Source organism: Desulfovibrio sp. (genome assembly GCF_047607245.1).
Lineage (GTDB): Bacteria > Desulfobacterota > Desulfovibrionia > Desulfovibrionales > Desulfovibrionaceae > Desulfovibrio.
In genome coordinates this window covers 1-57671 of record NZ_JASGDK010000088.1, presented here as the reverse complement: position 1 = coordinate 57671, position 57671 = coordinate 1, and the positions used below count along the sequence as shown (strand labels likewise).

At 55.8% G+C, this 57671-nt stretch carries 43 protein-coding genes, 1 tRNA gene and 1 pseudogene (1 of these 45 running past the window's edge); 29 read left to right on the top strand and 16 right to left on the bottom strand.

Translation table 11 applies throughout. The features are described 5' to 3' along the window. The 6 genes from QM579_RS07140 to QM579_RS07115 all read right to left on the bottom strand — a co-directional run. Positions 1-581: part of a hypothetical protein coding region (locus QM579_RS07140; RefSeq protein ID WP_414998478.1), annotated on the bottom strand (this coding region is incomplete at its 3' end). The annotated region extends 1435 nt beyond the left edge of the window; the window shows 581 of its 2016 annotated nt. Between the two features lie 746 nt (positions 582-1327). After that, complete coding sequence (locus tag QM579_RS07135; protein WP_414998477.1) at positions 1328-2659, bottom strand: diguanylate cyclase domain-containing protein; 1332 nt, start codon at positions 2657-2659, stop codon at positions 1328-1330. Between the two features lie 301 nt (positions 2660-2960). Continuing rightward, complete coding sequence (locus QM579_RS07130; RefSeq protein ID WP_414998476.1) at positions 2961-4241, bottom strand: phenylacetate--CoA ligase family protein; 1281 nt, start codon at positions 4239-4241, stop codon at positions 2961-2963. A gap of 126 nt (positions 4242-4367) precedes the next feature. Beyond that, complete coding sequence (locus QM579_RS07125) at positions 4368-4490, bottom strand: hypothetical protein (protein ID WP_414998475.1); 123 nt, start codon at positions 4488-4490, stop codon at positions 4368-4370. A 24-nt stretch (positions 4491-4514) separates the two neighbouring features. Beyond that, entirely contained in the window at positions 4515-5576 is a 1062-nt protein-coding gene (locus QM579_RS07120; protein ID WP_414998474.1) for an asparaginase, read from the bottom strand. A gap of 105 nt (positions 5577-5681) precedes the next feature. Next, entirely contained in the window at positions 5682-6164 is a 483-nt protein-coding gene (locus QM579_RS07115; protein ID WP_414998473.1) for a GNAT family N-acetyltransferase, read from the bottom strand. 485 nt (positions 6165-6649) lie between these two features. Between QM579_RS07115 and QM579_RS07110 the strand changes: the two genes are divergently transcribed. From QM579_RS07110 to QM579_RS07095, 4 genes are all read left to right on the top strand, one after another. Further along, a complete protein-coding gene (locus QM579_RS07110; protein WP_414998472.1) occupies positions 6650-7909 on the top strand; it encodes an MFS transporter in 1260 nt (419 codons plus the stop codon). Positions 7910-8809: 900 nt separating this feature from the next. Beyond that, positions 8810-8886 (top strand) — tRNA-Met (locus QM579_RS07105). A gap of 122 nt (positions 8887-9008) precedes the next feature. Beyond that, positions 9009-9425, top strand: coding sequence for a TIR domain-containing protein (locus QM579_RS07100; RefSeq protein ID WP_414998471.1), 417 nt, complete (start codon positions 9009-9011; stop codon positions 9423-9425). Then, positions 9425-10399, top strand: coding sequence for a caspase family protein (locus QM579_RS07095; protein ID WP_414998470.1), 975 nt, complete (start codon positions 9425-9427; stop codon positions 10397-10399). The genes QM579_RS07100 and QM579_RS07095 overlap by 1 nt, the downstream gene beginning before the upstream one ends. Here QM579_RS07095 and QM579_RS07090 read toward each other — a convergent pair whose 3' ends face one another. Together QM579_RS07090 and QM579_RS07085 are read right to left on the bottom strand one after the other, a co-directional pair. Beyond that, positions 10400-10762 carry a helix-turn-helix domain-containing protein gene (locus QM579_RS07090; RefSeq protein ID WP_414998469.1) on the bottom strand — a complete coding sequence of 121 codons (363 nt, stop codon included), beginning with the start codon at positions 10760-10762 and terminating at the stop codon, positions 10400-10402. Between the two features lie 177 nt (positions 10763-10939). Next, entirely contained in the window at positions 10940-11506 is a 567-nt protein-coding gene (locus tag QM579_RS07085) for a hypothetical protein (protein WP_414998468.1), read from the bottom strand. A 627-nt stretch (positions 11507-12133) separates the two neighbouring features. On the opposite strand from QM579_RS07085, the gene QM579_RS07080 reads away from it, so the two are divergent. The 5 genes from QM579_RS07080 (at position 12134) to QM579_RS07060 (ending at position 17489) form a co-directional block, all read left to right on the top strand. Further along, positions 12134-12823 (top strand): MotA/TolQ/ExbB proton channel family protein, encoded by a 690-nt coding sequence (locus QM579_RS07080; protein ID WP_414998467.1) that lies wholly within the window; start codon positions 12134-12136, stop codon positions 12821-12823. A 2-nt stretch (positions 12824-12825) separates the two neighbouring features. After that, positions 12826-13293, top strand: coding sequence for a protein TolR (gene tolR / locus QM579_RS07075; protein WP_414998466.1), 468 nt, complete (start codon positions 12826-12828; stop codon positions 13291-13293). Next, positions 13290-13964 (top strand): TonB family protein, encoded by a 675-nt coding sequence (locus QM579_RS07070; protein WP_414998465.1) that lies wholly within the window; start codon positions 13290-13292, stop codon positions 13962-13964. The genes tolR and QM579_RS07070 overlap by 4 nt, the downstream gene beginning before the upstream one ends. A gap of 401 nt (positions 13965-14365) precedes the next feature. Continuing rightward, entirely contained in the window at positions 14366-16552 is a 2187-nt protein-coding gene (gene ppk1, locus QM579_RS07065) for a polyphosphate kinase 1 (protein WP_414998464.1), read from the top strand. 1 nt (position 16553) lies between these two features. Continuing rightward, entirely contained in the window at positions 16554-17489 is a 936-nt protein-coding gene (locus tag QM579_RS07060) for a hypothetical protein (protein WP_414998463.1), read from the top strand. A 209-nt stretch (positions 17490-17698) separates the two neighbouring features. Here the strand turns inward: QM579_RS07060 and QM579_RS07055 are convergent, their stop codons facing one another. Continuing rightward, positions 17699-18082, bottom strand: coding sequence for a winged helix-turn-helix transcriptional regulator (locus tag QM579_RS07055; protein WP_414998462.1), 384 nt, complete (start codon positions 18080-18082; stop codon positions 17699-17701). Positions 18083-18292: 210 nt separating this feature from the next. Here QM579_RS07055 and QM579_RS07050 point away from each other — a divergent pair, with 210 nt between their 5' ends. The 11 genes and pseudogenes from QM579_RS07050 to QM579_RS07000 all read left to right on the top strand — a co-directional run bounded on the left by QM579_RS07050 (position 18293) and on the right by QM579_RS07000 (position 33876). Beyond that, positions 18293-18835 (top strand): NAD(P)H-dependent oxidoreductase, encoded by a 543-nt coding sequence (locus QM579_RS07050; protein ID WP_414998461.1) that lies wholly within the window; start codon positions 18293-18295, stop codon positions 18833-18835. 540 nt (positions 18836-19375) lie between these two features. Beyond that, the gene (locus tag QM579_RS07045; protein WP_414998460.1) at positions 19376-19789 is read left to right on the top strand and encodes a cytochrome c maturation protein CcmE; all 414 of its coding nucleotides are present in this window, start codon (positions 19376-19378) and stop codon (positions 19787-19789) included. A gap of 351 nt (positions 19790-20140) precedes the next feature. Next, entirely contained in the window at positions 20141-22114 is a 1974-nt protein-coding gene (locus QM579_RS07040; protein ID WP_414998459.1) for a heme lyase CcmF/NrfE family subunit, read from the top strand. Positions 22115-22132: 18 nt separating this feature from the next. Further along, positions 22133-22771 (top strand): annotated as a pseudogene (locus QM579_RS07035) (ABC transporter ATP-binding protein); the annotation flags it as partial. A gap of 143 nt (positions 22772-22914) precedes the next feature. Continuing rightward, the gene (locus QM579_RS07030) at positions 22915-23592 is read left to right on the top strand and encodes a heme exporter protein CcmB (protein ID WP_414998458.1); all 678 of its coding nucleotides are present in this window, start codon (positions 22915-22917) and stop codon (positions 23590-23592) included. Beyond that, the gene (locus QM579_RS07025) at positions 23592-24284 is read left to right on the top strand and encodes a cytochrome c biogenesis protein (protein WP_414998457.1); all 693 of its coding nucleotides are present in this window, start codon (positions 23592-23594) and stop codon (positions 24282-24284) included. Before QM579_RS07030 ends, QM579_RS07025 begins: the two co-directional genes overlap by 1 nt. Positions 24285-24362: 78 nt before the next feature. After that, positions 24363-24500, top strand: coding sequence for a CcmD family protein (locus QM579_RS07020; RefSeq protein WP_183722052.1), 138 nt, complete (start codon positions 24363-24365; stop codon positions 24498-24500). Continuing rightward, positions 24493-25173 carry a tetratricopeptide repeat protein gene (locus tag QM579_RS07015; RefSeq protein WP_414998456.1) on the top strand — a complete coding sequence of 227 codons (681 nt, stop codon included), beginning with the start codon at positions 24493-24495 and terminating at the stop codon, positions 25171-25173. Before QM579_RS07020 ends, QM579_RS07015 begins: the two co-directional genes overlap by 8 nt. A gap of 632 nt (positions 25174-25805) precedes the next feature. Next, positions 25806-26582: a tetratricopeptide repeat protein gene (locus tag QM579_RS07010; RefSeq protein ID WP_414998455.1), complete on the top strand. Its 777-nt coding sequence runs from the start codon at positions 25806-25808 to the stop codon at positions 26580-26582. A 97-nt stretch (positions 26583-26679) separates the two neighbouring features. Then, a complete protein-coding gene (locus QM579_RS07005; RefSeq protein ID WP_414998454.1) occupies positions 26680-32265 on the top strand; it encodes a 7TM-DISM domain-containing protein in 5586 nt (1861 codons plus the stop codon). A gap of 192 nt (positions 32266-32457) precedes the next feature. After that, complete coding sequence (locus QM579_RS07000; RefSeq protein ID WP_414998453.1) at positions 32458-33876, top strand: phospholipase D-like domain-containing protein; 1419 nt, start codon at positions 32458-32460, stop codon at positions 33874-33876. 118 nt (positions 33877-33994) lie between these two features. Here the strand turns inward: QM579_RS07000 and QM579_RS06995 are convergent, their stop codons facing one another. From QM579_RS06995 to QM579_RS06980, 4 genes are all read right to left on the bottom strand, one after another. After that, positions 33995-35665, bottom strand: coding sequence for a diguanylate cyclase (locus QM579_RS06995; RefSeq protein ID WP_414998452.1), 1671 nt, complete (start codon positions 35663-35665; stop codon positions 33995-33997). A 207-nt stretch (positions 35666-35872) separates the two neighbouring features. Beyond that, positions 35873-37699: a glutamine--fructose-6-phosphate transaminase (isomerizing) gene (gene glmS, locus QM579_RS06990; protein WP_414998451.1), complete on the bottom strand. Its 1827-nt coding sequence runs from the start codon at positions 37697-37699 to the stop codon at positions 35873-35875. Between the two features lie 274 nt (positions 37700-37973). Beyond that, entirely contained in the window at positions 37974-39893 is a 1920-nt protein-coding gene (locus QM579_RS06985; RefSeq protein ID WP_414998450.1) for a SurA N-terminal domain-containing protein, read from the bottom strand. Between the two features lie 262 nt (positions 39894-40155). After that, entirely contained in the window at positions 40156-41805 is a 1650-nt protein-coding gene (locus QM579_RS06980; RefSeq protein ID WP_414998449.1) for a sigma 54-interacting transcriptional regulator, read from the bottom strand. Between the two features lie 339 nt (positions 41806-42144). On the opposite strand from QM579_RS06980, the gene QM579_RS06975 reads away from it, so the two are divergent. The 4 genes from QM579_RS06975 (at position 42145) to QM579_RS06960 (ending at position 45849) form a co-directional block, all read left to right on the top strand. Further along, positions 42145-42429 carry a UxaA family hydrolase gene (locus tag QM579_RS06975; protein ID WP_183720159.1) on the top strand — a complete coding sequence of 95 codons (285 nt, stop codon included), beginning with the start codon at positions 42145-42147 and terminating at the stop codon, positions 42427-42429. A gap of 4 nt (positions 42430-42433) precedes the next feature. Further along, positions 42434-43594, top strand: coding sequence for a UxaA family hydrolase (locus QM579_RS06970; RefSeq protein ID WP_183720162.1), 1161 nt, complete (start codon positions 42434-42436; stop codon positions 43592-43594). Positions 43595-43723: 129 nt separating this feature from the next. Beyond that, positions 43724-45064, top strand: a complete 1341-nt coding sequence (dctA, locus tag QM579_RS06965) for a C4-dicarboxylate transporter DctA (protein WP_414998448.1) — start codon at positions 43724-43726, stop codon at positions 45062-45064. Between the two features lie 107 nt (positions 45065-45171). Then, positions 45172-45849: an RraA family protein gene (locus QM579_RS06960; RefSeq protein ID WP_414998447.1), complete on the top strand. Its 678-nt coding sequence runs from the start codon at positions 45172-45174 to the stop codon at positions 45847-45849. A gap of 278 nt (positions 45850-46127) precedes the next feature. Here QM579_RS06960 and QM579_RS06955 read toward each other — a convergent pair whose 3' ends face one another. Beyond that, positions 46128-47657: a sigma 54-interacting transcriptional regulator gene (locus QM579_RS06955; protein WP_414998446.1), complete on the bottom strand. Its 1530-nt coding sequence runs from the start codon at positions 47655-47657 to the stop codon at positions 46128-46130. A gap of 245 nt (positions 47658-47902) precedes the next feature. Between QM579_RS06955 and larB the strand changes: the two genes are divergently transcribed. Continuing rightward, entirely contained in the window at positions 47903-48676 is a 774-nt protein-coding gene (gene larB / locus QM579_RS06950; RefSeq protein ID WP_414998445.1) for a nickel pincer cofactor biosynthesis protein LarB, read from the top strand. 265 nt (positions 48677-48941) lie between these two features. Here the strand turns inward: larB and QM579_RS06945 are convergent, their stop codons facing one another. Then, complete coding sequence (locus QM579_RS06945; protein ID WP_414998444.1) at positions 48942-49166, bottom strand: hypothetical protein; 225 nt, start codon at positions 49164-49166, stop codon at positions 48942-48944. Between the two features lie 30 nt (positions 49167-49196). Next, on the bottom strand, positions 49197-50741 hold the full coding sequence (locus QM579_RS06940) for a peptidoglycan DD-metalloendopeptidase family protein (RefSeq protein ID WP_414998443.1): 1545 nt from the start codon (positions 50739-50741) through the stop codon (positions 49197-49199). Between the two features lie 415 nt (positions 50742-51156). Here QM579_RS06940 and QM579_RS06935 point away from each other — a divergent pair, with 415 nt between their 5' ends. From QM579_RS06935 to QM579_RS06920, 4 genes are all read left to right on the top strand, one after another. Then, on the top strand, positions 51157-52545 hold the full coding sequence (locus QM579_RS06935; protein ID WP_414998442.1) for a helix-turn-helix domain-containing protein: 1389 nt from the start codon (positions 51157-51159) through the stop codon (positions 52543-52545). 148 nt (positions 52546-52693) lie between these two features. Continuing rightward, positions 52694-53848: a DNA polymerase III subunit beta gene (dnaN, locus tag QM579_RS06930; protein WP_414998441.1), complete on the top strand. Its 1155-nt coding sequence runs from the start codon at positions 52694-52696 to the stop codon at positions 53846-53848. Next, on the top strand, positions 53848-56253 hold the full coding sequence (gene gyrB, locus QM579_RS06925) for a DNA topoisomerase (ATP-hydrolyzing) subunit B (protein ID WP_414998440.1): 2406 nt from the start codon (positions 53848-53850) through the stop codon (positions 56251-56253). Before dnaN ends, gyrB begins: the two co-directional genes overlap by 1 nt. A 233-nt stretch (positions 56254-56486) precedes the next feature. After that, on the top strand, positions 56487-57671 hold a 1185-nt coding region (locus tag QM579_RS06920; RefSeq protein ID WP_414998479.1), incomplete at its 3' end, for a DNA gyrase subunit A.

Genomic DNA, 57671 nt, shown 5'->3' with positions numbered 1-57671 from the left:
TCGTCAATGGCCTGAAATACCATCGGCTGATTGGCATCAGCGCCCACCACAAGGCGGGTATGATAGCCAGCGGGTGCTGGAGGCGTTGGCGGCCCCGGAGGCGTCGGAGTGAGGCCGTCGTTCCCACCGGTACCGTTTTCAGCGCGCGCAAGCAGCCCATCCGTCGCCAGCGTGTCGGCAGCAACGCCTGCAGTCTGCATGCCCCAATCCAAGCCGCCAAGATGGTCGATGCCTGCATCAAGGCTGGAGTCTGCGTGCTCAGCATAATGAGAGCTGCGCTCGGCAGAGCTAGGCCCGGCTGCGGGCATAAGATCATCCTGCCCCAGGGCGCTGAAAAAATCCTTGCCGGAAACCTCCTGCCCGTCCACAAGAAAGTCAGGGGTGTTCGCACTGGTATAGTCGGAATAAAAGCCGTCAAGACTGATTTTTGCGCCGCCTTCAAACGTAAAGGTCAGCGCATTTCCATCGCGGGCAAGGGTTGCGTCGGCGGCAGGAAAATCAAGAACAATACGTCCTTCCGCAACATTGCCAACCACGGCCTGCTGGCCGCTCTGAGGGCGGTTAAGAATGAGATCAGCCATAATAAACTCCCAAGATGTATTTGGACAGAGCTTCTGGCAAGTATACAGACTGGGGCCCGTGAGGCTGGCTCTGTCCCGGCGCCCAGCGAATACAGCATGCCTTTCGCCAAAACAGTACGGCGGTAGCAGCGTCGCAGGACAACCAGATCAGTCAAAGATATTGAGGAAAATTTGGAAAAGGCAAACTATTGAAGCAATTTGCCGGCCCTTAAGATGGGCCAGGATCAGGCAAGGTGAGCAATCTCTGAGGCAGATCGCGTGACAGTGTCACACTTTAAAAATAACGTAAAAATAGCATCTGTCAAGTTTCATGCGCACTATGCGCGTTGCAGGCATCTGTGAAACGATACAATCCTCTCAATATGTACTGAGAAATTTCTATTTCCGTACAGCATGTTACACACAACTATAACAGGGTTGAGAGTGTACTGCGGCGTCTTTTGAACATGCGTTTATAAAAATATTTTTGAGGAAGGAAAAAACAACCGCATACCACTTCAGACGACGACTCTGCACCAGCCCCGGATCACAGAACCCTGCAAAACCATCTGTTGATCAATACCCTGACCGATTTCACCGATGGCCGAATGGGCATCGCATCCGGCATGAGATTGCGCAGTTGGCAGGGTGCTCCTTGAGGTCTCTTCAGCTGCTTCCTGAGCGGCTGCCCGTCACGGAGCCACAGGAGAAACGTCAGACGCTTTCTTCAAGCATCCGCCTATTGCGCGGTTTGCTTCGCTTCGGGATTACTTGCCGGACGGCACATAAAGGATGAAGGTATTTCTGCCTGCCGCCTTGGCCTCGTACATGGCTGCATCGGCGCGGGAAAGCAACTCTTCTTCGTCAAGACCGGTCGTTTGCAGAGCAGTGGACATGCAGGCAATGCCGATGCTGAGGCCCACGCTGACATCTCCCTTCTGGCAAGGGAAGGGCTTGGATACGGCTTCGATGAGGCGCTGGGCCAGCAACTTGGCCTGATCAGGGCTGACCTCAAGAAGCGCTGTAAACTCGTCCCCGCCTACCCGCGCCACGCTATCCGCAGGGCGCATCACACGCCGAAAGCGCAGGGCTGCCTCGCGCAGAACCGTGTCTCCGGCCTGATGCCCCAGAGTGTCGTTGACATTTTTGAAGCCGTCCAGATCCATATAGAACAGGGCAAGGTCGCTGGCGTCGGCACGCGCTTTGGTTACGGCCTTGTGCAGCTGCTGCTCGAAAAAAATGCGGTTGGGCAAACCCGTGAGGGCATCGTAATTGGCAAGGCGCTTGAGTTTGGTTTCCAGCCGCTTGCGGCGACCAACACCACGCACGCTCACCACATAGCCGTCGGGCTTGCCTGTGGCGGGCTCGTGCGTAAGGCGCAGCGAGGCCTCCATCCAGACCCACGATCCATCCTTGTGGCGCTGGCGTAGCTCGCGCACGCCCACGTCCAGTGCACCTTCGTGTACCTGCCGCATAAGTTCGCCAAACTGGGGCAGGTCGTCAGGGTGGGTAATGTCCACAGCCCTTTTGCCCAGCAGTTCTTCCGGTTCGTAGCCCAGCAGATCCCGCACAGAAGGCGACACATAGCGGCGCACACCGTCAAGGTCGCCGTGAATAATGGTATCTGTGGAAGTTTCGGCCAGCAGGCGGAACAGGGCTGCCCGCCGGGCTGCCTCCTCGGCGGCATGGACCTGTTCGTAATACTGGTCTGCCAGTTGCGCCAAATCCTGCAGCCTGGCAAAAAAATCCTCTCGAACAGCACTGGGTTGCATGCCGCAAAGCACCAGCCGCCCCGCTCCATTGGCAAATCTGACCGCCGCAACAAAGCGCAGGCCGGGTTTGCCCGCAACGCAGGGGAGATGACAAAGGGCCGGAGCTTTCCTCGTGTCGGGCACGAGCAGCAGAGGGGTATTCTCTGCTGAAAGCTCGCGGATTTGAGCTGCGGAATCCTTGAACATTTCTGCCGTGCCGCCGCAGTTAGAGGCGGTGTCCAGCCAAAAACGGTCATCCAGGTCTATCCATACCGCGTCAACATCCGCAAGCGCCCTGGCCGTTCGGCAAAGAGCCGCAAAGTACGGATAGGGATGTTCAGTCACCATAGTCTCATTCCCTGCCGCCGGGTGTTTTTTACTGTTCCGTATTCAGAAAATTTATCTGAAAATACGGTGGAACTCAATGTTGTCAGGCGCCGTGAAAACCCACCGCCGCCACCCACAGGGCGGTATCAGGGGTACACCGCCGGGCAAGCAATATTGCTGAAATAATCTGCCATATACCCCCTATGGAAAAGTCGAAACATCTCGGCGGCCATAAAAAATGATGCCTTCGAAACTACTTTTGTTCCGAAGGCATCAATATGGCAATATCCGGCACGCACCAAGATGCAAGCGCCCAATCCGGTCAGCGTTTGTCCACAACCCGCCGCGATTTGCTGAACGTGCGCGGCAATGTGGCATAATCCACCACCTCTACCTGCATACGGGCCAATATGGCCTTGTGCAGCCGATGCTCCAGAGCCTGAGCCAGGGCGGCGTCATTGCCGTTGCCTGCGCCCTGAGCGCGCTCCACTGTCAGGGTCAGGTGGTCGAGACCGCGCTCGTCACGTGTAAGCTCCACCTGATATTCCCCGCCAAGCTCTGCAAATTCGCCAATGACGGCCACATACTGACCGGGGTAAATATTGACCCCCCGGTAGATGAGCATGTCGTCGGAGCGCCCAAGAATGCGGTCATGCCTGGGCATGTTCAGCCCACAGGCGCAACGCCCCGGCAGCAGGCGGCACAGGTCGTGCGTGCGGTAGCGCAACAGGGGCACGGCCTCCTTGCGCAGGCTGGTGACAACCATCTCGCCCACTTCGCCCTCGGGAACGGGCTGCAGGGTCACGGGATCAAGCACTTCAATGATGAAAAGATCCGCCCAGTAGTGCAGACCATTATGGGCGTCGCAGTCAATGGCCGTGCCGGGACCGTACATTTCGGTCATGCCCGCGATGTCGTAACAGCCCTCGAGCCCCAGCTTAGCTTCAATGGTCTGGCGCATTTTTTCGCTGCGCGCTTCGGAACCGCAGATCATCTTACGCAGCCTGATTTTTTTGCCCAGATCTGCACGCTCCACTTCTTCGGCCAGCAGCAGGGCCATTGAGGCCGTTGCCCCGAAGCAAGTGGTCTCAAGATCCTGCAAGAGCTGCAAATGCATTTCAAGGTTGCCCGGTCCCACAGGCACGGTGAGCATGCCGAGCTTTTCGCTGCCGCCCTGAAAACCCACGCCTGCCGTCCAAAGGCCATAACCCACGGCGATCTGCATGCGGTCTTCTGCCGTGAGGCCTGCCAGCTCATAGCAACGGGCCATCTGTAAATTGAATGTTTCTACGTCTGCTGCCGTATACGCCAGAATTTTGCGTTTTCCGGTGGTGCCGCTGGAGGCGTGGATGCGCACCACGTCAGTGGGCGGAACACAGAGCAGCGGCAGCGGATAGCCTTCGCGCAGGTCGTCCACGTCCACAGTGGGCAGGCGGGCAAGGTCGTCCAGTCCCAGCTGGTCGCCGGGGGTCAGCCCACAGGCACGCAGCTTGCTGCTATACTGAGGGGAATTCCAGACGCGGGCGAAGGTACTGCGTAAACCTTCTTCCTGCTGACGGCGGATACCTTCATCTTCAAGCTGGGGAATGAAGCGGTAGGACATGCTTCTGCGGCTCCTTCAGGCTATTGGCGCGGGGTTGAAGGCCCGACGCATAAACAAAGGGCGATTGTGCGTCTTTTACGTTTCGCAGGCAAGCCCGGCGCGTTGGCAACAGTGGCGCTGAGCTTGTCAAAGCAGAGAATCTTCATTGTCCTGCATCTCAAAGGCCGCATTTCGCCAAACGCCGTGTACCGCGGCATCCACGCCAAACAAAAGCAGGGGCAAGAACAGGTGGGACCTGCTCACTGCCATGCGCAATTTTTTTGGCAAAACACCCTAGATCTCGCGGCAATGCATGAAAGCGCGGCGCACACTTGCCACCAGCGCCTCCGGGCTGTGCGCGCCCTGTCGCCCGGCCTCGGCCAAAGCCAGCATGAGCAGCACCCGCGCCTTTGGCGTCGAAAGCATGCCCGAAGCTATAAAGGACGCGTACTCATCCAGATCCGTCACAGGAGCGCCCCCGGTACGGCTGGCGCGCACCACGGGCTTGCCCGCCTTGACCGCCTGATCGAGAGCTTTGCGGACATCTGACGGCATAGACCCGTTGCCCATACCCGCCACCACCAGACCAGACGAGCGTTCCAGAGAAAAAAGCACCGCGTCCAGGGGCATGCCCGCGCAGGCATAGAGCACATCCACACGCGGCAGATTATCCTTTCCGGCATGAACCGCGTAGGTTCCGGCCAGGGCAGGGCCGTCTTCGCCACTGTGATAGAACACGGGGCGTCCGTTTATGACGCGGCCAAGCAGGCCGGATTCCAGCGCGCGAAAGGCCTCGACATCCAGCGTTCCTGCCTTCACCGCCGTGCGGGCCGAGATGATGCGCCCGTTCATGACAATAAGCGTGCCGCGCCCACGCGCCTGCGGGCTGGCGGCCACTGCTACGGCGTCTCTGATATTGATGGGCCCATCTGCGCTGAGAGAGGTGGCCGGACGCATAGCTCCGGTGAGCACCACAGGCTTGAAGCTGTTCATGGTCAGATGCAGATAGAAAGCTGATTCTTCAAGCGTGTCGGTGCCGTGGGTGAGAACAACGCCACACATGGTCTCGTCGTCCAGAGCCTGAGCGCAGTCACGGCCAAGCTTGGCCCAATGGCAGGGGCGCATGTCCTCGCTGGGCAGGTTGCCGCACTGGCGGCTGGCTATACGCGCCACGCCCTCAATGCCGGGCAGACTTTCAAGCATGCACTCCACCGACAACACGCCAGCCTGGTAGCTTATCTGTTCCAGCGGGGTATCGGCCACCCCGGCAATGGTGCCGCCCGTGCCCAGCAAGGCAACCTGAGGCAGTACGGCGGATTCTGAACTATTGGCATCCGGGCGTGGTGTTGGGCTCATGACGGCTCCCGCCGCAATGGACTTTCCGCGCTTTACGGCGGGTTGTCGTGCGCGGCATTTACGGCTTTATATGATGATGTGTTGTGTATACAGATTCTGAAAATCTTATCGTAGCGGCAGTGCGGGCGCAGTCCACAGCATGGCAATTTGCGGCTGCCCGGTGTGCCCGCAAACACTTTTACCCACAGGCACAAAACCCTTGCTTTTGTAAAACGCCATCGCGCCGGTGTTGGCGCTGTAAACATCAAGCCGCAGACTATTCCGCCCTTGCATCACATGCCGCAAAAGCACACCGCCAAGCCCCTTGCGCCAACAGGCCGGGGCCACAAAAAGCGCGGCCAGCAAATCCTCGTCCTCAGGTTTGCACAACGCGGCAAAGGCAAGAAGACGCCCGCCGCTCTGGAGCAGAATCACCTGCGAAGATGGCAAATAGTGCCGCTCCATAGCCTCGCGCTGCGCCTTCCACAACGATGGATCCACAAAATCGTGGGCCAATAGGGAAGCCTCAAGCCAGATGTCTGCGCAGGCGGCGTAGTCTTCGGGGGTGCTGGCTGGAACAGGCCGTGCGTTAGCATAACATATATTCATACAATTGCTTTATGCTTATGCGAGGCCGCTCGGCGCGTCAACGGCGCGGGGGATGAAACAGTGGAGCGGCAGCCGCATACGTGTTTGCAGTTGCCGCTTTGGCTTGAACCAGACAGCGCACGCCTTGGCCGTGCCCGTGGCGTCAATATGCTATGCGTGCTGAGCTATACATGAGCCGCAGCTTGCAGGCCAGACGCGGCTGGTTCGGCGAGATCAGCGCAGCGAGATTGAGATGAAGCTGGCCTGAGAATTTATCAGCAGAAACCGACATGGCGAAATCTATTGGGCACAACCGCCCATGCAAATTTTTTGGCGAAACGGATTTGCCGGAGTTTGTAATCTCATGCTGCCCCTGCCCCCCAGACCTTAGCTAGCAGAGATGGCAAAAGCACAACTTCTTAACGATAATCATCTTATATTACAGAATAAAATCCATCAGACGCACAACTCTTGGTTTTGCAATGGCATTGGTGTAGCGTGCCCCAATGGACAAAAAAAAGATCTCTCTTGTGTCGCTGGGGCATTTGTCTTGTGACATTAACGGCGGGGCGCTCCCCGCTGTTCTGCCCTTTTTGCGCACGCATTATGGGCTGACATATCAGGCTACAGGCGGGCTCATGTTTGCCTATTCCTGCCTTTCATCCATCATTCAGCCGATCTTCGGCCTTATGGCAGACAGGCTCTCCAAGCCCTGGCTCATACCACTGGGCATTCTTCTGGCTGGCCTTGGTCTGACTGCCGTGGGCTTCATGTCCAGCTATTGGGCTATCTTCGCGGCTATTGGCGTCAGTGGCGTGGGGGCGGCCCTTTTTCATCCCGAAGGCGCTCGTTTTGCCAACAAGGTGTCCGGCCAGAGCAAGGGCACGGGCATGAGCATATTTTCCATCGGCGGCAACGCTGGCTTTGTTGTCGGGCCGCTGCTGGCCACTTTTTTTCTGAGCTGGTTCGGCATGCCGGGCATGGCCATTTTTGGCCTGCTCGCCACTGTGACAGCGTCGATTCTTACGCTGCTTATCATGCGTATGGTTGCACCCGAGGCCACGGCGGCAGCCCAGCGAACCGCGCAGGCCGCCTATGGGAACACTCCAGTCGCCACGGGCACGCCTTCCGCCGATGTGCCCGCTGCAGTGTCGGGGGATGGAGCAAAAGACAGCGATGCCGACGCTCCGAAAAATAACTGGCGCGAGTTTTCAAAACTCACCGGAGCCATCATCACACGCTCCATCCTTTTTATTGGCTTCAACACCTTTATTCCGCTGTATTGGGTCAACGGCTTTGGTCAAAGCAAGGCCGCCGGAGCCGTAGCTTTGACAATTTTCAGTACTTTCGGCGTCATGAGCAACATACTTGGCGGCGTTCTGGCCGACAAATATGGCTTTCGGGCCATAGTTCGTCTGGGGTTCGCACTGGTGACGCCCGTGGTGCTGGCCTTCAGCCTCATGCCGAGCCTTTACGCGGCCTATGCGATGCTGCCCTTGCTGGGCTTTGTGCTCTACGTGCCATTCAGTTCGCTGGTTGTGCTGGGGCAGACATACCTTGCCCGCAATATCGGCTTTGCCTCGGGCGTGACCTTGGGTTTGGCCACGAGCCTGGGCGGCGTGTTCGCGCCAGTGCTGGGATGGGTGGCCGACAACCACGGCCTGCCGCGCACCTTCCAGTGCCTGGCCCTGGCAGCTCTGGTGGGCACGCTCTTCGCCTTCTCACTGCGCAAGTACGAGGCAAAAAAGAAGCCCGCCAAGGCCTAGCGGCACGATACCAGCGCGGGGGCATGACGGGTTCAGTGCAACGTCTTTTCAGAAGAATTACCGCCTAAAATCGGCGACTAAAGATGGACGAGCCTGCCCCCTTGCTTAGAGACAACAGGTTGCAGTCAAATTATGTGAGCATTTCATGCCTGGACGGCTCTAAAATAGACTGCCCTTGAAAGGCTTCACATTTTAAAGTTGTCATTCTGCCGGAGAATATAATCTTCGGCACGATCCGAGCGTGTTGCGGCGCTCCGCACGAAAGTGCAGCGTTAAAGCATTTAAAATTTTTCAAAGGTAAAGTGACCTGAAAGCAAGCGCGTTCTACCGGAACATTCTGGCGGGACGCGCTTGCTTTTCTTTTTTGCACTATTTGCCAAAGCATCCAGACACCCCCTCTGACCGTCACTATTGTGCGCCAATGGGCCCAAGGGCATGTAAAATTTGTTCATAACATGCATAATATGTTAATTTAATTAAATTTATTTACATAGGTCAATGTTACCAACGCAAACAAATTCAGCGTCTTGCCCGGATAACGCTGTCGTTCAAACCATCTGCGCCATTTTACGGCTTCCCTTGTTCGTGGTCGTAACTCGCCGTGAGCATTGTTCCTAATCAACATAACACTCATAATTTAAACGATAAATTCATAAACATACTGTTCGTAACATACACGCGCGCGCTACCTACAAACAGCCCGTCACGACGCTTGCCCCACATTTGCGCACGGTTTGTGGCAAGACCTCCAAGCTTCATATGACTTCAGAAGTCCTGCTTCAAACCGGGTTACTATCCACATGATATTTTTGATTCAAAAAAATAATTTCAAAATTATGCTTGACACCCAGCATGCAAAGGGCTAGTTATCTGCTTCGCAACAACGAATTGTTGCCGTGTCGCGGGGTGGAGCAGCTCGGTAGCTCGTCGGGCTCATAACCCGAAGGTCGTAGGTTCAAATCCTGCCCCCGCAACCAGATTTTTCAAGCCCTTACGGAGACGAGCCGTAAGGGCTTTTTTGTTTTTCCTACCCTATTCCTACCCGAGATTGATTTCCCCCATATTCTGCCACACCTTTTCTCAAAAAAGGAGCATGTAAATGGCAGATCCGAGAGCTTTTATTAGTTTCGATTTTGACCACAACAATAATGAAAAAATGCTTTTTGCTGGCCAAGCCAAAAACTCTAAAACCCCATTTGCAATTGAGGATTGGTCTTCAAAGGAAGCCCTACCGCAAGCACAGTGGGAAGCGTTAATTAAATCAAAAATAAACAAATGTAATTTAGTCATAGTATTGGTTGGGAAAAATATGGCCAGTGCAACTGGAGTTGCAAAAGAAATTCGTTTTGCACAAGAAGGAAATGTTCCTTATTTTGGCATATATGTTGGTGGCGCTAACAGTGCCTCAACACTTCCTGCGGGCCTAGCTCGAAATAGGACGATCTCTTGGGAGTGGGACGCCGTTGCAAATGCGATCACTCAGATGATGGGTGAAGGGAAAAATAGGTCGCGGTAATGCGAAAAGCACTTGTTGTTGGAATTGATGCATATCAAGAATCAAGACTTTTTGGATGCGTAAACGATTCTTATAATGTCAAACAAGTTCTTGAAAGAAACAGTGATGGCACGATTAACTTCGAAGTCGAGCATTTAACCGCTTCCAGTGGAAGTACTGATGTTCCAAAAGCTTTTTTGAGAGCAAAAATTCAAGAGCTGTTCCGAGGAAGCAATGAAATCGCGTTATTATATTTTGCAGGACATGGCCTAACAGAAAGTGGAAATGGATATATTTTAGCCAGTGATTTTCAAACTGCCGGAGATGGGATCCTTCTGAACGAGGTAATGAGCTGGGCGAATCGATCTGGCGCAAGAAACAAAATCATTATATTGGATAGTTGTTTTTCTGGCCTAGCGGGTACAAGCGAAGAAAACCCTGACTTTGCTTCAATTTCAAATGGGACAACAATATTAACGGCGTCTTCTGAAGACCAATACGCAGCAGAAGTTAATAACTCTGGTGTATTCACAAATCTACTTGTAGATGCATTGGAAGGCGCAGCAGGCAATTTAGTAGGAGATGTAAGCCCAGGGGGGATCTACGCACATATCGACCAAAGTCTTGGTGCGTGGCAACAACGCCCAGTGTTTAAGACAAATGTAAAAAACTTTGTCTCACTTCGAAAAGTGCAAGCACCAATAGCTCTAAGCGAACTACAACAGATAGTAAAATTCTTCCCTACCCCAGGATTTCACTTCCAATTAAATCCTTCATTTGAGCCAGAACGTAGCGGACAAGAACCAGTAGACACACCAGCACCAGATCCTCAGCACTGTGCAATATTTAAAATTCTTCAAAACTACAGGAGCGTTAACCTGCTTACGCCAGTCGATGCCCCACACATGTGGCATGCAGCCATGGCGTCAAAAACTTGTAAGCTCACAGTTCTTGGCGAGCACTATAGGCGCTTAGTTCAGGACAAGCGTCTATAGTTATCCCTCAACTTGTTCCCACTGAACCCCCAGAGCCGCAGCAATCTTTTTGAGCGTTGCGGTTCTGTTGCGTGTTTCCTTAGCCTCCATCTTGGCATAGGAAGGCTGACTGATGCCCATACGGCGGGCAACTTCCGCTTGTGACAAGCCCAAATATTCACGCCATGCCCGTACCAGAGACAAATCACCGAGAGTGGAGCGCTTAACCACCTCATGAGGAAGGGTTACCTGCTCATCGGGACGGCGATCCTCAAAACTTTCTTCAGCCTTACGGAGAAGTGCCGTATACTCATCATAAGGGATAACAGCGTACATTGGCTTTCCGTCATGATGGATAATCTGTGGCTCAGTACGTACGTTCATCGCGTTTTTTCACCTCTTCAATAAGAATTACCTTTACAGCTCCATCTTCATTCACCGTAAAAATCACCCGATAGCGGCCCCCTGCGCAACCTGTATTTGGGCAGATTCACAAGGCTTTTGATATAGGATTCGACAGGGAAGCCTGCCGATTTTTCACGGCCGCAATGCCCCCGGTCTTTATGGTGATGTAGCCGAGATGGTAAACCCCAATGATGGGCAATATCCGCATTTCACACCGTAGTTGATGATGCGCCGTAATAATTCCAGAGCATTCCACTTTGTGGCGTCTGCACAGTCACCCATGCGGTTCTTGAGATCTTGCATATCCAGTAGCTTGAGGTCAGGAACACGCCTTTTCTGGAACATCGGCGCAATATGTTTTTGATAGCGGTTCAGATCAGTGCGATACCCTTTGAGATCTTTGCCTCTGCCCTCAAAGTATAAGGTAGCCAACTCACCAATAGAGCGGTTGCGTTTCTCAGCATCAACGCGACGGTCTTTGGCCGTTAAAACGGGAGCACCAAGAAAGATTTCCTGTATGCGGCGGTAGCGATACTCATCAGCGATCTTGGGGGTAATGCCTTTGCTCTTCCAGCCCACCTTCTCCCATATCTTGCGACCATTGACCTTGAAGCTCACCACATAACATTGGTCTAATTTCCCCTCATGCATCTTCTTGGTGCTTTCGTAATAATAAACGCCTGTCCACCTATCAGCGCTGACACGAGTATATTTTGTGCCCATTCAGCCCCCTGAAACTTGCTGATTTTCAGCCTTCGGGCTCAAAATCCCATCAGAATAGAGAGGAAAGTGCGATCTTCTTCCTTCTCTATTTCTACCCTGATGCTTAAAATCAGCCATGCTTGGTTAAAGAATGGCCATCATACACTCGATTATCGATTTTACAATATAGTGTAATTATATGATTAAGAACCACCGGATCAGGTTGAAAAAAGCAAAATCAGGCAGTTGAGACGTTCATAACCCGAAGCTCGTAGGTTCAAATTCTGCCCCCGGTGCAATCTCCGACAATACCTGCCCGTACCGTTTTGTCATTGTGGTGCTTTTGCGGGCTGGAACCGCGAGCTCCCATAACGGTAATACCCAGAGCAAATAAAGCAGGAATTGACACTGCCCAATAATCTTGACGTGATGACAAGAACAAATTAAAATAGAAATTAAATTTCTATTTCATAATAGTCAGGTTAAGCTATGTTCTCACCTGCAATTTATACATAAAAGCAACAACATTAGGCATGTATAAATTCCAAGTGAGAGCATGAACAGTTCGGACTCAATCAATTCCGCGGGTTATTGAGCTTAATCGGGCAGCACTGTTTTTATTTCAAAATTTGAACAAGGGGGAAAAGAGTGAATTCCATGATTGAGGCCGTATTGCAGGCTACACTTATTTCAAAATGCGTATTGGTGCTGCTGCTGTTTATGTCTGTGGCCAGTTGGGCTTATATGTGCGGCAAGTGGTTTACGCTGCGCGCAGCCCAGGCCCGGACCCAAGAGGGGCTGGTAGCCTTTGACGATGCCGCAAATTTGAGCCAGGCCCTGCCCGTGATGGAGTCTGACAGGCAGTCGCCCCTGTACGGCATCACCCGCCGCGCGGTGCGTGAATATAACCGCCTCACACGCACGGGCGATACCGACAGGCTGCTCAACGACAACGTACGCCGTGCCCTGCACTTTGCCATTGCCGAAGAAGTGGCGCGGCTCAAATCATCGCTGGCGCTGCTGGCCACCGCCGCCAATACGGCTCCCTTCATCGGCCTGTTCGGCACAGTATGGGGGATCATGCATTCCTTTACAGCCATCGCCCAGATGAAAAGCGTTTCGCTGGCAACAGTGGCCCCCGGTATCGCCGAGGCACTTATTGCCACGGCTGTCGGCCTGTTTGTGGCCATACCCGCCGTGTGCGGCTACAACGTCTTCAGGGCAAAGCTGACGTACATCGAGGGCGTGTGCATCAACTACGCCGGGCAGTTGCTCAATCGGCTGCAGCACGAAGCGCCGGGATACAGCAAGGGCATCAGCTTTGCCGAGGAGCGCTGATTATGGCCGCATCCACAGACGACGATTTTGTTGCCGACATCAACGTGACCCCCTTCGTGGACGTCATGCTGGTGCTGCTGATCATCTTTATGGTCACGGCCCCGATGATGACCGAAGGGCTTGATGTGGCCCTGCCCAAGGTGGAGACGTCGGAAGTTTTGCCCACCGAGGATGATCACATCATCCTCACTATCAAATCCAATGGGGCGCTGTACCTTGACGAGTATGAAACCGGGCTGGCCGACCTGCCCGAAGTGCTTACCACGCGCGTGAAGAACGCCGGACGGCAGCTTTTTGTGCGTGCAGACAAAGACGTGCCGTACGGCATGGTCATGCACGTTATGGATCGTGTGCGCGGTGCGGGAGTCAGCGACGTGGGCCTTGTGACTACATCCTTGCCCGACGACGCCTCTGGCGCGGAAGCTAACGGAACAGCGGCTCCGGGCAGCAAGAAGGATTCTCTGCAATGAAGGCGGGCGCTCGCGGCATGACCCTGTTCTTTTCCCTGAGCATGCACTTTCTGCTGCTTGGCGGCTTTGTGCTTATTGCCAGGGAAGCTCCAAACAACGCGGAAAGAGTATACCGCGTGGCTCTTGCCGAGTTTGCCCCGGCCCCCGCTCTGACGCCTCCCCCACCCGCTGCGGTTGAACCGCCAGCACCGCCCCCGCCGCCGGAACCCAAAAAGCCGGAAGTTCAGCCCCAAAAGCTGGAAACACCAAAGCCGGACGTAAAGAAGATCAGCCCCAAAAAGAGCGACAAGCCCATGCCCAGGGAGCAGGCAGCACCTCCGCCGCCCCCGCCGCCATCTGCTCCAGCTGGCCCTCAGCCGCGCACAGTGGGCGGCCTCAGCGCCTATGAGAGCGATACGCTGGACCAACGGCCGAGCATTACCCGGCGCGTTGAGCCTGAATACCCCACCAAGGCCCGGCGCATGAATGTGCAGGGCTCCGTCAAGGTGCGCCTTGTGGTGGATTCCTCTGGCCAGCCCCGAAACTGCGAGGTCATCAGCGCAACGCCGGACGGCTATTTTGAAGAGGCGGCCCTCAATGCTGCCAGAAACATGCGTTTTGCCCCCGGCAAGCTCAAGGGACAGCCAGTAAACACACTGGTCGTGCTGCCCTTCGCGTTCAAGCTGCGCTAAGCCCCCTGAACATGCGCCGCAGCTGGCGCTGCCACCGATGGTGCCGAAAAATATCAGCACAAGACAGAAAGCCCGCAAATGCGGGCTTTCTTGTTGTAAATCGTACCCTTGAAGTGACACCTGATCAGCGCACGGTAACTTTGAAAGAGCTAACATGCGCTCATCACACACTATTGCCCGCCCCGCATGGTTATCTCACAACCAGCCCCCCACAGGTCTTTTGCGCAACGGCTGCCCCGCGCATGCGGTTTTTTGCAGTTCGCAGGCCGCGCTGCCGCCACAGATATTCCACCGCGCAAAAGCGCAGAATAAAGTTCCGTTCCTTTTGTCACATGATCTTCACATAGAAATAGTACATGCACAGGCAACCATAACATATCGCAGAGCCTGGAGCTTTGACCATGAAAGACAGTGCCAAGATGAACAACAGGGAATTGAGCTGGTTGTGCTTTAACGAGCGCATACTTCAAGAGGCTCGCGACTCGTCCAATCCCCTCGTGCAGCGACTGCGTTTTCTTGGAATTTTCTCCAGCAATCAGGACGAATTCATCAAGGTACGTGTTGCTTCACTGGCACGTCTTTCACGCAGCCGCGACCCCAAAAAAATCGTGCTTATGGGCGGCCTCAGCCCGCAGGAGGCCCTGCAACGCGTCAACAGCAAGGTGGCCAAAGCCCAGACCGCCTTTCGAGAAACCTACGAGAGCATCCTTGCCGCCATGCAGGAGCAGGGCATTCGCGTGCGCAACGAAACCCAGCTCACGCCCGGGCAGGAAAAATTCTGCCGCGACTATTTCGCCCAGGTAATAAACCCGCAGCTGGTTCCTCTCATGCTCAACAAGAGCGCCAACCTGCCCTTTCTGCAAGACAGCCATATATACCACGCCGTCAAAATGCAGCCCGCCAGAGGCACAAAAAACCGCTATGCCATCATCCGTATTCCGGTCAGCGCCGAGTGCCCGCGTTTTGTGGAAATGCCCTCGCCCGCAGGGTGCAGCGACATCATCTTTGTAGACGACATCATCCGCCTTTGCCTCAACGATGTTTTCTTTATGTTCAACTACGCTTCCATCTCAGCATACACTTTCAAGGTTATGCGTGACGCCGAGCTGACGCTTGACGACGACGTGTCCAAAAGCCTCATTGAAAAAATGGAAGAAGGCCTGGAACACAGGCTGCGTGGCCGTCCCGTGCGCCTCATCTATGATCAGGCCATGCCGCAGGATCTGCTGAACCTGCTGGCCTCCAAACTCAGCCTCAAAAGCGGCGAACTTGATCCCGGCGCGCGCTATCATATGATGCGCAGCCTCATTAACTTTCCCCGCGTGCGGCCCGATCTTGAAAACCGTGTCATGCCGCCGCTGGAGCATCCCGACATCAAGCCCTTTTCGAGCATTCTCAAGGTAGTGAAGAAAAAGGATATCCTGCTGCACTTTCCCTACCACACCTTCAATCACGTGGTGGATTTTCTTGGCGAGGCAGCCATTGACCCCAAGGTTACAGACATTTCCATAAGTCTGTACCGCACGGCAGACCATTCACGCGTTATCAACGCGCTGGTCAACGCGGCCCAGAACGGCAAAAATGTCACGGTATTTGTGGAACTGATGGCCCGCTTTGACGAAGAGCGCAACGTCAAGACCATAGACATTCTGCACCAGGCAGGGGTGCGCATCATCCACGGGCTCAGGGACCTCAAGGTGCACTGCAAGCTGGTGCTGGTGGAACGCACAGAAGGCCGCAAAAAAACGGGCTACGTATATGTAGGCACGGGCAATTTTAATGAAGACACGGCCCGCCTTTACAGTGACGTAGGCCTGTTGAGCGCCAACCAGAACTTTGCCGAAGACGCGCGCAGCATATTCAACTTTCTTGGAGCCTCGCACAAACCTATGACCAGCAAGGAGCTGGTGGTGGCTCCGCACAATATGCGCAGCGTTTTTTCACGGCTTATCGAGGCGGAAATAAAGAACGCCCGTGCGGGCAAGCCAGCCTACATCTATGCCAAACTTAACAGCCTGACAGACGAAAGTATGATCAACCTGCTCTACAGGGCAGGCAAAGCCGGGGTGGAAGTACGCCTTATCGTGCGCGGCGCTTGCTGCCTCAAACCCCAGCAACCGGGCCTGAGCGACAACATCTGGGCCATCAGTATTGTGGACAAGTTTCTGGAGCACGCGCGAATCATCATCTTCTGCAACAATGACGCTGAAAAAGTCTTTATTTCCAGTGCAGACTGGATGCCCAGAAATCTCGACAGGCGGCTTGAGGTGGCCGCCCCCGTATACTGCCCGCAACTGGCCCAGACACTCAGGGATATTTTTGCCATCCAGTGGTCAGACAACATCAAGGCCCGCCTGCTTACCGACACCTGCGGCAACAGCTACCATACGGGGCTTGCGTCCATTCCCTGCCGCTCGCAGATCATGCTGCACGACTATTACCGGCACAAGGCCCACCTGCACAGCGGCGGCAAATCCGCACCGCAGGCTGTTGCCTCATCCCTGAAAGAGCGTCAGGCGCCTTCCGCCACTACCGTTGCGGCTGCACAGGCAGCCATAACCACCGTCCCGGCCACGTGCGGAGAATAGTATGAAGCTGCAAACCGTCGCCGCTATGGATGTGGGTTCCAATGCCATCCGTTGCCTTATCAGTGACGTTTCTGGACTTAGCCCGGATAAATCCGTCAAAAAAAACGCCTACCTGCGTATCCCTGTGAGGCTTGGGGCCGATGTTTTTACCAGTGGCCGCATTTCGGATGCCAGGCAGCACATGTTTATGGAAGCCATGACGGCTTTTGTACACCTGATGCGGGCCTATGGCGTGGACCATTACCGCATCTGCGCCACCAGTGCCATGCGCGACGCCGCCAACGGGCCGGAACTCATCAACAGCGTGGGGCGCGCCACCGGCCTGGAAATTTCCATCATTTCCGGTGTTGAAGAGGCCGAAATTCTGTTTGAGGCCAACGTGTTCTCCGGCTGGGTTGATTCGGATGAAACCGCGCTCTACGTGGATGTGGGCGGCGGCAGCACTGAAATTATCGCCGTAAGAAACAACACTCTTCTGGAGGCCCAGTCCTTTCAGGTAGGCACCCTGCGCATGCTGGCCAAGGTTGTCGCGCCGGAGGAATGGCTGCGCCTGGACGCCCATCTGGCGCGTATGGCCGAGATATACAGGCCGCGCCAGATCATTGCATCGGGCGGCAATATCAACAAGGCCGCAAAACTGCTGGATAAAAAAGAGGGCAAGGCCACCAGCCGCGCCGAACTGCAAGCCCTGTATGAAGATCTGCGCACCCTGCCCTATGCAGAGCGCATGGCCCGGTACCGCCTCAACGAATACAGGGCAGACGTCATTGTACCCGCCCTGGAGATATTCCTTACTGTGGCGGCCAGATCCGGCGCGGGCAGATTCGTCATTCCCAAGGTGGGTCTGGTCGACGGCATCATCAGGCACATGTGCTTTCACGGCGGGGCCGAGCAGTCCCGGCGGCCACCAGCCCCTTCGTTTCGCGATATTCCCTAGGGCGGCCTCTAAACAATTTTGTCCAACTGACTGCTTCAACAGGCCGTTTTTACCAAAGGAATGTACTGTAAGGGTATATGGCGGGAGTAAAAAATGGCCTTCCCCTTGCCCTTGGGTAAACTCATTTGCATAGAGTCAGCCCCCTGATGTCTGAAAAATCATCAGGGTTACGCGACAACGACACAAGAACACAGGCCGGACACTGCCCCTCAGGCATTATCCGGCCTGTTCTTTTCCCCCCAGTAGCACATAGCGTCCAGCACAGGGATAAGCGAGAGCCCGCGGTCCGTCAGCGAGTATTCAACCTTGGGCGGCACTTGAGGGTACTCGCGCCGCAGCACAAGACCGTCCCCCTCAAGTTCCTTGAGCATGACGCTCAAAGTCTTGAACGAAATGGTGCCAATGGCCCGCTTCAGTTCATTGTGCCGCAGCACCTTTTTCCCGGCCAGCCAGTAGAGAATTGTCATCTTGTACTTTCCGCCAATAAGGGAAAGCGTATAGCCGAACCCCGTATCCTTTACGTTGACGCCCGTGAGGCAGCAAATTTGCGTGTCCTGTTCCACCACACTCTCCTGAAAGTAAGTACATGTCATGAATGTGCATACTTTACAAAAATACCTGCAGGCATACAACTCTCTATGGTGTGGCTGCGCTTTATGGAAGTGCCCGTGCGGGCATGACGCTCAGCCCTCTAACTTAGAGGAAGCACTGATTAAAGAGCCTCCTGGAAACGCGCAGTTATTTCGTTGTGAAATTGCCCCAAAATACATGCGCTCTTATAAGCAGCGTGGGGAGAATGCCTTATGAAAACTCTTGTCATACTTTCACACCCGAGTTTTGAAAAATCGGTAATCAACAAAAGCTGGGTTCAGGAACTGGAAAAACACCCTGATCTGTTCACAGTGCGCCACCTTGAAGCAACCTACCCCAACAGCGCCATTGATGTCGCTGCCGAACAGGCCCTTGTGGAACAGCACGAAAAACTGGTGCTGCAATTTCCTCTCTACTGGTTCAATTGCCCGCCCATGATGAAGAAATGGCTTGATGAGGTGCTCACCTACGGATGGGCCTATGGTTCCCAGGGCAAAAAGCTGCAAGACCGCAAGATCGCCCTGGCCATAAGCGCTGGCGTTGACGCGAAAGACTACTCCCCCACAGGTAGATACCACTATACCCTGGCTGAAATCTTGCGGCCCTTTGAAATGAGTTTTTCATACTGCCATGCCGACTATCGGTCGTTTTTCGCCTTTTACGGAACAGAGCGGGCTGAAGAAGAAGGCACGGAATACCTGCCTCGCGTAGCGCAGAACGCCAGAGATTACGTAACCTTTCTCAAAAACATATAAGCCAGAGACGCAGGGCAGCCTTTCAGACCGGGGCTGCCCTGTCCACCCCCGCCAACACCAGCAGGCATGCCGCCATTTCTTGCGAAAAATGCCCGCTGCTTTCCTGTACGTGAACAAAAACAGTCCCTGAGTGACAAAAATGACGCCGCTGGCAAACTGAGCAAAAAAAGTTTTGGCCTGCCAGAATCCTCTCAAACTGTCATGTGGGCGACTGACGCGCTCACTTTATGCGCGTAAAAACCGTCGTGTTGCCGCGGAATTTATTTAAGTAATTAGTTACTTGCCTAGTTTTATGATTGGAAATGCCTGGTGTTTGCCCTGTGTGTCTGAATCACAAAATCCGCGCCATTTCCCGCCTGGCCCTTCTAACAATAATTATTCTCACCTTGTCAGAGAGGTAGAAATGGTCTAGGTTGTTTCCCGTACAGACGCGCATATGGGCCCACCACTTTACGGGCTATGGTTCACCCGCGGGGTACGCCTGCCACGGCGTGCTTCAGCTTTGTGATCAACCGCGCATACCGCAGAAATGAGGTACTCATGGCCCGCAAAAAAAACACCGGCATCTATATAGTGGCCCTGCTGCTTTTTCTTGGCGGCGTCGGCTATCTGACCTATTCGGGCTTTTCTGAAAACAGCGTTTACTTTTTGAACGTTTCTGAAGCCAGAGCCGCTACCCCTGAAAAACTGACTTCTGCCCGGCTTTTTGGAACCGTGGCATCTGAAGGTATTGAAAAAGCTTCGGCAGGATCGGGCGTAAATTTTCTGCTTGAAGACAAGGACAATGCCAGCCAGACCATAGCCGTGAGGTACAAGGGCACCGTGCCCGACACATTCAAGGCTGGCGCGGAAGTTATTGTTGAAGGCGGCATGGACGCCCAGGGCAGCTTTGTGGCCAAAACGCTCATGACCAAGTGTCCTTCCAAGTACGAAAAAGAAAATCGCCAAAGCTGACGCTAGCTTGCAGAACAGATTTACTACGTTCACTCCGGCGCGCAACCGCGCAAAGAAATAGCAGCGCTGTCTCCCCGCAGGTTCTGCGTTAGACAACTGAAACTGAGCTTGCGTCTCAATGGCGGGCAACAGCTTGTGCAAAAGCAGCCATGCCACGCCGTCAGGCAGATATTTCAAAGTAAAAATGCCCAGGTGATGCACTGGCCGCGCTGGCGGCAGCATCGCTGTAAAATTGGTCGACAGTTCCCTGGCCCGGCGCATTGCCGGACATTCTGCGCATGGGGCGGCCCTTCCGCGTAAGGCGGCGCGCGGCCCCGCATCATGGCCTCAAGGCCTTGTAAAAGGAGTCCCATGTACGTTTTTGCCTTTGCCCTCCTTCTGTTGGCCCTGCTCGCATCTCTGGGCGGCGGCGGCCTGGCCCTGCTGCAATTGTGGCAAGGACGCGAAGACTCCCTGCGAATTGTTGAAAAAGCCCATGTAGTCATCAGCGGCGCATTGCTGCTTTCTTCCGCCATTCTGCTGCACGCCCTGTTCTGGTATGATTTTCAGGTGCAGTATGTGGCCAGCTATACTGACCGTATTCTGCCGGTCTTCTACCGCCTGACCGCATTCTGGGCCGGACAGCCCGGCTCCATGCTGTTCTGGGCATTGGCCGTGGGTGTCAGCGGTTCCCTTTTCGCATGTACGCGCGCCTATAAAAATCTGAGCAGCCCCACGCGCCTGTGGTACTGGACATTTTTTTACTCCATCATGGGCTTCTTTGCTCTTATCCTTACCAGCTGGAGCAACCCTTTCATTCTGCAAAGCCCCGCCCCGGCGGACGGCAGCGGTCTGAACCCCCTGCTGCAGAACCCCGGCATGATTTTTCATCCGCCCCTGCTCTTTCTGGGCTACGGCGGCTTTACCATTCCCGCATGTCTGGCGCTGGCCCAGGCCCTTTCGGGCCGGGCATCCACTGAAGGCGCGTGGTACCGCATTTCGCGCCCCGTCATTATTCTCGCGTGGCTGTTCCTGACATCGGGCATCGTGCTTGGCGCGTGGTGGGCCTATATGGAACTTGGCTGGGGCGGTTACTGGGCATGGGACCCGGTGGAAAACGCTTCCCTCATTCCCTGGCTCATCGCTTCAGCAGCGCTGCACACCCTGATTATTGAAGACCGCCGCAACAAGCTTGGACGCGTCAACGTGGCCATGATGGCCCTGACCACGGTTTCAGCCTTTTTTGCCACTTATCTTGTGCGCAGCGGCGTTATTGATTCCGTGCATGCCTTTGGCGACGGCGGCGTGGGCACTCCCCTCACATGGTTCATCATCGCTGGCCTTGTGATCTCCCTATGGGTTCCCCTTATGGCTCCCAAACAGGGCCGCCCCCTGGCTGGCCTGGACAGCCGTGAAGGCTTCCTTACCCTGGTGGCCTGGGTGCTGCTGGCTCTGGCAGCCATCATTCTTGTGGCTACGATGTGGCCTGTTATCAGCAAACTTTGGGCTTCTGCCCCGCGCGGGCTGGACGCCAACTTCTATAACCGTGTCTGCATGCCATTGGGCGCCCTGCTCATGCTCATGATGGCGGCCTGCCCCTGGCTTGGCTGGGGCGGCGGTCTGCGTAACAAAAAAGCCTTCTTTACAGTGGTGGCCGCCTTTGTGGTCAGCGGCGCGGGCATCTGGTTTATGGGCTTCCGCCAGCCCACTGCCCTGCTTGGCGCGGCCTCTGCCATTGCCATCCTCACGGGTCTGCTCTTTCAGCTGGCCGACAAGTCCGTGCGCAGGCAGCCCAACAGCCTTGGCGCTCTTGGCGCGCACCTCGGCATGGCCCTCATGGCTCTGGGCATAGCCTTTTCCGGCCCGTACAAGCAGGAAAGCGACCTGCACTTCACCGTGGGCCAATCCCAGAAGCTGGCTGGCTACACGGCAACGCTGCTTGAACTGAACGAAGGCAACCGCCCCGGCTACGATTACATTGCCGCGCGTGTGCGTATTACTGACAAGGACGGCAAAGACCTCGGCATTGTGGCTCCCGAGCGCCGCCTGTACGAAAAATTCGGCAGCATGCAGTTCTCTGAAGTGGACGTGATACCCAGCTTTGGCAACGAAATATACGCGTCACTGCTTGGTCTGGATGAAGATTCGCATGTTGTGGTGAAACTCAGTGTGGAACCGCTGGTCAACTGGCTGTGGATCGGCGGCACCATCATGAGCATTGTGCCTCTGATCGGGCTGCGCCGCCGCAAGCAGGCCAGCGCTGCCGAGGCCGCAGAACTGGCCGAAGACAGTGAAGAAGATGACAGTGAAGAAACCGGAGCCAACCGCAAGAACGGGGCGGCCTAGCCCGCCGGAGAGCCGCCAGTGCTGGAACTTGTGCGTGTTGCCAAGACCTACGGGGTCAAGGTCATCTTCAAGGATGTGAGCTGCGCCTTTGCGCCCGCCAGCGTAACCATGCTGGTTGGGGGCAATGGCGCGGGCAAAAGCACGCTCATGCGTATTATGGCGGGGCTTTCACGCCCCAGCGCTGGTGAGTCACGGCTGGCGGAAAATGCCCGCGTGGGCTACCTCGGCCACGCTACGTTTCTGTATCCCGGCCTTACCGCGCTGGAAAACCTCAACTTCTGGCGCTCTGCCTGCGGGCTTGCGCATTCCAGCCAGGATCTCATGGCCGCTCTTGAACGCGTGGGGCTTGAAGCCCACGCGCATGAAAGGGCCGGGGTATTTTCACGCGGTATGGCGCAACGCCTGAATCTGGCCCGTGTGCTCATGCAAGCGCCCAACCTGCTGTTGCTGGACGAACCGGGCACAGGTCTTGACGCCAGCTCCCTGGCTCTTCTGCGCCGGGAAGTGCTTGATGCCCGCGCTCGGGATGCCTGCGTCATACTTATCAGTCATGATCTGGCAGGCGATGCCCCGCTGGCTGACCGCCTTCTGGCACTTGAAGGCCGCAAACTGGCCTATGACGGGCCTCCTTCAGGCTACCTTACTGCTGCGGCAGCCGCGCCCAACGCCACGGCTGCATCCTGTGGCACGGGTGAATCCAGTGGCGCAGGTGCAGGCAACACGTCAGATGTCCCTAAAGGCAATGACGGCCCCAAGCAGGGTCACGGGCAAGACGGTGAAACCCGGCAGGGAGGCCCACAGTGCTGCGCCTGACCCTGGCTATGGCCCGCAAGGACCTTTCCCTGACGCTGGCGCGTGGCAGTGGCCTTGTGCAGGCCTTGTTGCTTGGCCTGTTGCTGCTCTTTGTTTTCAGTCTGTCTCAGGGCGTGGGCGAACGCATGACGCCGCAAAGCGCTGCAGCCGTATTCTGGCTCAGTTCCGCCTTCTGTCAGGTGCTGATTTTCAATCAGCTTTACGCGCTTGAGGAAGCCAATAACGCCCGTCTGGGCCTGCTGCTCTGCCCCGCGCCCATTCAGGCCGTCTGGCTTGGCAAGGGCTGTGCGGGGCTGGTTTTGCTGCTGCTGGCGCAAATCATATTTCTTCCGGCTGGCGTCGTTTTTCTTGGTCAGGAACTGAGCGGCCCGCTGCCGCAGGCTCTGGCTGCGCTTGCGCTTACTGATGTGGGCATGTGCGCTATGGGCTCGCTGCTTGGCGCTCTGGCTCAGGGGCAAGCCGCGCGCGAATCGCTGCTGAGTATCGTGCTTTTTCCTTTGCTGACCCCTCTTTTGCTGGCGGGCATAAGCGTTGGGGCGCAAGCCCTTGGTGCGCCCAGCGCCGATGGCCCCGGCGTGTGGCTTGGCGTGGCCGCAGCTTTTGACGCCGTATTTCTAGGAGCCGGGCTTCTGCTGTTCGGCCATATCTACGCAGGAGACGAATAATGCCAAAATTTTCGCCGCTGCCGCAGTTGCTGGCCCTTACGGGCGGCCTGGCCTTTGCCGCCTGCCAGTGGCTCATTTATGCCTATGCTCCTGTAGAGCAGACTTTGGGCCTGCCGCAAAAAATTTTCTACGTCCACCTGCCATTGGCCTGGTGGTCGCTCATGAGTTTTTTTGTGGTTTTTCTCGGTTCCGTGGCCTATCTGTGGCGGCGCAACCCCGGCGCTGACCGTTTGTGTGCGGCAGCCGCCGAAGTGGGCGTGCTGCTGAGCGCTCTGGCGCTCGTCACGGGCATGCTGTGGGCGCGGCGTTCGTGGGGCGTCTGGTGGACGTGGGACCCGCGCCTGACCACCACCCTTATCATGTGGTTTATCTACGCGGGCTATCTGGTGCTGCGCGGGCTTGACCTGCCGCCGCTGCGCCGCAACGTGGTGTGCGCCGTGGTGGGCATTGTGGCCTTTCTTGACGTGCCGCTGGTCTTTTTGTCCGCACGCATATGGCGCTCTATTCACCCGGCTGTCTTTGGCAGCAAGGGGGGCGGGCTGGAACCGGAAATGCGCCTTACGGTGATAGCCTGCGTGATATCCTTCGGTTTTTTGTGGGCCGGGCTGGTCTGGATGCGCAAACGCCAGCTTGATCTGGCTGCCCGCCTTGATACGCTGCAACAGAACAGGCTGATGCAAGAAGGACTGTAACCGCATTGCACGGCCCCCAACCTTGCACGCTCTTCACCGGAGCGAACAGACGCGAGGCGGGCTTGCTACGGAGGACATATGGATACCCTGACCTGGATCATCATGGCCAACGCCGCCGTATGGATTGGCCTTGGCGCTTACCTGGCCTTTATGGGGGCGCGACAGCGCGCTCTTGCCGCACGCCTTGCCCAATGGGAGATTATTAATCATGACTGACAGCCCCAAGCGCACAACTTCTTCGCGCGCGCTTATCATTGTACTGGCTCTGGGCCTTGTAATCATGCTGGCCGCTTCGCTCAAGGAACGTTTTGAAAAGCCCTCGCTGACCGAACAGCGGCGGCCCGGCCCGGCGGCTCAGGCAGGCGGACAGGACGACAATGCCCAGCAGGTAGGCAAGCTCATGCGTCAGGTGGCGGAAAATCCCAACGACAGCACCGCCATGATCCACCTGGTTGAACACCTTGTGAGCGCACAGAACTGGGATGCGGCTGAAACTTTTGCCCAGCGTGCCGTGACGCTTGATACTGGCAACTCCAAGCCTCTCTACCTGCTTGGCGTTATCATGCACAATCAGGGCCGCAACAAGGAAGCCGCCGAAGCACTTGAAAAAGTGCTCGCCATCAAGGACGAGGCTTCCGTTCGTTACAGCCTGGGCGTGCTGTACATCTATTTTCTTGAAAACCCTGCCAAGGGCGTGGAACATCTGAGAGCTGGCCTTAATGATCCCAAGGCTGCCGAGGAGCTTAAAAAGGCCATTGCGCAGGAGCTTGAAAAGGCGCAACAACCGGAACAGAACACCAAATCCGGGGCAGAACAGAGCGCTAAGCCTGAAAACAAAAGTGCTGACAAGGCCGCAAAAGCCAAAGCTCCCGCCGGAAATGCAAAATAAACTGGCGGCTGCCTGCTCCATCTGGCTGACCCGGACGGAACACTCGGGCGCTGAGTCAGGATAAGCAATTTCCCGGCCATGCCCGACATAAAGGCAGGGTGCAGGACAGAAATACGGGCAAGCCCGCAGCGCTTACACAAGCTGCGGGCTTGCCTCTTTTTTTTACTGGTTGTACCTTTTACCGCAAAGATTGCGGCCCCAAGACCGCAACAACCATAGCCAGCTGGCAAAATGCCGCCGGCATTGAAGGCGCATCGCAGAACGCGCGCTTTTGTCCATTTAGTGAATGTTCACGCAAGAATACGCAAGCGACGGTATGGATAGCCGCCCGCCGTTGAGGCACAAGCGCAGCAACTGCCGTTGCCCGGCTATTTATCAGCACGGGCAAATGCCATAACTGGCGTGCGCAAATTTTGAGAATGTACATTCTCAATGGTAATCTGCTTCAGAGCAGCGCACGCGTACAGCAGGCGCTCAACAGCAAACAAAGCCCGCAACGTGCTTCGCGGCAAGGATTTGTGCCCAGATTCTTGCGGGCATTACAAGTATGAAACGCTTTAAAACGCCGCATCGGCGTATGCAACGCTGTGGGAACGTACAGCCCCGGCGCGAAAATACTTCAAGAGGACTTCATGGCCCGTCGTAAAAGCAAAAATTCTTCCGGTTCGGACCAAGGGCAAAAGCCTTCTCCTACCACGTCCAGCAGCATGTCTCCCGGCACTCAGCCCGTGGCGCAGCCCGTTTCCAAGGCTTCCGTCAAACAGGATCAGCCTGAGGCAGCCCCGGCTGGCACCGTGCGCAAGGGCACATTTATCATGGGAGTGGGCCTGGCACTGGTGCTCGGCCTGTATGTGGGCAGCCTGATACCATCCATGCTGCACGACGCCCCCCCTCAGTCCCTACCACAGCAGGCGGCGGCTCCGGCTTCTTCCGCTCAGGCTCCTGAAAATGTTCGTCCTGCGCCTCAGGCAGGAATGCCCCAAGTTACGCCCGAACTGTCTGCGCGCATAGGCGAACTGGAAAAAGCCGTGCTGGACAATCCCCGGGACGCTTCACGCTGGATCAGCCTGGGCAATCTCTATTTTGACACCGGGCAGCCCCAAAAGGCCATATCCGCCTACGAACGCTCCTTGGCCATCGAACCCGGCAACGCGCACGTGCTCACCGACCTCGGCATCATGCAGCGCGAGCTTGGCCAGTTCGACAAGGCCGTGGCCAGCTTCCGCAAGGCTTCATCACTACAGCCCGATCTTGAAAACGCTATGTTCAATGATGGCGTCGTGCTGTACTACGACCTCAAGCGCAAGGACGAAGCCGAGGCTGCCTGGAAGCGCCTTTTGCAGGTCAATCCCGCCGCGCGTGCACCGGACGGCAAGCCCGTTTCCGAGTTGATGGAGCACCTGCATTAAAACTGAAGGCGCGGCTCGCTGCCGCGCCTCCGTCTTCAAAATATGCCCTTTGACGGGGCATCGTCGCATACAGCCAGAGGATACAGGCGGAATTATCATGACATATATCCATACCGGCCCCCATTCCGGCAAAAACCACATCGGCGTGCGTCAGCCCCGGCGTGGTTGCAACGCGGCTGCGCGCCTGTGCGCCACGCTGCTGTGCCTGATTTTTCTGGCCGCACTTCCGGGCGCGCTCAGGGCTGCGCCCACAGAGGCGCTTCTTTCGCCGCCTCCCGTCAGCATCCAGAAACTCATGGTGCCCCCCGCCCTGTCCACTCCAAGCGCTCCACTGCTGCCCAGGCTTCAGTATTTTATTGACCAGACCGGCACTATGGATGTGGAAGAGGTGGCAACCCCGGCCAACGCCAGCGCTTTTCAGCTGCTGAACATGAAAACCCTGCCGCGCACCGTTGGTATCATGTGGCTGCGCTTTACGCTTGCCCCCCTGCCGCAGGGCGCGAAAGCGGGAACCATGCTGCTTGATATGGGAGCCAGCGTGCCCGAAGGCCTGGTTCTTTATGAACCGCACGTCAATCCCCTCACTGAAAATGTGGAGTGGAGAGAAATTGTTCCGACCCAACGCGACGTGCTTCTGCTGCCCGAAGCCACCAGCGAACCGCTGACCTGCTATATCCGCCTCGACGGCGCACCCGGCCTGTGGTTTGAGCCCATGCTGCGCACCCCGCAGGACGCTGCCAACAACTGGGGCAGCCTTGCAGGTACAGCGGCAATTCTGGCTATGGGCGTGGTCATGCTGCTCTGCCTTTTGCGCGGCCTGTCTGAAAAAGGCCAGTGGCGCATCTGGACAGCCCTGTATGTTGCTGCCGCCCTGGCGCAGGCCATTATGGGCATGCCCGGCTACGGTTCCGGCCATATCACTATGCTTGAGGCTGCCGCTGTGCTCAGCCCCGGCGTGGCGCTCATGCTGCTGCCGCATGTGGGCCGTCATCTTTTGCGCACCAAGCAGCGCTCCCGCCTGCTGGACGCGCAGTTCGTGCTGCTTTCCCTGCCGGGCGCAGCGCTGGCGCTGCTGCCCCTCATGCCGGGCTTCAGCTGGATTATTCGCTATCTGGCCCTGTGGCCCGTATGCACCCTTATTTTTGTTCCAAGCGCCATTGGCGGAGCAGTCATGGGCCTTGGCGGGGCAAAGCGCTTTTTGCTGGGCTGCCTGCTGCCGCCTGCCTTTGTGACCGCCGGAATTCTGGGGGTAGACAGCGGCTATGCCGCCAATCTTATGGCGTCTGCCCCTCTGTGGGGCACGGTCTTGAGCGCGCTTATCATCGCGGGCACCGGAGCCCCGCGCGACATGGCCCAGAACAGCGCTGACGGCAAAAAACAAACGAGCAAGAAAAAAGGCAAATCGCTGCCCGGCCTGGAAGGATTTGGCGACCCCGGCATGCCCGATGTGGTGGCCAGAGGCCTGGGCGATGCAGATACTGCCCTTATGATGGAAGACGGGGCCATTAATCTGGATCAGCCGCTGGACGACCCCAATCTGCGCCTTTTGCCTCCATCACCTGCCGCCAGCGGCGGCAATGCCTGGAAGCGCTCTGCGGAAGCGCCGCTGGGCACGCCTGCGCAGTCCACACTTTCCTGGGGCGGCGGCGACAGCCCCGAAGCTGCGCCTGCGCAAACAAATGCCGCGAACCGGAATGCCCAGTCCGCCTTTGCGGGCGCTGATCCCTGCCTGTGGGAAAACGCCTTGCGCGCGCCTCTGGACCGCCTTATGCGTGAGGGCGCGGCCCTGAGCAACTGCTCTTTGCCTCCGGCTGTGCGCCAGTACGCTGAAAACATGCTTGAGGCTGCGACCGATCTGGCCCATGCCGTGGACAATCCCGGCAAGAGTCTGGATCACAGCGCCATAGGCGAACCCCGCAGTTCTTTCAACCTGCAGCATATGGTGCGCGAGGCTCACGACGCCGTCAGCACCACTGCTGAAAACGCCGGCATAGGGCTGGCCTGGTACATGCCGCCCCTGCTTGGGCACATGTACGAAGGGCAGGCCCAAACCCTGCGCGAAACCCTTTGCCTGCTGCTGGAAAGTGCGGTACGCGCCACCACGCGCGGGGCCGTGCACCTTTCTGTCCGGCGGGTGCCGGAAAGCGCCGACCCCGGGCACCTGCTCTTTACGGTGACGGACACGGGCGCTGGCATTCCCCCGCGCAGCCGCTCTACCCTTGCCCTGACGCGGGCCTGGGAACTCGCCGGAACCAACAACTGTTATCTCAATGTGGAATGCGGCCCCCACGGCACAACCATTTCCTTTACCCTGCGCCTCAAACCGCTGGAACAGGAAACCGCCGCACCGGAACCGCGCGAGGCTCATGTGACCATTGTGGCCGACAGAGCTGTGGAGCGTCAGGATCTGGCGCACATGACCGCCGCTCAGGGCCTGCAAAGCACAGAAGCCCGTACTATGCGCGAAGCTCTGGAGCTCAACAAAGAGGCTCCGGCCCTTCTGTTGGTGGTGCATTCCCCAATGGACGGCCCGGCGGAAACCGACGCGCTGGACCGCTTCAGAAATCAGGCGCTTGACGCAGGCCTGCCCTTTTTCAAGGCTCTGGCCATCACCGCAGACGACAGCCGCTGGGATGCCCTGGCGGAATCCGGCTATACCCACGCCCTGCTGGAACCCGTGGAGCGGTCAGCCTTTGCTGTCACCTTGCGTGAAGTATTTGAAGAAGCAGGATTTTCCTTGCCAGACCCCAAACTGCAAGACGTGCAGCAGAGCCCCGAAGGCACGGATGACCAGGCCAGTACCGACGCTGCCGCCACGGCTGAACCTGCTGATGGGCACAGTCATCCAGAGGAAAGCCAAAGCAGCGTCCCCGGCGCGGCAGAGGCTTCTCTTTCAGACCTGCCCGATCTTTTCGGCGCAAGTTCACCCTGGACGCCCCACGATGCAGACAGCATGCGGCTGCCCGACCTCACGGCCCTGCCACAAATTCTCGGCATGACCGATCAGATGCGCGAAACAACGCTGCCGTGGCCCGAGAGTTCTGCCCCCGCCACATCTGGTTCCGCTGATCCCGCAATGGACCCGCATGAAGACGCAGCCGCCCATCTTGACCTCACAGAGGCGGCGATGGTGGCGGATGCCGGGGTGCTTTTGCCGCACATGGCTCCCCTGCCGGAACAGCCGGAAGATCCCAATGACCCTGATATACCGGATCTTTCCAATCTTGAATCTTTGCAACTGCCTTTGCCGGGCACTCTCAAAGACAGCGCTGTTGGCGAAATTACCGAGAGCAGTGAAGAGCTCACCGCTGATCTGAGCTTTGAATCTCTTGAAGATTCAGAAACCAGCACAGCCACTGAAAACGCAGACGCAAGCGATTCCGCTGACATATTTGATAGCATCGACGCCACGGATTCCCCAGATTCCACAGACTCTGATGATTCCAATGAGGTCGCGGCTTCCGATGGCCTTGGAGATGACGACGGTCAGCAGCTGGTTGCGGGAGACACGACGGACGAGACACTGCAAGCCCACGCGCCGCTTGCGGAGCCTGTGGAAGACTTGGCCGCCGAGGCCGCGCCTGAACAGACAGAACAGCCTCAGCCGGAACAGGCGCAGGACGCGTTCGGCACCGTTCTGCCCGAAGCTGAGCCAGTTGTGACGCCTGACGGCACTCTGGATGCTGACACAACGCACGGCACTGCTGCCCCCGGCGATTCCGGGCAAAACGTCACGGAGCACGATGTGTCTGATGCTTCTGTGGACGCTGCCGACTTTATTGCCGCTGCGGGGCTGGAGGGCCCTCAGTGGGACACTGAGAACATTTCGACACCTGAACCCGCTGTTGATGCCTCTGCGCATGAGGATGCCCTTTCCGGCCCAGAACAGGCCATGTCGCATGAGGATGCAGCGCAGCAACCTTCTGACATACCCTCTTCTGATGTCCTGTCTGAGGCATCCACGCCTGCGGAAGATCAGGATCCTCTTGATCAGCCCGCGCCAATGCAAACAGCGCCAGCCCTGTCTGAGGCAAGCCAGCCAGAGCAAATCCAGCCGGAATCCGCCCCAACGCACGGGGATGGCGAAGAAGCCGCCACAGAAGATGTTGTGGCCGTTGAAGGCGAGTATCAGAACGAAAGTTCTGATGCGGCAGCAATGCCCGCAGAAGCGCAGCCAGAAGAGTTTTCAACAGCAGAGGCTGACGCCGTCAGCGTTCAGTCTGCCAATGACGGCACTTCTGAGCAAACTGCTTTGCAGGAACCCTCTTCCGGAGTGGACGCCGCGCCGGAATCCCGTGCGGATGAAGCCGGGGCTCCTGCGGCAAGTCTGGCCGCAGCCATAAGCAATTCCACCGCTCATGCGGGCCAGCCCGTTATTACGATTCAGGGCAAGATTGGTGAAGCCGTACTTCGGCCAGTTAACGCACCTGCTGCGTTTTTTGCGCCCAGCACCCCGCAGGCGGATGCGCCTTCCGCCGGGGAAGGCATAAAGGCGGAACAGGATCAGGCCCAGCCGGAAGTTCGTGCCGCAGGTACGGCAGACGCATCTAAGGCAGCAAGCCCGGAAGAATATCTAGACCGCAAGCTGCCCGGTTCCAGCGCGGCACTGCACGACAGCTTGAGCTGGGGCGATGAGTGGGTGGGAGAACCCATGCCTATCGGCACGCCGCCTTCCGCAGGCGCGCGAACCGCAAGTGCCAGCGCTCCTGCAACAGCCGCAGTTTCCCAAGCCGTGAAAGCTGCGCCCGAATCCCGCGCCTATGTGAGCCCCAGTTTGTCAGGTTCCGGCGAATGGGTGGGCGAACCCACGCCCATGACCAAAAGTGTCTCCACTGAAAGCGCTGAGCGCCCAGCACAGGCAAGGTCTCTGACAACGCAAAAAACGCAGAACCCCAGCCTGCCCGGCGCAGACGCTACAACGTCAGACACGCCTGCCAAGCCTTTGCGCGCCATCCCCTGGCCCGGTCCCAATCTTTCTGAAACGGAAGGCAAGGGGGCTGTGGCCCCAGCGGCTGTGGCTTCTCAGGAGCCCGTGGCAACTGCCCAGAAGACTCGCGAATTGCCTCGCACAGCCACAGGCAGGCTCATACTGAAGCTTCTGGGCAACGTGGCTGCTTCCGAATCTGCACCAGAACTTGCTGCGCCGTCCTCTGCCCCTGTTCCGGCAGAACCTGAAAAGTCGTCTGCCGCCTCCCGCACTGCCGCCACAAGACAGGGAGCCGACAGCGAACCCTCGTTTGTGGACTTTATTGCAGGCGCAACGCCGCCGCCCGCAGGGCAAGACGCAGCACCCCATATTCCGGCAGAGCAGCCTCCTGTGAGGCGGCAGGAAGAGGTGCAGGAGCCGCCCGTGCCGCAGGCAGCAGCAACGCCACCAATGGCGGCGCCGCCAGTTCAGGAAGATAAGGCCCTCATACAGCTGGTACAGCGTCTGGACGTGGCAATGGAAGACGCACAACAGGCATACAAGGGACGTAGTTGCCACGGCGTCGGCGAAGCTGCCGGACGCATTGCCAACGATTCTGACGCGTTCGGATTCCGTGTGCTGGCGCGCATGGCCCGTTGCGTGGAACGTGCCGCCAAGGCTAACGACATGAACGCCCTGCGCGATCTCTTGCCCGAACTGTCCGTGGCTGTTGAACGCAACCGCATTGCGCTCAACCCGCGCCATCAGGGCAGATAACATGAATTTATCCAGAATCAGGCCGTCAGCCAGATAACGCAGGCGGCCTGATCTGGAAGTACATTTTTCAATCTGCAATTACCCGAAGCCGGAGCAGAACTCCCTGTAGCCCGGCATCTGAACGCTGTGCTTTTTTGAAAGTACGCCTGGCATATTGCAGTAAAAAAACCAAACCCTCTCAAAGGATGTGGCATGATTATAGGCGTGTTGGAAACACTGGCTCTGCTGGCCGTACACATCTTGTCATGGATTGCCGTCTGCCACGCGTTGCTGACCAAGCACGATCCCCGTGCAGCCCTGGGGTGGACTGTGACGGCCCTGCTTCTGCCCCTGGTGGGCCCGCTTCTGTACGCAACCTTTGGTATCAGCCGGGCAGAGAGTCACGCCAGCCGCATAATGCGGCGTCAAGAGCCGCTTGAGCCAGATTATGCCCATCCGCCTTTTCCCAAAACCCCGCCGGAAGGACTGCCCGATTACATCATCAGCATGGAAAAAATTGGCCGCCACCTGACGGAGCAACACCTGTCCGTTGGCAACAGCCTCACGCCCCTGCATAACGGCGACGAAGCGTACCCGCTTATGCTCAAGGCCATTCGTGAAGCAAGGGAACAGGTTTTTCTCTGCACCTATATTTTCAACGCGGGCAAGATCGCTACGGAGTTTGGCGAGGCCCTGACCGAGGCGGCACAGCGCGGCGTTGACGTGCGTTTGCTGGTAGACGGCATCGGCATGCTTTACTCCTGGCGCAAACCCTGGAAAAAACTGGCAGAACACGGCGTTCAGGTGGCAATGTTTTTGCCGCCGCGCCTCTTCCCGCCCAATTTCAGCATCAACCTGCGCAACCACCGCAAAATGCTTGTTTGCGACAATACTGCCTTTAGCGGCGGCATGAACATCTCTGACGACAATATCGCAGCCGGAAAGACCAAGTACGTTCAGGACATGCACTTTCACTGCCAGGGCCCCATCGTCGACCAGCTACGCCGCGCCTTTCTGCTTAATTGGGGTTTCTGCACGGGCAAGTACACGCCGCTTCCCCCGGCCAGCACCCTGCCCGCTGGCGAAAGCCATTGCCGCATCATTATGGACGGCCCCGGCTCAGAAGCGGATGTGCTCAACGATATTTTCTGCGGTGTGGTCAATGCCGCCCGCCAGTCTGTTCGCATCATGACGCCCTACTTCCTGCCTTCGCACGGCCTTGTGTCGGCCCTGCGCAGCGCCGCGCAGCGCGGTGTGGACGTAAACGTGGTGCTGCCCGTCAAAAACAACCTGTTTTACGTACACTGGGCGCAATTTCGCCTGCTGCCCACGCTGATCGAAGCTGGCGTGCGCGTGTGGTATCAGCCGCCGCCCTTTGCCCACACCAAACTGCTCACCGTGGACTATTATTACAGCCAGGTGGGCTCGGCCAATCTGGACACACGCAGTTTGCGCCTCAATTTTGAGCTGAATATGGAAGTATTTGATCCGCAGTTTTGCAAGCAGGTCGCGTCACATATCGACGCGACCATCGCCCGGAGCACCGAGATTACTGCTGAAGACCTGAAAAAACTGTCGCTGCCCGTCAAACTGCGCAACGCGGCCTGCTGGATTTTTTCACCTTATTTGTAGGAATCGCTGCCTGTTTTTACACAACGCGCATTATCAGACAAAACAGCCCGGAAACTTCCGGGCTGTTTTGTCTGGCTCAGCACTTGTTTTGAAATGCCGCGTTTAACTGCTCTACCTGTCATATTTTTAGTGGAGCTTCACCTGAACTTTCACTGGACATGACGCAGTTTCTTTGCCGTTTCTTGCCTGCATAAAGATAAAAATCCGCTTCTTTGATAAGATCGTCGAAGGATTTACCTTCAGCGTACTCCACCACTCCTAAAGTGATCGTGGTGTTGATGGCGATGTCACCATCATGAATGGTCGTATTTTCTACTGTCTGACGCAGGGTTTCCGCCAGAACAAGGCCTTCTTTCAGTGAACACGAAAGCGCAAGAATAAGAAACTCTTCGCCACCCCAGCGCGAGGCGCTGTCTTCTGTGCCCATATGCTGACAAAAAATATCTGCAATGGCCTTCAGCACCACGTCGCCTGTATTATGCCCATAGGTATCATTGATAGACTTGAAGTGATCAATATCTGCCAGCACGAGGCAGAATTGCAGTCCATCCCGCTGGGCGCGTGAAAATTCCTCTTCAAGCCTTTCATACATGGCCCGGCGGTTGAGCAGGCCTGTAAGAAAGTCGCTGTAGGCTACACGCTGCAGCTCACTATAGGCTTCGTCCAGCTTGTTTTTTTCTTTCCTCAGCGCGGCTTCATCGTCCTTGAGTTTGACGATGAATACCTTGACCATGCCAGTCAGCCTGCGTTCGAAAATAACCATCATGCCAATGTATAGCAGGCTGATGATGGAAATTATTTTGGCATATGAGGATACTTGTTTTTTGAAAGCCTGATTGAAATCAGCCTCACGTTTTGCCACCAGAGACAACATGTCGTCTGTATGGATGCCCGTGCATATAATCCAGTCAAAGGGCCTGTACAACTGGGCATAGGCAAGCTTTTCAGTCACTTCATCCGTATTGATTTTCGTGAACTGGTAAGTGAAATAGACGCTCCCATGCTTGAGCACGCCCTCCAGTTCTTCCTTGTAGGGCTGATTGCCCGCAGGGTCGGTTGTTTCGGTGGACAGCAGCACCTCTTCATCACCCACCATTGACGGATGTACTACCCGTACTGCGTAATCTGGCCCGCCATTATAGTTGCGGATGCCGTTAATCCACACATATTGATTAAGTGAAAAGCGCAGGCTGCGCACAATGGCAACGCTGCGGCTTTTAGCAATATTATCTATGGCTTCCCTTACAGCAAAAATGGCAACCATGCGGTTGTCGCCAAGATTGTTGACAGCCCATACAGGAAAATCTTCCGATGGCCCCTGCTGTGACCGCTTGAATTCTTCAAGCAAGTTGGGCACCAGGGCATCTTCATCTGTCCAGAGAATTTTCTGGCTTTCGCGGTCAAAAACCGCCAGGCCGATGCCTGTATTGTGCAAAACAAACCGGGTAGTACGTTTGGTCACCTTGGGATCAAAACTGTCTATAATGTCCTGCGTACTCATTTTAAGGGTAGACAGCATGGCGCACTGGGCTTCGGCCAGAGTCTGATACTCCTTGTACACAGTCAGTCGTATGGCTTCTATTTCCGCAACAACCCTTTCAACCCTTTCTGCAAGCGTATCTCTTTTTTCCTGAAATATACGGGCTTTCGATTCGGCCACCATCATATCGAACTGCTTGCGCACCGAAATAAAATAGGGCACCGAAAGCGCCACAGCCAGAGACAGCATCGCCACAAAGCTTGTTACGTAATAGAATACGCGAATTTTTCTTTTGGCCAGTTTTTCCATTCTGTAACCTTATTAACAGCAGCGCCTTTGCATCCTTTAAAATTCTTTTCGCAACAGATGCAGGAAAGCTTTATGGCATCTTAGCAAAAGACTTTTTTATTTAAAAGATCTCCTTCGCATATCCTGTTTTTAACAGATCAGGTATTTGTTCAAAAAAAAGAAGCCCCTGAAACAGGGGCTTCACAAAAAATCAATGCGAACCGCAAATTACTCTACCGTGACGCTCTTGGCCAGGTTACGGGGCTGGTCCACGTCCTTGCCAAGATAGTCCGCTGTTTCGTAGCTGAACAACTGAAGCGCAGGAAGCGCCAGAAAAGCCGAAAGCGGGCCAGAAAGCGCCGGAATATCCCAGCGATCCTCGGCATCCAGTTCCACACCCTTGTTGGTCAGGGCTATAACCTGTCCCTGCCGGGCCTGAACCTCGACCATATTGGACTTTACCTTGGGCAGCAAGGCATCGTCCAGAGCCAGAGCAAAGGTAGGAAAGCTCGGATCAATAAGCGCAATGGGGCCGTGCTTCATTTCGCCTGCTGCATATCCTTCGGCATGGATGTAGGAGAGCTCTTTAAGCTTGAGCGCGCCTTCAAGAGCCAGAGGATAGCAATGCCCACGCCCCAGATAGAAGAAATTGTGTACCTGGGCGTACTTGCGCGAGATTTCCTTGGCGCGCTCATGCATTGCGGGCAGATTGCCGTCCAGCAGGGCGGGCAGATTTTCCAGCATTTGCAAACTGCTGCGGCTTTCTTCCACAGACAGGCAACCCTTACGCGTGCCCCAATACAGGGCCATAAGGGTCAGCATAAGCATCTGGCTGCACATGGCCTTGGTGGAGGCCACACTGATTTCAGGCCCGGCCTGCGTGTAGAGCACGGCTGAAGCCTCACGCGCAATGGACGAGCCCACCACGTTGCACAGGCCAAGCACCGTCACGCCGTTCTGCTTCGCAATACGCAGGGCCGCCAGGGTGTCGGCGGTTTCGCCGCTCTGGCTGATGACAAGCACCATGTCGTCCTTGTCCAGCAGCAGGGTGTCGCGATAGCGAAATTCCGAGGCTATTTCCACCTGCACGGGCACGCGTGCCCAATGCTCCAGCAAGAGGCGTCCCCACAGGCCCGAATGGTAGGACGTGCCGCAGGCCACAATATGCAGGCGTTTGGGCACGGGCAGGTCATCCAGCTCTGCAAGACGCACCTTGCTCTTGTCATCGTTCATACGGCCCGTAAGACCGTCGGAAATGACGCGCGGCTGCTCAAAGATCTCCTTGAGCATAAAGTGCCGGTAGCCGCCCTTCTGGGCAGCCTGCATGTCCCACTGGATGGTCTGGGTTTCGTGGCTTACAGGGCTCAGGTCTTCAAGGCGCAGAATTTCATAGCTGCTTGCCGTGGCGCGCACCAGATCGCCGTCCTGAAGAAAAACCACTTTCCGCGTGTAGGGCAGAAAGGCAGGAATGTCTGAAGCAACAAAGTTTTCACCTGTTCCCTGACCGAAGATCAGCGGAGCGGACATGCGCGCGGCGTAAATGACGCCGGGTTCGGCCTTGTCCATAAGACACACGGCGTAAGCGCCGTGAGCCTCCCGCAGGGCGGTGGCAAAGGCGTGCAACAGGTCGGGCGACGTTTTACGGCGTTCGGCAATAAGGTTGACCAACACTTCTGTGTCTGTTTCAGAAGTGAAGGTGTAGCCCTTGCCCGTCAATTCCGCCTTGATGGCCTGATAATTTTCGATGATACCATTGTGCACGATAGCCAGGGAGCCGTCGTTGCTGCAATGGGGATGCGCGTTGCGCTCGGCAGGCACGCCGTGCGTGGCCCAACGGGTATGCCCCATAGCGCAGGTGGGTGTGGTAACGGACTCGTGGGCGAGCTTTTCTTCCAGCGCCGCCAGTTTGCCCATAGCACGCACCACATGGATGTCGTCCTGGCGCACAAAGGCCACGCCAGCGGAGTCATAGCCGCGATATTCAAGCCTGCGCAGCCCTTCCACAACAACGGGAACAGCTGGTCTATGTCCTGCGTAACCGATAATGCCGCACATAACGTGCCTCCTTATATACCGCCGGAAGGCCGTGCCTCCGGCACCGCGAAAATCCGCGGCGCTCAAACGTCATTGCCGTTCTTTGGCAGGGTCTGTTTGCCCCGGCCAATCACGACGGCATGCCTTGCTCTGACAAACAAGGCCGGAGCCGTCAAGCGGCTCCGGCCAGAATATTCTCGGATCAGGCGCGAAAGCCTTTTTCTTCAAGCCTTTCAGGGGTGCTACGGTGTTTCATCCGCACGCAGATATCCACTGTCAGACAGTCGAATATTTATTACATGTTCTTCCGGTCAACAAAATCTTCGTTATACACTTCGATCTTGGCGCCGGAAGCAAGGCGCTGCATAAACATTTCAAACAGGGCGTCAGCACGGTCACGGGTAACGGCGTTGCCCATGATGTCCTTGACCATGTCCCATTCTCCGGCGTCAGGGGCCTGCACGCCTTTGACACGCACCAGAACAGCGCCAGCGCCGTTATCGCCTTCAACAGCGTAGGCCACGGGCAGCCATTGCCCGGCCTTGGCTTCAAACAGGGCTGCTGCCATTTGCGTATCGGGGGCAAAGCTGGCCAGACCGCCGTTGCGCTCCACGCCCTTGACGTTTTTGATCTCCCGGCCCTTGAGGCCCGCCGCGCCAAGAGGCGCTGTATCCAGTTCCTTGCGCAGCTGCGCGGCTGCATCCATAGCAGCCACAAGCGCTTTTTGCGCAACAAGGACCTTGACGATCTGGTCCTTTACGGATTCAAGGGGAGCTGTTGTCGCGGGTTCGGATTTGATCACACGGGCCACAACATAGGATTTTCCGGCCTCAAGGGCCGAGTCCACAGGATTGCCCGCCGGGGTGCCCACAAGGGTCGCCGCGCCAGCGGCGGTGACGCCCAGCGTTTTTTCAAGTTCAGCCGCTGAAAGCAGGCCGGTATCGCCCCACTTGAGGCCGTACTTTTCCGCGCCCTGCTTCAGGGGACGGCCAAGAATGTTGTCTTCAACAAGACTGTCGACCACGTCGTGCAGCTTGTCCACGCCCTGCTCCTGGGTCATGGCCGCCAGCACCTGGGCTTCCACCTGCTTGAAGGGCGGCAGACCGCCAGCCTTCTTTTCCTCAACCTTGATGATATGCAGGCCAAACTGGGTGCGCACCGGAGCGGAAACCTGGCCCGCGTCAAGCGCAAAAGCGGCGTCTTCAAAGGGCTTGACCGTCATGCTGCGCTTAACCCAGCCAAGCTCGCCACCAGGGCCTGCGGCGTTGGGGCCATTGTGTTCATCGGCCACTGCGGCAAAACTTTTGCCGGATTTGATTTCAGCTTCAATCTTGGCAACCTGATCCCCGGCCTTTTTCACTTCGGCTGCAGACGCGTCTTCAGCCAGCGGCACGAGAATATGGGCAACCTTTACTTCTTCTTTCTGCTCGAAGCGGGCAGCGTTTTCTTCATACCATTTTTGTGCTTCGGCGGAGCTGATGCTGCTGGCTTTTACCAGATCCTGCGGATTGACCAGCACATAAGAAATATCTGCCTTGGCGGGCACGGCGAATTGCGCTTTATTGCTTTCGTAGTACCCGGTCACTTCCTCCTCAGTAGGCTTGATGGAAGGGGCAAATTCTGCGGAATCTATGAAAATGTAGTCCACATCACGCTTTTCGCGCAGAAATTCAAAACGCTTCTGCGCCTCGGCGGGATCAGCCCAGGCAGGAGCCGTCACCATAGCGTAAATCTTCTGCCGCAGCATGTCGCGCGCGGTGTCGTGCTCAAACTGGGCAGGAGCCATACGCTGTGCCGCCAGCACGCGGGTATAGACATTGGGATCGAACTGTCCGTTTTCGTTCTGGAAGCTCTTGATGCCGCCGATGGCCATGCGCAGCTCCAGAGGCGTGATTGTCACGCCCGTACGAACCGCTTCCTGCGACAGCAATACCTGGGTGACAAGATCACGCAACACCTGACGGCCCAGCTGCTGTTCCTTCAGCTGCTCGCGGGTAAGCGAGGGATCATTGCGCAGCAGGTTTTCTTCGGCATTGCGGTAGGCAGATTCAAATTCACGCATGGTAATGGCGTCGCCATTGACCACGGCCACAAGGGTGCCCGCGCTGCGGTCGTTAAAATTGCCCACGCCCCAGAAAACAAAGACGAGGATGATGAGCACAAAGGCCAGTTTGACGCCCAAGGACTGTGATTTATCGCGGATATACTCAAGCATGCGGACTCCGGAATGCATAATTGCTTTTGACGTAGAGCGGCATCATATGCGCAATCTGGCGGAAACTCAAGAAAGACTGAGCAATCGCCGGAAAAGGCTTCGCTCGTCTTAGGAAGCACTGATTAAAGAGCCTCCTGGAAACGCGCAGTTATTTCGTTTGGCAAGGCGCGATCTTTTTTTGAAGCAGAAGTGGACTCTTCCGTCCTCGACTTTTTCAAAAAAGTGAAGCAACGCTGCCAGGCGGAATAAACCAGCCTTTCCCTTATTGTATGCCCAGCTTGCGCATGCGGTGCTGCAAGGTCGAGCGCGGCACATCAAGCAATGCGGCGGCGCCGCCAGGGCCGGAAAGTTTGCCCCCGCTGAGGCGCAACGCTTTTTCAATATGCGCTTTTTCATTTGCTTCAAGCGTGGGCAAAGCCGGCAAGACGCCAGTATTTTCTGCCGCTGGCTGAGGCACAATAGGCACCTGCCAGCCGCCGGAAGGCGGGCCAGGGGGCGAGGTGACCGTCGGAACCGTTGGACCGGAGGCGCTGCCTTCTGCCGGAATTTTCCACAGATGCAGGGCTTCTGCCGCAAAACTGTCGGTTATGGGGCCGTCCAGAGTCTGGAGCAGCAGACGGCTCACCACGTTTCGCAGTTCGCGCGTATTGCCGGGCCAGCGGTGCTCATACAGGGCTTCCATAACAGAACGAGAAAGCTTTGGCGGCGTTATTTCGTATTCTTTGGCGAATTGCTGCACAAAATGATCAACAAACAAGGGAATATCGTTCTTTCTTTCACGAAGCGGAGGCATCCGCAGCACAACTGACCCAAGGCGGTAGTACAGGTCACGGCGCAGACGGCCCTCGTCCATAGCTGCCCCAAGATCTATATTGGTGGCGGACATGACACGTATATCAACGCCAATAGGAGAAGCTTCACCCACACGCTCAAAAGAATTTTCTTCAAGCACCTGCAAAAGCTTGCTTTGCATCTCGGGCGCGAGTTCGCCTATCTCGTCCAGAAAAAGTGTTCCCCCCTGGGCCAGCTCCACACGGCCCATGCGCTTGCTGGTGGCTCCGGTAAAAGCCCCCTTGGCATAACCGAACATTTCACTTTCAAACAGGGTCGGGGGCAGGGAAGGGCAGTTGACCTTCACAAAATTGCTTCCCCGGCGTGGGCTGTGCCGATGCAGCCAACGGGCCATCATGCTTTTGCCCGTTCCTGTTTCGCCCACGATCATTACAGAAATATGCAGCTTGGCCACCTTGCGGGCCAAGGCCATAAGCCTTTGCATGTCAGGGGTTTCAAGCAAATTGGACGACAGCAGGATACTGCCCGTAGTATCAATATCGGGAGTTTGCGGCACGGCAGCATGCGCGGCCCGGGCCTTTTCAAGGCGCTCTTCAGACAACACGGCAAAAAGAAAAGTGGACAGCACCGGGCTCAATTCCAGTAGCACATTGAGAATCTGCACAATATTTTCAGGCGGTTTCACAAAAGAGACGTGCAGGGTGCCGATAACCTCGCCACTTACAATGAGGGGCAGGGCAATGGTTGAATTGAGCCCCACCGTAGAAAGCGGCATGGGCGAATCACCGAAATCATGACTTGCCAGATCATTGATGACCACAGGCTTGCGCGAAGCAATGGCAAGCCCGGCCACAGTGTTCTGGGCAATGCGGGTGTTGGAGAGCGATTCCACCACGGTGCCGTCGGCCGCAGTAAAAAGATTGAGAAATTCCCTCTCTGCATCATAAAGATTGATACAGAAGCGGTCATAGTGAAACAAAACGCGTAGCTGCTTTGCCAGCATGCGAAAAAAAGCATTACGGTCCATTTTTCCCACAACCAGCCGGGCCAGATGATGTACGACCTGGCCTACTGTCTGGGAAGGATTACTTAAACCATCTGCCGAAATCTCGTAGGGCATAACTCACCTCTGCCCACATTTAATCATTCTATTGCCCAAATACAAGCAGTTTTACCCAAAATGGGCATTATTAATTGATCAACCAATCAACATTGTGAAAAAAAATCCTTATATGGCGCTAATTACCCACCTAGTTACTATTTTGGCATGCACCTTGCTAATACCTGATCAAGACTAGGGTACAACAAGTGATCAAATTGCATATACGGCGTAATACAAGCATTTTGCCTTGTATTTAAATACACCGAAAATGCATATGTGCATAAAAAGTATGCAATTAGTGATCTCTTGTACATTAATCTACGTTTTATTACTACCATACTATCTAAGGAGACAAGTATGACAACCCACTTTGTGGTGCATGAACCCGGCGACAGCGTCGGCGTGGTCGTGGTTGAAGGCGTCAAGAAGGGCGACCAACTCAACGGCTGGGTAATGGACGGCGACACCACCTTGGTGTTTGAAACCCTGAGCGACATTCCGATCGGTCACAAAATTGCCCTTCAGGATCTTGCTGAAGGCGACACCGTTATCAAATACGGCACCGACATCGGCAAGGTGGTCAAGCCCATCAAGCGTGGCGAGCACCTGCATGTGCACAACGTCAAAACCAAGAGGTGGTAAACCAATGAATAAGACAATTATGGGCTACCGCCGCGAAAATGGCCGCGTGGGCATCCGTAACCATGTGATCATTCTGCCTTTGGACGACCTTTCCAACGCCGCTTGCGAAGCCGTGGCCAACAACATCAAGGGCACTATGGCCCTGCCCCACGCTTATGGCCGCCTGCAGTTCGGTGAAGACCTCGACCTGCATTTCCGCACCCTTATCGGCACGGGCAGCAACCCCAACGTGGCCGCCGTTGTCGTTATCGGCATCGAGCCCGTTTGGACCCAGCGCGTGGTTGACGGTATTGCCAAAACTGGCAAGCCTGTTGTGGGCTTCGGCATTGAACAGCACGGCGACCTGGAAACCATCCGCGCCGCTTCCCTCAAAGCCAAAGAATTTGTCCACTACGCCACCGAACTGCAGCGCACCGAATGCAGCCTTGACGAACTGTGGGTTTCCACCAAGTGCGGCGAATCCGACACCACTTCCGGTATTGCCGCCAACCCCACCGTTGGTAACGCTTTCGACAAACTGTGGGAAGCCGGCGCCACCACCCTGTTCGGTGAAACCACCGAAATCACTGGCGGCGAACATCTGGTCATGGCCCGCTGTGCCAATGACGACGTGCGCTCCAAGTTCAAGGCTTTCTTTGACCGCTACGCCAAGCTTGTTGACGACAACAAGACCAACGACCTTTGCGACTCCCAGCCCACCAAGGGCAACATCGAAGGCGGCCTGACCACCATCGAAGAAAAAGCTCTTGGCAACATCCAGAAGATCGGCCGCAAGGCTCCGGTCATCGGCTGCCTCGACAAGGCCGAAACCCCCACCGGCCCCGGCCTGTGGTTCATGGACTCCTCTTCCGCCGCAGCCGAAATGGTCACCCTGTGCGCTGCCTCCGGATTTGTGGCCCACTTCTTCCCCACCGGCCAGGGCAACATCATCGGCAACCCCATCCTGCCCGTGATCAAACTGTCGGCCAACCCCCGCACCGTGCGTACCATGAACGAACATGTCGACGTGGACGTTTCCGGCCTGCTGCGCCGCGAAATCAACATGGATCAGGCTGGCGACATGCTGCTTGAAATGCTCGTTCGCACCTGCAACGGCCGTAACACCGCGGCTGAAGCTCTGGGTCATCGTGAATTTATCATGACCCGTCTGTACGAAAGCGCATAAAGGATTACTTAAGAGCCGGCGCCGGTAAAAACCCCGGCGTCGGCCCTTCGTCCTTTCGGGCGCAATGCCAAATGCAATGCCGCAAGCTGGTAGCGCCCCCCCCATACACTACCTGTGTTTGAGGTAAATATGTCAAAGAAAATATTTTCTACGCTTTATTTCAAAGTGCTTTTGGGCATCGCCCTCGGCATTGCGTTTGGATTCATTCAGCCTGATATTGCCGTAAAACTCAAACCGCTCGGCGACGTCTTCATCAATTTGATCAAGATGATCATTACGCCCGTTATCTTCTGTACGGTTGCCGTGGGCATTGCCCGTATGGAAAGCCTTAAGGCTGTTGGTCGCGTTGGCGGTAAAACACTGCTTTATTTCGAAATTGTCACTACTCTTGCACTGTTTATCGGCCTTGTTGTCGTGCATTTCGTCCAGCCCGGCGCCGGCATCCATGCCGACCCCGCCACTATGGACGCCTCTGCTCTGGGCAAGTTCGCGCATGCCAAACAACAGACCACCCAGGAATTCCTCATGGGCATCATCCCCCACAGCGTGGTGGGTGCCTTTGCTGAAGGAAATCTTCTGCAGGTGCTTCTGTTCTCCGTGCTTTTCGGCATGAGCCTTTCCCACATGGGCGAAAAGCCCAAGATGGCCATTCTCGGCACGCTTGACCGTTTCAGCAACGCCTTCCTCGGTGTGGTTAACCTGATCATGAAGCTTGCGCCCATCGGTGCATTCGGCGCTATCACGTTTACCATCGGCAAGTACGGCGTGGGCGCTCTGGCCTCACTGGGCAAGCTTGTGGCCTGCCTTTACATTACAAGCGCGCTCTTCGTTATCATTATTCTGGGCCTTGTCTGCAAATTCTCCGGCATCAACATCTGGCAGCTTATCAAGTACATGAAGGAAGAAATCTTCATCACGCTTGGCACCGCCAGCACTGAAGCCGTTCTGCCCCGCAGCATGGAAAAGATGGAAGCCCTCGGCATCAAGAAGTCCGTTGTGGGCCTCGTGTTCCCCACTGGCTACTCCTTCAACCTTGACGGTGCTGCCATCTATCTTACCATGGCCGCTTCCTTCATCGCCCAGGCTATGGACATCCATCTGGATCTCCAGCACCAGATCACGCTGATGCTCGTCCTGCTGCTGACCTCCAAAGGCGGCGCGGGTGTTGCCGGCGCGGCTCTTATTGCCCTGGCAGCTACCCTGTCGGCCACCAATATCATTCCTGTGGTCGGTATGACCCTGGTTATCGGTATTGACCGCATTCTTAACGAAATGCGCGCCGTGGTTAACCTCATCGGCAACTGTGTGGCCACCGTGGCCATCGGCCGCTGGGAAAAATCCATTGACCTTGACCGCGCCAACCTCGTGCTCAGCGGCAAGGTTGATGTGGAAGATCTGCTGGACAAGGACGTGGACCTCGACGTCATCGACAATGCTTCCCCGGTTGCCGCGCCGCAACCTGGCAAGTAGGGCAACTCACTCCTCCATGCCCAATTGAGTGCGCCCATCCGTCAACGTTCGCCATACCGACGGATGGGCGCAAAATTTTCAACAAAAGCTCCGCTAAGGCTCATCTCATGCGTTTTGTCATCAACCGCCAGTTCGACCGCCTGCCTGCCGGAATCATAAATCAGTATTCCAACCTCGCGGTTGCCGACATCTGCGATGCCTTGGGCCGCAACGCTGCCTTTCCGTCAGCTCTCAAGCCTCTGGGCGTCAGCCGCATACTTGGTTCGGCCTACACGGTGAACCTGCCTGCCAGCGAAAATCTGTTGCTGTATTACGCGGTCGACAATGCCAACCCCGGCGATGTGCTTGTGGTGTCGTGCGGGGCATATGAAGAACGCGCAGTCTGCGGAGAAATAATGGCCAATCTGGCCATGAAGCGCGGACTGGCCGGGTTTGTTATCGACGGAGCCGTACGGGACGCACGTGCGCTGAAAGAGCTGCCTTTTCCCGTATACGCACGCTCCGTCTCTCCCAATGGTCCTTACAAAGACACCTGCGGCGAAATAAACGTGCCCATCAGTATTGGTAACGTGGTCATAAACCCCGGCGACATAATTGTGGCTGATGACGACGGAATCGTGGCCGTGCGCGCCGAAGAAGCTGAAGGACTGGCTGCGCAGGCTGAGAAAATTACTGCCGACGGGCTGGAAAAACTGCGCCGCATTGAAGAGCGGGGTACTCTGGATTTCACCTGGCTGTACGAAAAACTCAGAAGATCCTGCTGCACCATCAACAACGGCTGCTAAATTTTTTTGATTTTCGGGAAGTGGCGTAAGGAAAGGGCAATAGCCTGGCAACAGGCCTTAACTGCAAAACGCTGGCAAACATACGGCACAGGCCGCAATAAACAGTTTTTTAAATAAAACATTCTTCCGGCCCTGAACGCCGCGCTCCTTATCATTGCTCTTTTATCCATATCCCCAAGAAAGCACTGGCAGATACGGCAATGATGCGGCGCTGATTCGCCAGAGGCAAGAAACCCCGGCTTGACCGGGGTTTCTTAATTTTTATGCAGACGGACGCGTCAGTCGATGGGATGCCCCGCCGCGCGGTATTCATTGAGCTTGTTGCGCAGGGTGCGTACTGAAATGCCCAGAAGGTCGGCAGCCTGTGTCCGGTTGCCCGATGTGGCTTCCAGCCCCTTGAGGATCATTATGCGCTCCATTTCGTGCAAAGGTATAACAGCACCGCCGGATACGTTTGCAGAGGCCTGAGGCGCGACGTATGCGCCTTCTCGGGCGTCCTGAGTATCTGCCGCATCAAACGAATGTGCAGTGTCCTGAACAGGCCGTGTTGCGCCAAATTCGGCTGTGCCCACTGCCGTCTCATCAGAAACAAATTCCGCCTCGTCTTCTTCAAACAACGGCCAGTCGTCATTTTCCAGCAAAAAGTGGCGCGGTTCTATGGGGCGGCCGTTAGCCAGAAGCACGGCGCGCTCCATCAAGTTCTGTAACTCACGCACATTACCGGGAAAATCATAGCCGCGCAGCCAGTCAACGGCGCTCTGAGACAGGGCAGCCTGAGGCAACTGGTATTCGCGCACATACATGTCCATGAAAAAATGGGCCAGTTCAAGCACATCATCGCAGCGTTCGCGCAATGAAGGCAGGCGCAGAGGAATGACATTGAGCCTGAAATAGAGGTCCTGACGGAACTTGCCCTGCTTGACCCAATCTTCAAGATCGCGGTTTGTTGTGGCCAGCACGCGCACATCCACCTTGAGAGTTTCCGTGCCGCCCACGCGGTCCACCTCGCCCTCCTGAAGCACGCGCAACAGCTTGGCCTGCAAAGCCATATCCATTTCAGAAATTTCGTCCAGCAGCAGGGTGCCGCCGTCAGCCAGCTCGAACTTGCCGGGCTTGCGGGCTATGGCTCCGGTAAAAGCGCCCTTTTCATGCCCGAAAAGCTCGCTTTCAAGAAGATGTTCCGGCAGAGCAGCGCAGTTGACTGCCACAAAGGCCTTGTCCCCGCGCTTGCTCATAGCATGCAGGTAGCGGGCGAACATTTCCTTGCCCGTGCCCGATTCGCCGGTAATGAGCACCGTGGCTTTTGATCCGGCTACCTGACGGGCCAGTTGCAGCACCCTGACCATAGCCTGATGCCTGCCCACAATGCGCGGTCCGGTTGTATTCACATAGTGGGGTTTTCGCCCGCCAAGTGTGGACGTAGAGGGCGCTGCGGCCTTGCGTGATGCCGAGTTGCCCACGGAGCGGGCAACAGCCACAATGCGTTCCACATCAAGAGGCTCCAGCCAGTAATCCTGCGCCCCAAGACTCATGAGGCGCTCGGCTTCGTCAGCTGTTCCCTTGTCGGTAATAACGATCACCGGTGGAAAATTGGGATCTTCGGCTCCCACAGCCAGAAGATCTTCCACCCGAAAGCCGGGCAGGGAAGGACGCGCAAAAATAATCCCCGGGCCGGATTTGCGGATAAATACGGAGGCACCCTTGAGATTTTCAGCAATACCAAGTTCATACCCGGCATCACGCAGGGCAGGAAAGACCGTAGTTACAGCCTGGGCAGGAGTGAGAAATAGCAGACGGCGCGTCAACATGGTTTTTTCTTACCGTGTAGCGCGATACAATGCAACCAACTGACGCCAAAAGACATTAAAACTGTGCAGGGTTGCAATACGGCATAGCTGTCACAGACACGCATGTTCTTTTTACAGACCAGTGAAACAGGGCTTTATACACGTCAAACTAGCTGGCTCTGAAAGGGCAGGTTAATTTTTAAAACGCTCCAGAATGACCATGCAACAATGCTGACAATATCCGAAGCCTGCCGTATATAAAACACATGTCCAACATCCAATTACTGAAAATTCTGGAAGAAGTGGCCGCTGGAGGGCTGAAGCCTGAAACAGCTCTGGACCTTCTTGGAACGCAAGCCGTGCGCGATACGCTGCATGCCCTTACCCTTGACCCACAGCGAATGCTGCGCACCAGCCTTTCCGAGGTTGTTCTGGCCCAGGGCAAGAGCGACGGCGCACTGCTGGCGGCTGTTGAAGGTCTGGCACGGCACGGTGAGGTGTTGGTCAGCCGGGTGACTCCTGCTCAGGCAGCCCTGCTTGAAGAACGTTTTTCGGTGGGCCACTACTGGCCCGATGCCCGTCTGTTTTCCCTGGGTGGAGCATCAGGTTTTGCCAAAGCAATGAAGGCTCCCTGGCCGCTTGCCGGGGAAGTACTCGTAGTTACCGCAGGTGCGGCTGATCTTCCCGTTGCGCTTGAAGCATACTGTTCTCTTGCGTTCTGGGGCAAGGAATGCGGGTTGATAACAGATGTAGGCGTGGCCGGCCTCGACAGGCTTACAGTACACGTTGAAGCCCTGCGCAAGGCCCGTATCATCATTACTGTTGCCGGTATGGAAGGGGCATTGCCCGGAGTGCTGGCAGGTCTTGTATCCTGCCCGGTTCTGGCAGTACCCACATCTGTGGGCTATGGCATCGGGGCAGGGGGCTTTGCGGCGCTTTCAACCATGCTCAGCACCTGCGTGCCCGGCGTGGCTACCCTCAATATCGATAATGGCTTTGGCGCTGCGGCCTTTGCCGCAAAATTGCTGAACAGGGCATAGACTACTGGAATTATTTATAAAGATAGATACTCTTTTGAAGTAAGGCTTATTCCCCACACTGTTTTGCCTAAGCCATCTATTATTCAGCTTTATCACAAAAAATTTCTGCCCGGAAACTGCTTTCCTCGGGCATATTCACATTAAAATCCTGCTCTGCGTGAATTCAAATAACCGTTTCAGTGGTTCATCAGACAAAACAGACAGTGCCGCCATCAAGCTCAACGGACTTGGTGGCGGCACTGTCTGTATATTAGTTACGCTGGTATCAGGCCCAGCCGCTGGTGACGGCTCCCAGACCAAGCATGTTGGCGGTGGCCATTCTGAATTGCGTCTGCATGAAAGACTGGGCACTTTCCTTTGACAAAAGCTGATCCGAAGCAGCTGTTCCGTCTATTATGACGGAAGGCGCATAGGAAGTAACATCTGTTGTATCTGGCGGTGTGTTCTGAACCACCACAGTCAGACCAGACATAGGTTCGAAGTACATCATGGCAGCCCTCCTTGCGGGGTGGCGTCAATATCAGCGGCGACCCTTCTGGGCGGGTTTCTTTTTTTCCTTTTCCACAGGCTTTTCAGGAGCGGTAACCGGCACATCCGGCACCAGACTGTCAGCCTCATACTCGGAAAGGTTTTTCTCGCCCTTGAGATAGGCCAGCTCAAGAGCCATTATCTTTTCAAACTCTGCCATCGCCTTACGCGCTACAGGCTCGCCACGCGGGTTGATGGCCTTGGTGGGATCAATAAACTTGCCGTTCTGGCGGAGCCTGAAATCCAGATGCGGCCCCGTTGCCAGACCAGTGCTGCCCACGAATCCTATGACCTGTCCCTGCCGGACCCGCTGGCCCGTTGCCAGGCCTCGCGCATATCCCGAAAGGTGGGCATACATAGATTCCAGCCCGGCTACGTGCTTGACGATGATCTGGTTGCCATAGCCGCCAGCCCAGCCGCGCTGTGTAACCAGTCCGTCGCCTACAGCCTTTACGGGCGTACCTGTTGGCGCGGCGTAGTCCACGCCATGATGTGCCCGTCTATAATTTAATATGGGGTGCAAACGGCTGTTTGTAAAGCGTGAGCTTATGCGCGTGAAGGCAAGAGGAGCCTGCAACAAGGTTTTACGCAGGTTTTCGCCTTTGCGGTTGTAATATTCAGCCCTTTGGCTGCCGTCACGAAACAGGTAGGCTTCGTAGGTTTTTCCCTTGTTGGTGAAGTGGGCGGCCAGAATGCGGCCGTAGCCCTTGTACTCGCTGTCGCGATAGCGTTTTTCCACCAGGACGGAAAAAGAGTCACCTGACTGAAGGTCGCGAATGAAATTCACTTCAGAACCAAAAAGATCTGCCAGCTTGAGCGCCATTTGCGGGTTTTCGCCAATGTCGGCCACAGCCTGAAAAAGGTTGTCATTGATGGTGGCTTCAACAGAAGCCAGCAAGACAACATATTCAATAGGCTCCACCCTTGCGGCAGGATTTTCCGTGCCCTCAACCACAAGACGGCGGCGGCTGTCTATTTCGTATTCAAAGCGCTTAACCTGCCCGGTTTCCTTGTCTGTCACAACAATATAGGGCTGGCCTTCGCGGAAGGAACGCATGGAAAAAACCTGCCGTGCGGCACTGACGTACTGGTTTACTCCCTGTCCCCCGGCGCTTTCCAAGACCTTGCTGACCGTATCGCCTTTTTCAAAGGTTCCTTTGGTAACAGCTTCGCCGGGTGCAGCGCCTTCATCAGCAGCATCGGCAGCAGCATCAGCATTGGCTGTAGCGCCGTCGGCGCTCTGGCCTGCAACGTTATCTGTGGCAGTATCTGCAGAAGTATCTGTTTTTTCTGAAGGGGAAGAGTCGGCGGAGGTAGAATCTGTGGCAGTGGAGCCTTCAGCTTCTGAAGTGGGAGATTGAGACGCGTGCGTGCTGGCGGAACTTTCACCAGCGCTGTCTGTAGTGCCTGATCCTGCCGCTGTGGTTTGTTGCTGCTCTGGGCCGTTGCCGGAAATGCCTAATAGCCCCGTATGGCGCGCCAAAACAAAACCCAGCAACGCCAGAAGCAAGACCCCTACCAACCATAGTCTTTTCATCGTGAACCCCATTGGAAGCTTATACGCATGGGGGCCTGCCTTGTCCAGTTCTGCAAATTTGTTCCTGCTGTATCTTCTTTTTGATAATTATATTGTCTATATTACATTAATAATCATAATTATTATTCTATATTTATTATTGATCAGTGAGAGCCCGCACTTCCCCACAGACACATATGGATCACATTATTGTTCAAATGAGTCGCAGCAGACAAAAACAGTGCAGTTTTCCACAGTTGTCCACAAGGACGGCTGTTTGCAGGCCATGATGGACCTCTTGTTTGCGTTCATCTTTTGTGTTATGAATACCCCTTGTTCCTGTACGGCGAAAGCCGGAAAAAACGGGCCTGAAAATGGCCGCGGAAAAGTCTTTATCCACAGGGCGCGCCCTGAGTGGACACAGAACCACAGAGCTATGCTGAAAAACGAGTTGCGGGATATACTGGCCGAAAACCAGACCATTACAGGAGAAACATCCTGGCTGGACAGCCTTACACTGCGCCAGGAAGAAAACACACTGAAAGTGGTTTTTCCGCACATGTATTTCGCGGCCTGGTTCAGCCAGCACAAACGCGCCGCCTTTGAAGAAGCCGTTAACCGCCATTTTAATGAGCAGCAGGCAAGTCCGGCGCCGCAGATAGTTTATGAGCGCACTTCTGCCAGTGCCCGGGACGTGGCAACCGTCATGCCCGCAAGCCGCAGTTCCCTTTCGTACAGTGCTGAAAGCGAGGGCCCGCAGGACGATCCTTTTGCCGGATTTATTTTTAACGGCAAAAATACCTTTCCTCTGGCTACAGCCAAAGAAATTTCCGGAAACACCAATACCACAGCCTACAATCCTTTTCTGGTCTGCGGGCGAAGCGGCACTGGCAAAAGCCTTCTTTTACAGTCAATGGCAACCACGCTGGCGCGCACAACTGATGCAGCGCGTATGGTCTGCACCAATCCCGCCCGCTTTTTTTCTGAAGACACTGCCTGGGCCAAAAGCCCCGAGCTTTTCTGGCAGCGTTATGACGTGCTGATGCTGGACGATATACAGGACATGTCCAGCCACAGCGGCTGGCAGAATAAGCTCGTGGCCTGTATGGACGCCTGCCCGGGCAGACAGGAAAACACCTCGTCTCCTGAACGCCAGCAGGTTGTTCCGGTAACAGGCACAACGGCTTTTCACAGTAACAGAAAAAGAAGAGCCAGCCCCCGCATGATTTTTGCCTGCTCCGGGCAGACACAGACCCTCAGGGCGCTGGACGAACGCCTGCGTTCCCGGCTTGAGAGCGGTCTTGTGGTGGAATTGATGGAGCCTGACCTGGATGTACGCCTGCGTTACCTGCAGCTCATGTGCAAAGAACGCCGCCTGCCCCTCACAAGGGAACAGCTGCTCTTTCTTGCGCAGCGTTGTTCGCAATTTCGTCTTTTGCAGGGTCTTATTCTCAAGGTTGGAGCATATTGCGCTGTCAAAGGGCTTAATCTGACCCAGACTGACCTTGAAAACATTGTGCGTACTGGCGTTGCTGAAAAAATGCCGGGCTGCAGAGAAATTCTCGCCGAAGTGGCGAAGGGTCTCAACCTCAAGCCTGACGACGTGCTCGGCGGCAAACGGCGGCCAGACCTTGTGCTGGCAAGGCAGATAGCCATGTATGTATGCCGTCAGAAACTGGGACTTTCCTACCCGGAACTGGGCAGGGCATTTGGCGGACGTGACCATAGTACAGTCATCCATGCCATTAAAAAGATTAACAAACTTCTAGTTAGTGACAAAAGGGTACAGAAGTTAGTGACAGAGTTTGAAATGAAAACCCCCTGACCGTCCAGAAGGGCCATCAGCCTTGGCGGTTGTTACTGACGTTCCTTGGGAGCACGTTGGGATGTTCCATAAAAAATTCAATCTTTACAAAGCGTTTTATAAATTACGAACAAAGAAACAAGGCTAATAATAGTTAAGGAAAGAATTTATGAAATTAACTGTTAATAAAGAACAAATCATTGAAGGCCTGTTGAAGGCTGTTGCCATTATTCCTGCCAAGGCAGGTGCGCAGTATCTGCGTTCTATCTGGCTCAAGGCTGAAGAGGGCGGGCTTTCCGTCATGTCCACTGACGCCAACATTGAGTTCACTGGCCGTTATCAGGCTGAAGTGGCGCAACCCGGCCTTATAGGCGTACAGGGCAGAGCCTTTGTGGATCTGGTGCGTCAGCTGCCTTCTGGGGTGCTGCATCTTTCTCTTGATGAAGCTTCGGGCAACCTGCTTATTGAACAGGGACGTCGTTCCTACAAGCTTCCTGTGAGCGGGGCAGAGTGGTTTCAGAATTTTTCCACCTTTCCTGACGAGAATACCGTAACTTGGTCTGGCGATTTTCTTCAGGACCTGCTGGACAAGGTGACCTTCTGCATCAGCGAAGACGACGCAATGGACGCCATTGCCTGCCTGTGCATGAAGCCCAAGGGCAACGGGCGTATCGACGTTTGCGGCCTTAACGGCCATCAGTTCGCTCTTGTGTCCTTTACGCACGACGAACTGGCCGAGCGCCTGCCTGAAGAAGGCATTCTCATCCAGAAGAAGTACCTTCAGGACATCAAGAAATGGCTGGGCGTGGACGAAATTGAGCTGAACATCACTGAAAAGCGCCTTTACCTCCGCAGCCTTGGCAAGGCCGAGACCTTGAGCCTGCCCCGGGCTGCCCACCAGTACCCGGACTACAATATCTTCATGAGCAAGCTGGCCAGCGGCGACATGCATCCTATGACGCTTGAGCGCAAGGAAGCTATGGAAGCTCTGGGCCGCATACTCATCTTTAATACAGAAAGCGACCGTTGCACCTATATGGACCTTTCCGCCAGCGAAGCCCTGCTTTCTGCTCAGGGTCAGGACGTGGGCTCTGCCAACGAAAGCCTTGAAGTTACCTATGGCGGCGATATCAAGCGTATCGCCTTTCCCACACGCAGCCTTATGGATGTGTTGTCCCACTTCGTGTCCGCCAAGATCGACATGATGCTTACCGGAGCGGAAGGCCCTTGCGGCATACGCGGCGCGGACGACCCGGACTACACAGTTATTATCATGCCCATGAAGGTTTCTGAAACGACCTACTATAGCGAGGAAGACGTTTAATGGCTCCCCAAACCCCCGGTAACGGCGGCTACAACGCCTCTTCCATTACCATTCTGGAAGGGCTCTCTGCCGTGCGCAAGCGCCCGGCCATGTACATTGGTTCCACAGACACGCGTGGCCTGCACCACCTGGTTTACGAAGTGGTGGACAACTCCATTGACGAAGCCATGGCTGGCTACTGCTCGCGGGTTACCGTCATCCTGCACGCTGACAACAGCGTTACCGTGCGCGACGATGGCCGCGGCATTCCTGTGGATATTCATCCCAAGGAAGGCGTGCCTGCTGTTCAGGTTGTCATGACCAAACTGCATGCCGGCGGCAAGTTTGACAATTCCAGCTACAAGGTGTCTGGCGGTCTGCACGGCGTCGGCGTTTCCTGCGTGAACGCCCTTTCCGAAGAACTGACAGTGACTGTGCGCCGTGACGGCAAGCGTTACCGCCAGCATTATTCACGGGGTATTCCCCAGGACGAACTGACAGTTATCAGCGAAGGCGTTGACGGCCACGGTACCACCGTGCGCTTCAAGCCGGACGAAGAAATATTTGAAGTCTCTGAATTTTCTTACGATACGCTCAAAAAGCGCTTTGAAGAGCTGGCCTATCTCAACAAGGGCCTGACCATTGAATGCATTGACGAGCGCATCGGCGAAACCCACGTTTTTCATGCAGAAGGCGGCATTCGCCAGTTTGTGGGTGATCTCAATTCCGGCGAGCAGGGCATTCATCCCATCATTTTCGGCGAAGGCTTTGTTGAAAGCGTCACCGTTGATTTTGCCCTTCAGTACAATGCCGGGTACAAGGAAAATATCCTTACCTTTGCCAACAACATCCGCACCAAGGAAGGCGGCACCCACCTTGTGGGCTTCCGCACGGCCCTTACCCGCGCCATTAACGGCTACATCAAGGGCCAGGCCGACCTTGTAAAAAAGATGAAAAACACCAGTTTGTCTGGTGACGACGTGCGCGAAGGCCTCACTGCGGTTGTCAGCGTCAAGCTGCCTCAGCCGCAGTTTGAAGGGCAGACCAAGACCAAGCTTGGCAACAGTGAAATAGCGGGCATTGTGGCAGGCGCTGTTTATGACCGTCTTACGGTCTATTTTGAAGAAAATCCCAAGGATATCCGGCTTATTATCGACAAGGCCGTGGACGCTGCCCGCGCCCGCGACGCCGCCCGCCGTGCCAAGGAACTGGTACGCCGCAAGGGTGCGCTTTCGGATAACTCCCTGCCGGGCAAACTGGCTGACTGCCAGAGCAAGGATCCTGTTGAATCCGAACTTTTCATCGTGGAAGGTGATTCGGCAGGCGGTTCGGCCAAGCAGGGGCGCAATCCCAAAAATCAGGCCATTTTGCCCCTGCGCGGCAAAATTCTGAATACCGAGCGCACCCGTTTTGACAAAATGCTGGCCAACAAGGAAGTAAAAGCCCTTATTACGGCTATGGGCGCAGGCATTGGCGAGGAAGACACCGACCTCGACAAGCTGCGTTACCACAAGATCATCATCATGACAGACGCCGACGTGGACGGAGCGCATATCCGCACACTGCTGCTGACCTTCTTTTTTCGTCAGTATCAGGAAATGGTGGAGCGCGGCTTTGTCTACATTGCCCAGCCGCCGCTGTACCGTGCGCACAATTCGCGCATGGAAAAGTTCATCAAGGACGATACAGAGCTCAATGCCTTTCTGCTTTCGCGTGTAAGCGAAGACGTGACCATTCTGGCAACCAACGGAAAGGAATACACGGGATCGGACCTTACCGCGCTTGTGGAACGCGTGGAAACCATTGAAGCGCGTCTGAACGATGCTGAAATGAGCGGTATTCCGCGTGACCTCTTCCTGGCCATGAGCACCTATCCCGAACAGATAGACCAGACCATGCTGGAACGGCAGGACACAGGCCTCACTGACTGGCTCAACGAGCGTGGCTATATGCTGACCCTCGAGCACGAAAAAAGTGAAGACGAAGAAGAGCGCATGTTCGCCATATTCGAGAATACCGGGGGCCATCAGACCCGGCGCGGCATGGAATTCTTTGCTTCGCGTCTGTACCGTATAACCTGGCAGCTTTTTGCCGACCTGCGTGAAGAATGCGGCGGTCTTGATTTCAGCATTCGCCGCAAGGATGGCGAAGTACCTGCTGAAAGCCTTGCCGATCTTATCCGCATGGTGCTGGACGAAGCCCGCAGGGGCATCAACATCCAGCGCTACAAGGGTTTGGGTGAAATGAACCCCGAACAGCTCTGGGTGACAACGATGAATCCCGAAAACCGCATTCTTTTACAGGTATCTGTGGAAGACGCCAATGAGGCTTCGGACGCTTTTGTGGAACTTATGGGTGACCGGGTTGAGCCGCGCCGAGAGTTCATCGAGCGTAACGCCCTTGCTGTTCACGATCTGGATATTTAATGGAATAGCATGCTGGAAGTATATATTGTGAGGGGAGGCCCCTGTTGTACTGGCGCCTCTTTTTCATGCTTTCCGGCAGAGTTTTATTTTGTGTGATGCGAAAATATCGACCGCCAGCCGGCTGTTTTCGCAAGTAACGATTGAAAAGGGGTTACGGGGCCTTGTGCCCCGACCGCCAGAGGCGGTCACCCAACTACCCCTCAAAAAAAGCAGTGAGGCCCGCAGTGGCAGAAATGCAGCAGCCGCAGATAAGCATAGAAACAGAACTCCGCAAGTCGTATCTGGAGTATTCCCTTTCGGTCATCATCGGGCGCGCCATTCCCGACGCGCGTGACGGCCTGAAGCCCGTACACAGGCGCATCATGTTCGCCCAGTACGAGCTTGCCAACAACTACAACCGCCCGCATAAAAAATCCGCCCGCGTGGTCGGTGACGTTATCGGTAAATATCACCCCCACGGTGACTCGGCTGTGTATGACGCCCTGGTGCGTATGGCGCAGGAATTTTCCATGCGCGATCCTCTGGTGGACGGGCAGGGCAACTTTGGCTCCATCGACGGCGACGCCCCGGCAGCCATGCGTTACACTGAAGTGCGCATGTCCAAGCTGGCTCAGGAATTTCTGGGCGACCTGGACAAAAACACCGTAGATTTCCGGCCCAACTACGACAATACCTTGCAGGAACCCACGGTTATGCCCAGCAAGGTGCCCAACCTGCTGGTCAACGGCAGCTCGGGTATTGCCGTTGGTATGGCCACCAATATTCCGCCCCACAACCTGGGCGAGCTGTGCGATGCCCTGCAGGTGCTGCTGGACAATCCCCAGTGCAGCGTCGACGATCTTATGGAGCATGTGAAAGGCCCGGACTTTCCCACCAGCGGTTTTGTCTATGCTGGCAAGGGACTTTACGACGCCTACCACACCGGACGCGGTACCGTTAAGGTGCGTGGCCGTATGGAAATCGAAGAGCGCAAGAAGGGTTTTCAATCCATTGTTATCAGAGAAATTCCTTACGGGCTCAACAAGTCTTCGCTGGTGGAAAAAATCGCGGCTCTGGTCAATGACCGCAAGATCGACGGCATCACCGACCTGCGCGACGAATCTGACCGCAAGGGTATCCGCGTGGTTATCGATCTCAAGCGCGGCACCATCCCTGATATCGTCATCAACGGCCTGTACAAGTTCACTCCGCTGGAAACGAGCTTTGGCATCAACATGCTGGCCGTTGTGGACAACCGCCCGCAGCTGCTGAACCTCAAGACAGCCCTGACCTGCTTTGTGGATCACAGGCGTGAAGTGGTCATTCGACGCACGCGGTATGATCTGGAAAAAGCTGAGGCCCGCGCCCATATTCTTGAAGGCCTGCGCGTTGCCATCGACAATATTGACGAGGTTGTGGCTCTTATCCGCGCGTCTGCG

Bases quoted from the DNA above. Each gene is read 5' to 3' on its own strand.
- QM579_RS07135 (WP_414998477.1), bottom strand. From the start codon at position 2,659: ATGGTGACTGAACATCCCTATCCGTACTTTGCGGCTCTTTGCCGAACG.
- QM579_RS07130 (WP_414998476.1), bottom strand. From the start codon at position 4,241: ATGTCCTACCGCTTCATTCCCCAGCTTGAAGATGAAGGTATCCGCCGT.
- QM579_RS07125 (WP_414998475.1), bottom strand. From the start codon at position 4,490: ATGGCAGTGAGCAGGTCCCACCTGTTCTTGCCCCTGCTTTTGTTTGGC.
- QM579_RS07120 (WP_414998474.1), bottom strand. From the start codon at position 5,576: ATGAGCCCAACACCACGCCCGGATGCCAATAGTTCAGAATCCGCCGTA.
- QM579_RS07115 (WP_414998473.1), bottom strand. From the start codon at position 6,164: ATGAATATATGTTATGCTAACGCACGGCCTGTTCCAGCCAGCACCCCC.
- QM579_RS07110 (WP_414998472.1), top strand. From the start codon at position 6,650: ATGGACAAAAAAAAGATCTCTCTTGTGTCGCTGGGGCATTTGTCTTGT.
- QM579_RS07100 (WP_414998471.1), top strand. From the start codon at position 9,009: ATGGCAGATCCGAGAGCTTTTATTAGTTTCGATTTTGACCACAACAAT.
- QM579_RS07095 (WP_414998470.1), top strand. From the start codon at position 9,425: ATGCGAAAAGCACTTGTTGTTGGAATTGATGCATATCAAGAATCAAGA.
- QM579_RS07090 (WP_414998469.1), bottom strand. From the start codon at position 10,762: ATGAACGTACGTACTGAGCCACAGATTATCCATCATGACGGAAAGCCA.
- QM579_RS07085 (WP_414998468.1), bottom strand. From the start codon at position 11,506: ATGGGCACAAAATATACTCGTGTCAGCGCTGATAGGTGGACAGGCGTT.
- tolR (WP_414998466.1), top strand. From the start codon at position 12,826: ATGGCCGCATCCACAGACGACGATTTTGTTGCCGACATCAACGTGACC.
- QM579_RS07070 (WP_414998465.1), top strand. From the start codon at position 13,290: ATGAAGGCGGGCGCTCGCGGCATGACCCTGTTCTTTTCCCTGAGCATG.
- ppk1 (WP_414998464.1), top strand. From the start codon at position 14,366: ATGAAAGACAGTGCCAAGATGAACAACAGGGAATTGAGCTGGTTGTGC.
- QM579_RS07060 (WP_414998463.1), top strand. From the start codon at position 16,554: ATGAAGCTGCAAACCGTCGCCGCTATGGATGTGGGTTCCAATGCCATC.
- QM579_RS07055 (WP_414998462.1), bottom strand. From the start codon at position 18,082: ATGACATGTACTTACTTTCAGGAGAGTGTGGTGGAACAGGACACGCAA.
- QM579_RS07050 (WP_414998461.1), top strand. From the start codon at position 18,293: ATGAAAACTCTTGTCATACTTTCACACCCGAGTTTTGAAAAATCGGTA.
- QM579_RS07045 (WP_414998460.1), top strand. From the start codon at position 19,376: ATGGCCCGCAAAAAAAACACCGGCATCTATATAGTGGCCCTGCTGCTT.
- QM579_RS07040 (WP_414998459.1), top strand. From the start codon at position 20,141: ATGTACGTTTTTGCCTTTGCCCTCCTTCTGTTGGCCCTGCTCGCATCT.
- QM579_RS07025 (WP_414998457.1), top strand. From the start codon at position 23,592: ATGCCAAAATTTTCGCCGCTGCCGCAGTTGCTGGCCCTTACGGGCGGC.
- QM579_RS07020 (WP_183722052.1), top strand. From the start codon at position 24,363: ATGGATACCCTGACCTGGATCATCATGGCCAACGCCGCCGTATGGATT.
- QM579_RS07015 (WP_414998456.1), top strand. From the start codon at position 24,493: ATGACTGACAGCCCCAAGCGCACAACTTCTTCGCGCGCGCTTATCATT.
- QM579_RS07010 (WP_414998455.1), top strand. From the start codon at position 25,806: ATGGCCCGTCGTAAAAGCAAAAATTCTTCCGGTTCGGACCAAGGGCAA.
- QM579_RS07005 (WP_414998454.1), top strand. From the start codon at position 26,680: ATGACATATATCCATACCGGCCCCCATTCCGGCAAAAACCACATCGGC.
- QM579_RS07000 (WP_414998453.1), top strand. From the start codon at position 32,458: ATGATTATAGGCGTGTTGGAAACACTGGCTCTGCTGGCCGTACACATC.
- QM579_RS06995 (WP_414998452.1), bottom strand. From the start codon at position 35,665: ATGGAAAAACTGGCCAAAAGAAAAATTCGCGTATTCTATTACGTAACA.
- glmS (WP_414998451.1), bottom strand. From the start codon at position 37,699: ATGTGCGGCATTATCGGTTACGCAGGACATAGACCAGCTGTTCCCGTT.
- QM579_RS06985 (WP_414998450.1), bottom strand. From the start codon at position 39,893: ATGCTTGAGTATATCCGCGATAAATCACAGTCCTTGGGCGTCAAACTG.
- QM579_RS06980 (WP_414998449.1), bottom strand. From the start codon at position 41,805: ATGCCCTACGAGATTTCGGCAGATGGTTTAAGTAATCCTTCCCAGACA.
- QM579_RS06975 (WP_183720159.1), top strand. From the start codon at position 42,145: ATGACAACCCACTTTGTGGTGCATGAACCCGGCGACAGCGTCGGCGTG.
- QM579_RS06970 (WP_183720162.1), top strand. From the start codon at position 42,434: ATGAATAAGACAATTATGGGCTACCGCCGCGAAAATGGCCGCGTGGGC.
- dctA (WP_414998448.1), top strand. From the start codon at position 43,724: ATGTCAAAGAAAATATTTTCTACGCTTTATTTCAAAGTGCTTTTGGGC.
- QM579_RS06960 (WP_414998447.1), top strand. From the start codon at position 45,172: ATGCGTTTTGTCATCAACCGCCAGTTCGACCGCCTGCCTGCCGGAATC.
- QM579_RS06955 (WP_414998446.1), bottom strand. From the start codon at position 47,657: ATGTTGACGCGCCGTCTGCTATTTCTCACTCCTGCCCAGGCTGTAACT.
- larB (WP_414998445.1), top strand. From the start codon at position 47,903: ATGTCCAACATCCAATTACTGAAAATTCTGGAAGAAGTGGCCGCTGGA.
- QM579_RS06945 (WP_414998444.1), bottom strand. From the start codon at position 49,166: ATGATGTACTTCGAACCTATGTCTGGTCTGACTGTGGTGGTTCAGAAC.
- QM579_RS06940 (WP_414998443.1), bottom strand. From the start codon at position 50,741: ATGAAAAGACTATGGTTGGTAGGGGTCTTGCTTCTGGCGTTGCTGGGT.
- QM579_RS06935 (WP_414998442.1), top strand. From the start codon at position 51,157: ATGCTGAAAAACGAGTTGCGGGATATACTGGCCGAAAACCAGACCATT.
- dnaN (WP_414998441.1), top strand. From the start codon at position 52,694: ATGAAATTAACTGTTAATAAAGAACAAATCATTGAAGGCCTGTTGAAG.
- gyrB (WP_414998440.1), top strand. From the start codon at position 53,848: ATGGCTCCCCAAACCCCCGGTAACGGCGGCTACAACGCCTCTTCCATT.